This is a genomic window from Nonomuraea coxensis DSM 45129, from assembly GCF_019397265.1.
Lineage (GTDB): Bacteria > Actinomycetota > Actinomycetes > Streptosporangiales > Streptosporangiaceae > Nonomuraea > Nonomuraea coxensis.
In genome coordinates this window covers 663,427-717,274 of record NZ_CP068985.1, presented here as the reverse complement: position 1 = coordinate 717,274, position 53,848 = coordinate 663,427, and the positions used below count along the sequence as shown (strand labels likewise).

At 72.3% G+C, this 53,848-nt stretch carries 59 protein-coding genes and 1 riboswitch (2 of these 60 running past the window's edge); of the genes, 24 read left to right on the top strand and 35 right to left on the bottom strand.

Annotated elements, in window-relative coordinates:
- On the top strand, positions 1-400 hold the 3' portion of the coding sequence (locus Nocox_RS03720; RefSeq protein WP_020544673.1) for a hypothetical protein. 32 nt of this gene lie to the left of the window's left edge; 400 of the gene's 432 nt are visible here — the last part of the coding sequence; its start codon lies off the left edge, out of view; its stop codon occupies positions 398-400.
- Positions 401-555: 155 nt separating this feature from the next.
- The gene (locus Nocox_RS03715; protein WP_020544674.1) at positions 556-921 is read left to right on the top strand and encodes a DUF2516 family protein; all 366 of its coding nucleotides are present in this window, start codon (positions 556-558) and stop codon (positions 919-921) included.
- Here the strand turns inward: Nocox_RS03715 and Nocox_RS03710 are convergent.
- Positions 906-1,730, bottom strand: coding sequence for a dienelactone hydrolase family protein (locus tag Nocox_RS03710; protein ID WP_033409842.1), 825 nt, complete (start codon positions 1,728-1,730; stop codon positions 906-908). The two genes, Nocox_RS03715 and Nocox_RS03710, sit on opposite strands and share 16 nt — an antisense overlap.
- A gap of 95 nt (positions 1,731-1,825) precedes the next feature.
- Between Nocox_RS03710 and Nocox_RS03705 the strand changes: the two genes are divergently transcribed.
- Positions 1,826-2,833, top strand: coding sequence for a GlxA family transcriptional regulator (locus Nocox_RS03705; protein WP_051112634.1), 1,008 nt, complete (start codon positions 1,826-1,828; stop codon positions 2,831-2,833).
- Positions 2,834-3,267: 434 nt separating this feature from the next.
- The gene (locus tag Nocox_RS03700) at positions 3,268-3,678 is read left to right on the top strand and encodes a helix-turn-helix domain-containing protein (RefSeq protein ID WP_084685749.1); all 411 of its coding nucleotides are present in this window, start codon (positions 3,268-3,270) and stop codon (positions 3,676-3,678) included.
- A 55-nt stretch (positions 3,679-3,733) separates the two neighbouring features.
- Here the strand turns inward: Nocox_RS03700 and Nocox_RS03695 are convergent, their stop codons facing one another.
- Entirely contained in the window at positions 3,734-3,940 is a 207-nt protein-coding gene (locus Nocox_RS03695) for a cold-shock protein (RefSeq protein ID WP_020544678.1), read from the bottom strand.
- A 280-nt stretch (positions 3,941-4,220) separates the two neighbouring features.
- Between Nocox_RS03695 and Nocox_RS03690 the strand changes: the two genes are divergently transcribed.
- Both Nocox_RS03690 and Nocox_RS03685 read left to right on the top strand, forming a co-directional pair.
- Positions 4,221-4,757, top strand: a complete 537-nt coding sequence (locus Nocox_RS03690; RefSeq protein WP_020544679.1) for a SigE family RNA polymerase sigma factor — start codon at positions 4,221-4,223, stop codon at positions 4,755-4,757.
- Positions 4,754-5,896: an ABC transporter substrate-binding protein gene (locus tag Nocox_RS03685; RefSeq protein WP_020544680.1), complete on the top strand. Its 1,143-nt coding sequence runs from the start codon at positions 4,754-4,756 to the stop codon at positions 5,894-5,896. The genes Nocox_RS03690 and Nocox_RS03685 overlap by 4 nt, the downstream gene beginning before the upstream one ends.
- 12 nt (positions 5,897-5,908) lie before the next feature.
- On the opposite strand, the gene Nocox_RS03680 is transcribed toward Nocox_RS03685, so the two are convergent.
- The gene (locus tag Nocox_RS03680) at positions 5,909-6,877 is read right to left on the bottom strand and encodes a TetR/AcrR family transcriptional regulator (RefSeq protein ID WP_020544681.1); all 969 of its coding nucleotides are present in this window, start codon (positions 6,875-6,877) and stop codon (positions 5,909-5,911) included.
- Between the two features lie 108 nt (positions 6,878-6,985).
- Between Nocox_RS03680 and Nocox_RS03675 the strand changes: the two genes are divergently transcribed.
- Both Nocox_RS03675 and Nocox_RS03670 read left to right on the top strand, forming a co-directional pair.
- Complete coding sequence (locus Nocox_RS03675; protein WP_020544682.1) at positions 6,986-8,074, top strand: FAD-dependent monooxygenase; 1,089 nt, start codon at positions 6,986-6,988, stop codon at positions 8,072-8,074.
- A 27-nt stretch (positions 8,075-8,101) separates the two neighbouring features.
- Complete coding sequence (locus tag Nocox_RS03670; RefSeq protein ID WP_020544683.1) at positions 8,102-9,712, top strand: DUF2207 domain-containing protein; 1,611 nt, start codon at positions 8,102-8,104, stop codon at positions 9,710-9,712.
- 2 nt (positions 9,713-9,714) lie between these two features.
- Here Nocox_RS03670 and Nocox_RS03665 read toward each other — a convergent pair whose 3' ends face one another.
- Positions 9,715-10,611, bottom strand: a complete 897-nt coding sequence (locus Nocox_RS03665; protein ID WP_246649738.1) for an asparaginase — start codon at positions 10,609-10,611, stop codon at positions 9,715-9,717.
- A gap of 72 nt (positions 10,612-10,683) precedes the next feature.
- Here Nocox_RS03665 and dtd point away from each other — a divergent pair, with 72 nt between their 5' ends.
- Complete coding sequence (gene dtd, locus Nocox_RS03660; RefSeq protein ID WP_026214640.1) at positions 10,684-11,109, top strand: D-aminoacyl-tRNA deacylase; 426 nt, start codon at positions 10,684-10,686, stop codon at positions 11,107-11,109.
- A gap of 9 nt (positions 11,110-11,118) precedes the next feature.
- Here the strand turns inward: dtd and ygfZ are convergent, their stop codons facing one another.
- Both ygfZ and Nocox_RS03650 read right to left on the bottom strand, forming a co-directional pair.
- Positions 11,119-12,057 carry a CAF17-like 4Fe-4S cluster assembly/insertion protein YgfZ gene (gene ygfZ / locus Nocox_RS03655; protein WP_020544686.1) on the bottom strand — a complete coding sequence of 313 codons (939 nt, stop codon included), beginning with the start codon at positions 12,055-12,057 and terminating at the stop codon, positions 11,119-11,121.
- Positions 12,058-12,067: 10 nt separating this feature from the next.
- Positions 12,068-12,481 carry a Fur family transcriptional regulator gene (locus Nocox_RS03650; protein ID WP_020544687.1) on the bottom strand — a complete coding sequence of 138 codons (414 nt, stop codon included), beginning with the start codon at positions 12,479-12,481 and terminating at the stop codon, positions 12,068-12,070.
- Between the two features lie 361 nt (positions 12,482-12,842).
- On the opposite strand from Nocox_RS03650, the gene Nocox_RS03645 reads away from it, so the two are divergent.
- Entirely contained in the window at positions 12,843-13,526 is a 684-nt protein-coding gene (locus tag Nocox_RS03645) for a DUF899 domain-containing protein (RefSeq protein ID WP_026214641.1), read from the top strand.
- A gap of 51 nt (positions 13,527-13,577) precedes the next feature.
- On the opposite strand, the gene Nocox_RS03640 is transcribed toward Nocox_RS03645, so the two are convergent.
- Entirely contained in the window at positions 13,578-13,874 is a 297-nt protein-coding gene (locus Nocox_RS03640) for a DUF2470 domain-containing protein (RefSeq protein ID WP_020544689.1), read from the bottom strand.
- Positions 13,871-14,359 carry a heme-binding beta-barrel domain-containing protein gene (locus tag Nocox_RS03635; protein WP_026214642.1) on the bottom strand — a complete coding sequence of 163 codons (489 nt, stop codon included), beginning with the start codon at positions 14,357-14,359 and terminating at the stop codon, positions 13,871-13,873. Before Nocox_RS03635 ends, Nocox_RS03640 begins: the two co-directional genes overlap by 4 nt.
- 70 nt (positions 14,360-14,429) lie before the next feature.
- Between Nocox_RS03635 and Nocox_RS03630 the strand changes: the two genes are divergently transcribed.
- Entirely contained in the window at positions 14,430-14,792 is a 363-nt protein-coding gene (locus tag Nocox_RS03630; RefSeq protein ID WP_026214643.1) for a DsrE family protein, read from the top strand.
- On the opposite strand, the gene Nocox_RS03625 is transcribed toward Nocox_RS03630, so the two are convergent.
- The 5 genes from Nocox_RS03625 to Nocox_RS03605 all read right to left on the bottom strand — a co-directional run bounded on the left by Nocox_RS03625 (position 14,786) and on the right by Nocox_RS03605 (position 22,805).
- A complete protein-coding gene (locus Nocox_RS03625; protein ID WP_246649737.1) occupies positions 14,786-15,736 on the bottom strand; it encodes a YihY/virulence factor BrkB family protein in 951 nt (316 codons plus the stop codon). The two genes, Nocox_RS03630 and Nocox_RS03625, sit on opposite strands and share 7 nt — an antisense overlap.
- A gap of 52 nt (positions 15,737-15,788) precedes the next feature.
- Positions 15,789-16,502 (bottom strand): type 1 glutamine amidotransferase, encoded by a 714-nt coding sequence (locus Nocox_RS03620; RefSeq protein WP_020544693.1) that lies wholly within the window; start codon positions 16,500-16,502, stop codon positions 15,789-15,791.
- On the bottom strand, positions 16,492-17,721 hold the full coding sequence (locus Nocox_RS03615) for a MurT ligase domain-containing protein (RefSeq protein WP_026214645.1): 1,230 nt from the start codon (positions 17,719-17,721) through the stop codon (positions 16,492-16,494). Before Nocox_RS03615 ends, Nocox_RS03620 begins: the two co-directional genes overlap by 11 nt.
- Before the next feature lie 72 nt (positions 17,722-17,793).
- Positions 17,794-20,772: an ATP-binding protein gene (locus tag Nocox_RS03610; protein ID WP_033409846.1), complete on the bottom strand. Its 2,979-nt coding sequence runs from the start codon at positions 20,770-20,772 to the stop codon at positions 17,794-17,796.
- An 80-nt stretch (positions 20,773-20,852) separates the two neighbouring features.
- Complete coding sequence (locus Nocox_RS03605; RefSeq protein ID WP_033409850.1) at positions 20,853-22,805, bottom strand: hypothetical protein; 1,953 nt, start codon at positions 22,803-22,805, stop codon at positions 20,853-20,855.
- A gap of 168 nt (positions 22,806-22,973) precedes the next feature.
- On the opposite strand from Nocox_RS03605, the gene Nocox_RS03600 reads away from it, so the two are divergent.
- Genes Nocox_RS03600 through Nocox_RS03590 form a run of 3 tightly spaced genes read left to right on the top strand, consistent with a single transcriptional unit; the run spans position 22,974 to position 25,262 of the window.
- A complete protein-coding gene (locus tag Nocox_RS03600; protein WP_157383191.1) occupies positions 22,974-23,636 on the top strand; it encodes a hypothetical protein in 663 nt (220 codons plus the stop codon).
- A complete protein-coding gene (locus Nocox_RS03595) occupies positions 23,633-24,280 on the top strand; it encodes a hypothetical protein (RefSeq protein WP_020544697.1) in 648 nt (215 codons plus the stop codon). The genes Nocox_RS03600 and Nocox_RS03595 overlap by 4 nt, the downstream gene beginning before the upstream one ends.
- 7 nt (positions 24,281-24,287) lie before the next feature.
- Positions 24,288-25,262, top strand: coding sequence for a hypothetical protein (locus tag Nocox_RS03590; protein WP_026214647.1), 975 nt, complete (start codon positions 24,288-24,290; stop codon positions 25,260-25,262).
- Here Nocox_RS03590 and Nocox_RS03585 read toward each other — a convergent pair.
- Positions 25,249-26,544 (bottom strand): hypothetical protein, encoded by a 1,296-nt coding sequence (locus Nocox_RS03585; RefSeq protein ID WP_157383192.1) that lies wholly within the window; start codon positions 26,542-26,544, stop codon positions 25,249-25,251. The two genes, Nocox_RS03590 and Nocox_RS03585, sit on opposite strands and share 14 nt — an antisense overlap.
- Positions 26,545-26,671: 127 nt before the next feature.
- Between Nocox_RS03585 and Nocox_RS03580 the strand changes: the two genes are divergently transcribed.
- A complete protein-coding gene (locus tag Nocox_RS03580) occupies positions 26,672-27,220 on the top strand; it encodes a helix-turn-helix domain-containing protein (RefSeq protein ID WP_020544699.1) in 549 nt (182 codons plus the stop codon).
- A 52-nt stretch (positions 27,221-27,272) separates the two neighbouring features.
- On the opposite strand, the gene Nocox_RS03575 is transcribed toward Nocox_RS03580, so the two are convergent.
- From Nocox_RS03575 to Nocox_RS03545, 7 genes are all read right to left on the bottom strand, one after another.
- Positions 27,273-27,572, bottom strand: a complete 300-nt coding sequence (locus tag Nocox_RS03575; protein ID WP_033409853.1) for a DUF1416 domain-containing protein — start codon at positions 27,570-27,572, stop codon at positions 27,273-27,275.
- Positions 27,572-28,411: a sulfurtransferase gene (locus Nocox_RS03570; RefSeq protein ID WP_020544701.1), complete on the bottom strand. Its 840-nt coding sequence runs from the start codon at positions 28,409-28,411 to the stop codon at positions 27,572-27,574. The genes Nocox_RS03575 and Nocox_RS03570 overlap by 1 nt, the downstream gene beginning before the upstream one ends.
- Positions 28,412-28,822: 411 nt before the next feature.
- Positions 28,823-29,167: a TlpA family protein disulfide reductase gene (locus Nocox_RS03565; protein WP_026214648.1), complete on the bottom strand. Its 345-nt coding sequence runs from the start codon at positions 29,165-29,167 to the stop codon at positions 28,823-28,825.
- 45 nt (positions 29,168-29,212) lie between these two features.
- Positions 29,213-30,064 (bottom strand): anti-sigma factor family protein, encoded by an 852-nt coding sequence (locus Nocox_RS03560; protein WP_020544703.1) that lies wholly within the window; start codon positions 30,062-30,064, stop codon positions 29,213-29,215.
- Complete coding sequence (locus tag Nocox_RS03555; RefSeq protein ID WP_020544704.1) at positions 30,064-30,576, bottom strand: sigma-70 family RNA polymerase sigma factor; 513 nt, start codon at positions 30,574-30,576, stop codon at positions 30,064-30,066. Before Nocox_RS03555 ends, Nocox_RS03560 begins: the two co-directional genes overlap by 1 nt.
- A gap of 37 nt (positions 30,577-30,613) precedes the next feature.
- Positions 30,614-31,279, bottom strand: coding sequence for an LmeA family phospholipid-binding protein (locus Nocox_RS03550; protein ID WP_020544705.1), 666 nt, complete (start codon positions 31,277-31,279; stop codon positions 30,614-30,616).
- A gap of 70 nt (positions 31,280-31,349) precedes the next feature.
- Positions 31,350-31,601 carry a MoaD/ThiS family protein gene (locus Nocox_RS03545; protein ID WP_026214649.1) on the bottom strand — a complete coding sequence of 84 codons (252 nt, stop codon included), beginning with the start codon at positions 31,599-31,601 and terminating at the stop codon, positions 31,350-31,352.
- 175 nt (positions 31,602-31,776) lie between these two features.
- Here Nocox_RS03545 and Nocox_RS03540 point away from each other — a divergent pair, with 175 nt between their 5' ends.
- From Nocox_RS03540 to Nocox_RS03530, 3 genes are all read left to right on the top strand, one after another.
- Entirely contained in the window at positions 31,777-32,469 is a 693-nt protein-coding gene (locus Nocox_RS03540) for a response regulator transcription factor (protein WP_020544707.1), read from the top strand.
- 114 nt (positions 32,470-32,583) lie between these two features.
- The gene (locus Nocox_RS03535; RefSeq protein ID WP_020544708.1) at positions 32,584-36,024 is read left to right on the top strand and encodes a tetratricopeptide repeat protein; all 3,441 of its coding nucleotides are present in this window, start codon (positions 32,584-32,586) and stop codon (positions 36,022-36,024) included.
- A gap of 103 nt (positions 36,025-36,127) precedes the next feature.
- Positions 36,128-36,514, top strand: coding sequence for a hypothetical protein (locus Nocox_RS03530; protein ID WP_157383194.1), 387 nt, complete (start codon positions 36,128-36,130; stop codon positions 36,512-36,514).
- Here Nocox_RS03530 and Nocox_RS03525 read toward each other — a convergent pair whose 3' ends face one another.
- On the bottom strand, positions 36,515-37,069 hold the full coding sequence (locus tag Nocox_RS03525) for a TetR/AcrR family transcriptional regulator (protein ID WP_033409856.1): 555 nt from the start codon (positions 37,067-37,069) through the stop codon (positions 36,515-36,517).
- A gap of 227 nt (positions 37,070-37,296) precedes the next feature.
- On the opposite strand from Nocox_RS03525, the gene Nocox_RS03520 reads away from it, so the two are divergent.
- Entirely contained in the window at positions 37,297-37,920 is a 624-nt protein-coding gene (locus Nocox_RS03520) for a dienelactone hydrolase family protein (RefSeq protein ID WP_020544711.1), read from the top strand.
- On the opposite strand, the gene Nocox_RS03515 is transcribed toward Nocox_RS03520, so the two are convergent.
- The 6 genes from Nocox_RS03515 to Nocox_RS03490 all read right to left on the bottom strand — a co-directional run bounded on the left by Nocox_RS03515 (position 37,917) and on the right by Nocox_RS03490 (position 42,335).
- Positions 37,917-38,771 carry a PHP domain-containing protein gene (locus tag Nocox_RS03515; RefSeq protein ID WP_020544712.1) on the bottom strand — a complete coding sequence of 285 codons (855 nt, stop codon included), beginning with the start codon at positions 38,769-38,771 and terminating at the stop codon, positions 37,917-37,919. The two genes, Nocox_RS03520 and Nocox_RS03515, sit on opposite strands and share 4 nt — an antisense overlap.
- Positions 38,772-38,780: 9 nt before the next feature.
- Positions 38,781-39,476, bottom strand: coding sequence for a zf-HC2 domain-containing protein (locus tag Nocox_RS03510; protein WP_020544713.1), 696 nt, complete (start codon positions 39,474-39,476; stop codon positions 38,781-38,783).
- 42 nt (positions 39,477-39,518) lie between these two features.
- Entirely contained in the window at positions 39,519-40,016 is a 498-nt protein-coding gene (locus Nocox_RS03505; RefSeq protein WP_020544714.1) for a sigma-70 family RNA polymerase sigma factor, read from the bottom strand.
- 119 nt (positions 40,017-40,135) lie between these two features.
- Positions 40,136-40,300 carry a hypothetical protein gene (locus tag Nocox_RS03500; RefSeq protein WP_157383195.1) on the bottom strand — a complete coding sequence of 55 codons (165 nt, stop codon included), beginning with the start codon at positions 40,298-40,300 and terminating at the stop codon, positions 40,136-40,138.
- The gene (locus Nocox_RS03495) at positions 40,300-40,986 is read right to left on the bottom strand and encodes a serine/threonine-protein kinase (protein ID WP_157383196.1); all 687 of its coding nucleotides are present in this window, start codon (positions 40,984-40,986) and stop codon (positions 40,300-40,302) included. Before Nocox_RS03495 ends, Nocox_RS03500 begins: the two co-directional genes overlap by 1 nt.
- Positions 40,987-41,120: 134 nt before the next feature.
- Positions 41,121-42,335 (bottom strand): MFS transporter, encoded by a 1,215-nt coding sequence (locus tag Nocox_RS03490; protein WP_084685751.1) that lies wholly within the window; start codon positions 42,333-42,335, stop codon positions 41,121-41,123.
- An 82-nt stretch (positions 42,336-42,417) separates the two neighbouring features.
- On the opposite strand from Nocox_RS03490, the gene Nocox_RS03485 reads away from it, so the two are divergent.
- Positions 42,418-43,281, top strand: a complete 864-nt coding sequence (locus tag Nocox_RS03485; protein ID WP_020544717.1) for a LysR family transcriptional regulator — start codon at positions 42,418-42,420, stop codon at positions 43,279-43,281.
- A 41-nt stretch (positions 43,282-43,322) separates the two neighbouring features.
- On the opposite strand, the gene Nocox_RS03480 is transcribed toward Nocox_RS03485, so the two are convergent.
- Complete coding sequence (locus Nocox_RS03480; RefSeq protein WP_033409859.1) at positions 43,323-44,843, bottom strand: M28 family metallopeptidase; 1,521 nt, start codon at positions 44,841-44,843, stop codon at positions 43,323-43,325.
- A 130-nt stretch (positions 44,844-44,973) separates the two neighbouring features.
- On the bottom strand, positions 44,974-45,924 hold the full coding sequence (locus Nocox_RS03475; protein WP_026214651.1) for a DNA polymerase domain-containing protein: 951 nt from the start codon (positions 45,922-45,924) through the stop codon (positions 44,974-44,976).
- A gap of 19 nt (positions 45,925-45,943) precedes the next feature.
- Positions 45,944-46,039, top strand: a riboswitch (TPP riboswitch).
- Here Nocox_RS03475 and Nocox_RS03470 point away from each other — a divergent pair.
- Positions 46,027-46,701 carry a TenA family protein gene (locus tag Nocox_RS03470; protein WP_020544720.1) on the top strand — a complete coding sequence of 225 codons (675 nt, stop codon included), beginning with the start codon at positions 46,027-46,029 and terminating at the stop codon, positions 46,699-46,701. Its footprint overlaps the riboswitch before it by 13 nt.
- A 12-nt stretch (positions 46,702-46,713) precedes the next feature.
- Here the strand turns inward: Nocox_RS03470 and Nocox_RS03465 are convergent, their stop codons facing one another.
- Positions 46,714-48,840, bottom strand: coding sequence for a carbon starvation CstA family protein (locus Nocox_RS03465; protein WP_020544721.1), 2,127 nt, complete (start codon positions 48,838-48,840; stop codon positions 46,714-46,716).
- A gap of 3 nt (positions 48,841-48,843) precedes the next feature.
- Positions 48,844-49,182, bottom strand: coding sequence for a hypothetical protein (locus Nocox_RS03460; RefSeq protein ID WP_020544722.1), 339 nt, complete (start codon positions 49,180-49,182; stop codon positions 48,844-48,846).
- Positions 49,183-49,402: 220 nt separating this feature from the next.
- On the opposite strand from Nocox_RS03460, the gene Nocox_RS03455 reads away from it, so the two are divergent.
- Both Nocox_RS03455 and Nocox_RS03450 read left to right on the top strand, forming a co-directional pair.
- On the top strand, positions 49,403-49,615 hold the full coding sequence (locus Nocox_RS03455) for a hypothetical protein (protein WP_020544723.1): 213 nt from the start codon (positions 49,403-49,405) through the stop codon (positions 49,613-49,615).
- Between the two features lie 52 nt (positions 49,616-49,667).
- Positions 49,668-50,195, top strand: a complete 528-nt coding sequence (locus Nocox_RS03450) for a GNAT family N-acetyltransferase (protein WP_020544724.1) — start codon at positions 49,668-49,670, stop codon at positions 50,193-50,195.
- Here Nocox_RS03450 and Nocox_RS03445 read toward each other — a convergent pair.
- Both Nocox_RS03445 and Nocox_RS03440 read right to left on the bottom strand, forming a co-directional pair.
- The gene (locus Nocox_RS03445; protein WP_020544725.1) at positions 50,176-50,727 is read right to left on the bottom strand and encodes a GNAT family N-acetyltransferase; all 552 of its coding nucleotides are present in this window, start codon (positions 50,725-50,727) and stop codon (positions 50,176-50,178) included. The two genes, Nocox_RS03450 and Nocox_RS03445, sit on opposite strands and share 20 nt — an antisense overlap.
- Positions 50,728-50,820: 93 nt before the next feature.
- The gene (locus Nocox_RS03440; protein ID WP_020544726.1) at positions 50,821-52,614 is read right to left on the bottom strand and encodes a bifunctional metallophosphatase/5'-nucleotidase; all 1,794 of its coding nucleotides are present in this window, start codon (positions 52,612-52,614) and stop codon (positions 50,821-50,823) included.
- Positions 52,615-52,721: 107 nt separating this feature from the next.
- Between Nocox_RS03440 and mshD the strand changes: the two genes are divergently transcribed.
- On the top strand, positions 52,722-53,627 hold the full coding sequence (gene mshD / locus Nocox_RS03435) for a mycothiol synthase (protein ID WP_026214652.1): 906 nt from the start codon (positions 52,722-52,724) through the stop codon (positions 53,625-53,627).
- 69 nt (positions 53,628-53,696) lie between these two features.
- Here mshD and Nocox_RS03430 read toward each other — a convergent pair whose 3' ends face one another.
- Positions 53,697-53,848, bottom strand: the 3' end of a protein-coding gene (locus Nocox_RS03430) for an inorganic phosphate transporter (protein ID WP_020544728.1). The gene runs 853 nt beyond the window's last position; the window shows 152 of its 1,005 coding nt (coding positions 854-1,005); its start codon lies off the right edge, out of view; its stop codon occupies positions 53,697-53,699.

Below are 53,848 nucleotides of genomic sequence, written 5' to 3'. Positions count from 1 at the left end.
CGATTCCAAGCCGTTCTACGTCGTCGCCGGCGTCGGCGACTACGCCGTCGAGAAGCTGCGCGAGCTGCCCGAGCAGCTCCAGAAGCTCCAGTCGCGGCGCTCCGAGCTCGCCCGCGAGCTCCCCGAGCGCACCCGCGCCTACGCCGACAAGGTCGAGTCCGTCGCCCGCGAGTTCCCCGACAGGGCCCGCGAGTACGCCGACCAGTTCACCAACCGCGCCACCGAGGTCTACGAGGACCTCGCCACGCGCGGCCGCAAGGTCGTCAGCCAGGCCAGCGGCACGGCCGCCCTTGAGCTGGAGGAGGTGTCGGAGGCCGCAGAGCCGCCCGTCGCCAAGCCCGTCGAGACGAAGAAGCCGGCCGCCCGCCCCCGCGCCGCCACCAAGGCCGCCAAGGCCTGACCACGCGCGCGCCCGGGCCGTCGTGCCCGGGCCGTCGCACGGCCCGTCTCCGCCTCGCGGAGGCGGGCCTTTCCGTTCCGGGGTGCCCGGCTGTCGGTCGCGGCTATTAGGCTGGGGAACGGTTTTTCATCTCGGGCGTTGGGCGGAGCCGACACATGAGTCTGATCAACGGAGTCTTCAACCTCCTCTTCCTGGTGCTCGCCGCCGTCATCTTCGGCATGTCGGTCTACGCGCTCGTGCACGCGCTGCGGGTGCCGGCCAACGCGTTCCTCGCGGCGGGCAAGCTCCAGAAGCCGCTCTGGCTGCTCATCCTGGTGCTCGCCACGCTGTTCTCCGCCGCGAACGCCTACGAATACCTCATCACCTTCCTCTTCCTCGGCAGCAGCCAGTTCATGGGCATCGGGCTCGGGATCTTCTCGATCCTGGCCGTCATCGCGGCCGCCGTCTACATCGTGGACGTCAAGCCGGCCGTGAAGGGCATGGGCCGGGGCGGCAACAACGGCCCCTACGGGCCCTGGTGACCCACGCCGAGAGCGCCGGTCAGGAAGGCGAGGATCTCGTCCCTGGCCTGGAGCGTCGGATGTCCTTCCTCGTCCACGAGGTGGGCGGTGACCACGCTGTGCGGGGTTCCCACCACGTCGCGGAAGAACGGCGGCGGATCGCCGTGGGCGGCGCCGCCGGGAAGGACCCGGCCGTCGAAGGCGTCCCCCAGGAGCGCCTGGTAGGCGGCGAAGCGCCGGCCGGTGCACCAGCGGTCGCCCTCGAAGCGGTAGGCGAGCACCTTCAGCCCGTCGCGCCTGACGCGCTCCCGCACCGCGCGGGCGTCGGCGTCGCTGAGCTCCAGCCCGCCGGGGTCGTCCAGCGGCAGTGACGGGTGGTTGACCACCGGCGCGACGACGGCCGGCTCCAGCGCCATGGTGAGGGCGAAGTTGCCGGTGAAGCACAGGCCGATCGCGCCGACGCCCGGGCCTCCGCACTCGGCGTGGGCCTGCCGGGCGAGCCCGCGCAGCCAGGCCGTGACCGGGCTGGTGCCGCCACCGGCGAACGCCCGGAACTCCGCGCTCACGCACGCGCGGCGGAGGACCTTCTCGCCGTCCTCGACCGTGGGGTAGGCGCCGTCCCTGCCGAACAGCGACGGAACGTGAACAGTGAAGCCGGCGTCCCGCACCCACCGCGCCAGGCGCAGGACGTCCGGGCTGATGCCCGGCATCTCCGGCATCAGCACCACGGCCGGCCCGGAGCCCGCGACCCACACCGTCTTCACCACCCCCTCCACCTCCACGCTGCCGCGCCGGAAATCCGTCATGGGGTCATCGCGGTGTTCGCTCATGCGGACAGCCTGTCCTGATCGGGCAGGCCGGGGCGACCGGCCGGATCGCCAGGCAGAGGGGTAATCTCGCCACAGTCGTGCCGGGGAGGGCGAGCGTGAGCGGGCTGCGTGTGGGGGTCCTGGCCTATCCGGGATGTTTCGCCTCCGAGGTGTTCGGCGTCCCTGACCTGCTGACGATGGCCACCCACGTCGGCGGTCCCGACGGGGTGAGCTATGAGGTGACGGTCATGTCGCCGCGCAGCCGGGTGGCCGCCTCGGGCGGCACGACGCTGGGCGTCCGCCCGGTACGCGAGGTCGACGTCCTCGTGGTGCCCGGATTCGAGCTCGGCCCTGGCCTCGACGTGGACGCGCGGCTGAGGCCCCTCGCACCCGAGGTCGCCGCGATCCGCGCGCACGCCGCGGCGGGCAACGCCGTGGTCTCCATCTGCGCCGGCGCGTTCCTGCTCGCCGAGGCCGGGCTGCTGCGCGGGCGCCGCGCCACGACGGCCTGGCTCCTCGCCCCCGAGCTGGCCCGGCGCTGCCCGGACACCGAGGTCCGGGCCGAACGCCTGGTCGTCACCGACGGCGGGGTGACGACGACGGCGGCCTTCAGCGCCATGTACGACTTCGCGCTCGCCCTGATCCGCGAGCACAGCGGCGCCCGCGTGGCACGGGCGACCGCGCGGGTGGCGCTCGTCGACGACGCCCGGTCATCCCAGAGCCCGTACGTCGACCCGCGGCTCCTTCCGCAGCCCGGGGCGGCGTTCTCGCGCGGGGTCATGCGGTGGCTCGACCAGAACCTCGCGGCCCCGTACGACCTGGCCGCGCTGGCGAGGACGTTCAACGTCAGCACCAGGACCCTGCTGCGGCGCTTCGCCGGAGAGACCGGCCGGAGCCCGCTCGCCTATCTCCAGTCCTCGCGTGTCCGCCGCGCCCGCCATCTCCTGGAGACGACCGACCGCACGGTGGCCGGCATCGCCGCGGCGGTCGGCTACCGGGACTCCGGGACCTTCGCCGCCCTGTTCGCCCGGCACACCGGGCGGCGCCCGCAGGACTACCGGGCGACCTTCCGTGACGAGCGCCGAAAATCTGTGTTCGCCGCAGTAGACATTTGCGGTCACTGAGGCTAGTGTTTCTCGTATCGCAAGGAACGGTTCGACCGGGCAGCGGAAGTATTGGCACCACGATGAACTGCCCGGAGCACGATGAACGGCAGAAGGTCGGACGTGAAGGGCCAGCGCAGTAGTAAGGGGCCCAGATCGTGGACGCGCTGCCACAGGTGAAGTTGGACAGTGGTCCGGAAGATAGAGATGAAGGGAGTGTTGAACGCCATCAGGATCGCCCGTTGCCGGCTGAGTCTCGCCGCTCGGGTACCGCAGTTCCACAGATAGGAAGGTGGTCTACGGTCACGCATCCGCGATCCCCGCACCACCGCCGCTCAGCGCGGCGGATGCGGAAAACAGTGAGCCGGCCGGACGGCCGGTAGATGGTGTTGAACTCTTCGGGGCCCCGGCGCATACAGGCGCCGGGGCCCCCTGTGCGCGCTGGAAAGGAATCTATGGTTCAACGTCGCTCGGCCGCCGAGGGTGACCGGCCCCCGCAGGGCAGGATCGCGGACCCGGCAGGACCCAGGGCTGGATCAGGCGCCGAGGACCGGTTCGAGGATCGGTTCGACAATGAGGACTACCCCGCCTACAGCATGGGCACGGCCGCGGAGCTGCTCGGTGTCAGCCCCGCGTTCCTGCGGGCTCTGGGCACCGCGAAACTGATCGAGCCGAAACGCTCCAGCGGCGGGCACCGCCGCTACTCCCGCTACCAGCTACGGCTGGCCGCGCGGGCCAGGGAACTCGTCGATCAGGGCACGCCGGTGGAAGCGGCCTGCCGGATCATCGTCCTGGAGGATCAGCTCGCCGAGGCGCTGCGCATCAACGAGGCGCGCGACCGCTCCGCCGGAGCTCAGCACCCATGACGCAAGAAGACCCGGCAGCGTGAAGCTGGCCGGGTCTTGGTGTGGCGCTCTCGGGTCAGGCGGCCACGATGTTCTCGGCCTGCGGGCCCTTCTGGCCCTGGGTGATGTCGAAGGACACCTTCTGGCCCTCGTGCAGCTCGCGGTAGCCGCCCTGAGAGACGATGTTGGAGTAGTGGGCGAAGACGTCGGCGCCGCCGCCGTCCTGCTCGATGAAGCCGAAGCCCTTTTCCGCGTTGAACCACTTCACGGTGCCAGAAGCCATGATGATCTCCTCTTGGTAGGTGCAAAGCCGACATCCGCACTGTGCGAATCTCGCGTCGCTGAAATAGGCCCACACCCGGAGAAGACCGGCAACAAAAATGCGCCTGAGGCTACATAGCGTCAGGCGCACACATGTTCATGATGGGTACCACAACTGCAACTGGCTCAAGCCTAGCACACGCGATGCGTGGAGAAGACCCGCGACCAGTCGCCGTACGACACCGCCAACCTTTTGCCGCCACCGCGGCGTTTGAGGGGCAGTGCCGACATGAGGAGAGACGGTGGATCGCGATGCCGCGTTCACGGCGTTCCTGGATGCCCACCAACGCCCGCTGCTGCGCCTGTGCTATCTGCTCACCGGAGAGGTCCATCTCGCGGAGGACCTCCTGCAGAGCGTGCTGGTCCGCATGCTCGGACGCTGGCCGAAGCTGCGCCACATCGACAATCTGGACGCCTACGCCCGTAAGGCGCTGGTGAACCAGTACATCTCCTGGCGCCGAAGACGCGGCTCCGGCGAGGTGCCGAGCGCCGAACTGCCCGAGCGCGCCCATTCCAGCGAGGACTCCGCCGTCCTTCGGATCGTGCTGCGGCAGGCGCTCATGCGGTTGACGCCCAAGCAGCGCGCCGTGCTGGTGCTGCGCTTCTACGAGGACCGGACCGAGCGCGAGGTGGCCGGCCTGCTGGGCTGCTCGGTCGGCACCGTCAAGAGCCAGGCGCACCACGCGCTGGCCCGGCTGCGCGCGCTCGCGCCCGAGCTGGCGTCCCACCTGCCCGCCATGAACGACGACTCCGCCTGGAACGAGGGGGCCCGCCGATGACCTGGCTCGGAGACCAGCTCGGCCGCATCGCCGACGAGATGCCGCAGCGTGACCTGGGCGCCAGGGCGATGGAGCGGTACCAGCGCAGGAGGCGCAACCGGATCGCGTTCGCCGCCGCCGCGACGGTCGTGGTGACGTTGCTCGCCGCCACCGTCGGGGTGCGGGCGTTGCCCACGGAACGGCAGCCGGCGGTCGGCCCCACCCTCCCGGTAGAGCGGCCCACCACCGAGCCCGCGGAGCGGCCCACCGAGGTCCTGGAACGGCCGACCATCAAGGTCGGCATGCTGCCGACGGTGGAGTCGGCGGTCCTGCCCGTGGCCCAGAGGATGGGCTATTTCGAGGAGGAAGGGCTGAACGTGCTCCCCGTGTTCGTGAGCGGTTCGGCGGCCGCGGCGCCGTTGCTCGCGCAGGGCCTGCTGGATCTGGCCCAGCTCGACTACGCGACGGTTCTCGAGGCGAACGAGCAGGGCAAGGACCTCAGGATCGCGGCGGCCTCCCACCAGGCCGCGCCAGGGACGCTGGCGCTCGTGGTGAACGCCACCTCGAAGGTCAGGACGGTCGCCGACCTCAAGGGCAAGAGGATCGCGGTCACCACGTTCGGCACGGTCCCGTTGCTCGCGCTGACCGCCCTGCTGGAGCGGGCCGGGCTGACGCGGAAGGACGTCGTGCTGGCCGAGACCACGTATCCCCAGATGCTCGGCGCGATGAAGCAGGGACGGTTCGACGCCGCCCTGCTGGCCGAGCCCTTCGTCACGGCCGGACGCCAGGAGGGGCTTATACGGGTCGTGGCGGACGCGATGACCGGCGACTTCGCGAACCTGCAGACGTCGGGGATGACCGCCACCGAGCGCTGGATCGCCCGTAACCCCCGCACGCTCGCGGCCTTCCTGCGCGCGCTGGGCAAGGCGCGACGCCTGGTCGCCGCCGACCCGGAGCACGCCCACGCGGTGCTGCCCACCTACACCAGGCTGCCCCAATACACTAGGATCTCCGAGGGGGCGGGCGGGAAGGCCGTGCTCGGCTCCTATCCCGGCAAGGTGGATCTGGCGCATCTCAGGCGGATCGCCGCCCTCGCCCACGCTCAGGGGCTGCTCGACCGCCTGCCGGACCCGGCGGCCTCGGTCGCGAAGACGAAGTGAGGGCCGGGGGCCTCACTCCCGCTGGTCGATCTGCCCCGCCAGGCCGTCGAGCAGGGGGCGCAGCCCGAACGCGAAGAGCCGGTCGAGATCGAGGTCGAACTCCCCCAGCTCCCCCAGGAACGCGGCGAAGGCCGTGTATCCCGGCGACTCGCTGACCGCCCGCAGGCGCTCCTCCTGCGCGCGCATCCACTCCTCGTCCGACAGGCCGGTGGCGGCGCGGGCCCGCCGTTCCTGCTCGATGTTGGCGGCCAGGCCCTGCACGAAGCTGTGCAGCAGGATGTGCACGTGCATCTTGGCCTCCGCGTCGAGCCGGGTGCCGGCCAGGGCGTCCATCACCCACTCCGCGTGCTTCAGCAGGCCGGCGGAGGGCAGCGGGCGGTACAGCGAGGTGACCCCGGCCATCCAGGGGTGCGCCCGGTAGGCCGCCCACTGGAGGCGGGCGCTCGTCTCCAGTGCCTCGCGCCAGCCGGCGGGCCGCGTCGGGGGCAACGGGTAGTCGTCGACCACCGCGTCGACCATGAGCAGGACCAGCTCGTCCTTGCCGCTGACGTGGCGGTAGAGGGACATCGTGGCCATCCCCAGCCGGTCCGCGAGCGCGCGCATGGTCAGCTCGTCGAGCCCGTCGGCGTCGGCGAGCTCGACGGCCGCCCGCACGACGCGCTCGCGGACAGCGGACGGCCCGGAGGACCCTGAGGACCTTGAAACTTCTGAGGCCCCTGAGGGCCCTAAGGGCATGCCACGGCGGCTCGCCGGGCGGCCGGGGCCGCGTTGCTCGGCGACCACCGTGCCCACCCTCGGCTCGGCGATCACCACTCCCTCCTGGGCCAGCAGCGCGAGGGCCTTGGCGGCGGTGGCCAGGGCGACGTCCCAGTCGCGGGCGAGCTGGCGGGTGGAGGGCACGCGGTCGCCGGGACGCAGCCTGCCGTCGGCGACCCGCCGCTTGATCTCGCCCGCGATGCGCGCGTAGGGCGGAGTGTCCATCCCACCTCCCTGTCCTAGTACAGATCTCCCATCCTAGCGTTGCGAGCTGCTGTATGTACGCCGTACATTCAGTGGCGCGTACAACGTACCAACAAGGGGGAGCTGATCATGAAGGTGCTCGTCTCGGGCGCGAGCGTCGGCGGTCCGGTCCTGGCCTACTGGCTGGGGCGGCACGGCATCGAGGCGGAGATCGTCGAGCGGGCCCCGGGCCCGCGCACCGGCGGGCAGGCGATCGACGTCCGGGGCGCGGCGCTCACGGTCGCCGACCGGATGGGCGTCCTGGAGCGGGCCAGGGCCCTGCGCACCCGGATGCGCGGCATGTCGATGGTGGACGGCTCCGGCGCCGAGCTGATGCGCAGCACCGAGGGCACGCTGAGCGGCGGCGCGTTCGACAGCCCCGACGTCGAGATCATGCGCGACGACCTGACCGCGCTGGTCCTCGCCGCCGCCGACCCCGTCATCGTCCACGGCGACTCGATCGCCGCCCTCGCCCAGGACGCGGACGGCGTGGACGTCACGTTCGAGAGCGGCCGCCGCGCCCGCTACGACCACGTGGTCGGCGCCGACGGCCTGCACTCCAACGTACGCCGTCTGGCCTTCGGCCCCGAGGAGCGCTATGTCCGCCACCTCGGCGCGTACGTCTCCATCTTCACCGCCCCCAACTTCCTCGGCCTCGACCACTGGCAGACCTGGTTCCGCGAGGGCGAGGTGGGCGGCGTCGTCTACAGCGACCGCGACGCCACCACGATGCGCGTGAACCTCGGCTTCCAGGACGGCCCGATCGCCTACGACCACCGCGACCTCGACGCCCAGAAGCGGCTGGTCCAGGAGCGCTGCGCCGGCCTCGGCTGGGAGGTCCCCCGGCTGCTGGACGCGATGGGCAAGGCCGACGACTTCTACTTCGACGCGATGGCGCAGGTCGTGATGGAGCGCTGGTCGGCCGGCCGGGTGACGCTGGTCGGCGACGCGGGCTACTGCGCCTCGCCGCTGTCCGGTCAGGGCACCAGCCTCGCCATGGTGGGGGCGTACGTGCTGGCGGAGGAGCTCGCGGCCGGCCCGTCCGGGGCGTTCGAGCGCTACGAGCGGCGGCTGCGCCCGTTCGTCGCGGCCAACCAGGCGCTCGCCACCGAGAACCCCGGTCAGGGCGCGGCCCCGGAGAGCATCCAGCGGGCCGCGAACGCGATCACTCTCGATTGACGGGACAAACCGCTACGATTTGCCGCCATGACCGGTATCAGACTCACGCTGGCCGCGCTGGGGGCCACCGCTCTGACGCTGACCGCCGCCCCCGCCGCCCTCGCGGCGACGGCCGGGATCACGGACGACGTCACGATGACCCTCGGCAAGGACGGCACCCTCCACGTGGTCGAGAAGATCAGCGGGGGATCGAGTGGGCTGAAGCGCACGTTCATCACCCGCACCCGGTACGACGACGGCAACGACCGCCTCTTCCGGATCACGAACGTCAAGGGCGGCACGTACGACGGCGACGTGCTCACCGTGACGAGCGGCACCGTCGAGTACGACGTCAAGGGCGCGGTGATGTCCTCGGGCGGCGTGGAGGAGCTGCGCTGGTTCGCGGTGAGCGGCTGGAACCAGCCGGTCGCCAAGGCCACCGTCAAGGTGCAGGGCCCCGGCCAGATCCAGAACCTCTCCTGCTTCGCCGGCGAGCTCACCTCGGCCGTCGGCTGCACCGCCGCCTCCATGGACCACACCGCCGCCCAGGCCGACTTCGAGCAGGAGAACCTCGCGCCCGGCGAGGCCCTGACCGTCGTCATCGGCTATCCGGCGGGCTCCAGCGCGGGCACGCCGATCCTGGAGCGGCGCTTCTCGCTGGCGTCGGCGTTCACGCTGAACACCGTCACCGGCGGCGCCCTGGCCGGCCTCCTGGTGCTGCTGCTCGGCGGCATCGGCCTGCTCTACTGGACGCGGGGCCGCGACGCCCGCGTGGCGGGCAGCGACCAGGGAGCGGTCAACCCCGTACAGAACGGGCACTTCTCCCCGCCGGACGGGGTCCGTCCGGGCCAGATCGGCACGCTCGTGGACGAGCAGGCCGACGTCGTGGACGTCACCGCCACCATCGTGGACCTCGCCGTCCGCGGCTACCTACGCATCGACGAGCAGCCCCGCCAGACCTACGACGCGCCCGACTGGCTGCTCGTACGGCTGCCCACCGCGCCGGTCGACGCCCTGCTGCCCTACGAGAAGGCGCTCCACGACGCCATCTTCGACGGCCGGGACGCGGTGCTGCTGTCGCAACTGTCCGGGATGTTCGCCACGCACCTGGGCAAGGTCCGCGACGCGCTCTACGCCGACGTGGTCAAGCAGGGCTGGTTCGCCCGCCGCCCCGACACCGAGCGCACCCGGTGGACGACGATCGGCGTCGTCCTCATCGTGGCCGGCGTGCTCGCCACGGCGGGACTCGCCTGGTTCACCACGTACGGGCTGCTCGGCCTCGCGGTCATCATCGCGGGCGGCGCGCTCGCCATCGGCGGCCAGTACATGCCGGCCAAGACCGCCAAGGGCTCGGCGGCGCTGGCGCACACCCTGGGCTTCCGCGAGTATCTGTTCTCCGGCGAGCTGGGCCACGTGCCGGAGCAGCACCGGGTGGAGCTGTTCTCCCGCTACCTGCCGTACGCGGTGATCTTCGACGGCGTGGAGCACTGGTCGCGGGTGGTGGCCTCCGTCACCGGCAACGGCCACCAGGCCGACAACCTCTACTGGTACCACGGGCCCGCGGAGTGGGACCTGTCGAAGTTCGCCGGCTCGATGCGCACGTTCTGCACGACGACCTCGGGCGCCATCTCCGCCACCCGCCAGTTCCGCAGCCTGTAGGGCTAGCGGATCCGTACCTCGCCGACCGGCCGTCCCCCGCCGAGCACCGGCGGGGCGGCCAGCTCGGCCAGCTCGGGGGCGTCGAGGCCGAGCGAGCGCAGCGCCGCCACCGTGACCGGCCCGCGGGCGCGCATCGAGCCGTCCTCGATCTTGACGGTGCCCGCCCTGCCGTCCTCGAAGGCGAACGCGTCGAACCCCTCCGCGCCCGACTTCACCATCAGGCCGGGCAGCGCGCGCATGAGCTTCGCCTCAAGCCGGTCGGTGCCGGACGTCATCTCGGGGTGGGCGCGCATCGCGTCGAAGATCTTGCGTTCGTACGAGTCGGCCGACGACCTCGGGAACGCGCGGAACGCCTTCGTCACCCCCAGCATCGACACGAAGAACAGCGGCGCCCCGCAGCCGTCCACGCCCGAGGCCGCCACCCGCTCGCCGGTGAGCTCCTCGACGGTCTCCCTGATCGCCCGCTGCAACGGATGCGACGGCTCCAGGTAGGTGGTCAGCGGCCAGTCGTTGACCGCGCAGGTGGCCAGCATGGCGGCGTGCTTGCCCGAGCAGTTCATGAAGACCCGGCCGTACTCGGTCGAGCGCCGGTCGAACGGGTGGTCCTCGGGGCACCGCAGCGCCTGCTCCTCCAGCCCGGCGTCCGCGAGGATCTTGCGTACCCCCTCCGCGTGGAACGGCTCGCCCGAGTGCGAGGCGCAGGCCAGCGCCAGCAGCTCGCCCTCCAGCGCCAGCCCGCCGCGCAGCATGCCGAGCGCCTGGAGCGGCTTCATCGACGACCGCGGCGAGGCGGGCACGTGCACCGCGCCCTGTGTCTCGATCAGGCGGCCTTCGGCGTCCACGGTCAGCATGCGGGCCTGATGCGTGGACTCCACGAACCCGGATCGGACGACTTCCACGGTCAACGACATATCCGTACCCCTTTCGGGACGAGTCTACGGAGGGTGTTTCCTGGTCCAGAATGAGATGTCATGCGAGCAGTGGTGCAGCGAGTGAGTTCAGCGTCCGTGGAGGTCGAGGGCCGGACGGTCGGCGAGATCGCCGAGCCCGGCCTGCTCGTCCTCGTCGGGGTCACGCACACCGACACCAGGGCCGAGGCGGCCAAGCTGGCCGCCAAGCTGTGGGGCCTGCGGATCCTGCACGGCGAGAAGTCGTGCTCCGACGTCGCCGCCCCGCTCCTGGTGATCAGCCAGTTCACCCTCTACGGCGACGCGCGCAAGGGCCGGCGACCCACCTGGCAGGCCGCCGCCCCGGGGCCCGTCGCCGAGCCCCTGGTGGACGCCGTCGTCGAGGAGCTGCGCGCGCTCGGCGCCCACGTGGAGACGGGCGTGTTCGGCGCGGACATGAAGGTCTCGCTCGTCAACGACGGCCCGATCACCCTCGTCCTGGAGTTCTGAACTCCTGGATCATCTGATCCGCCGGCGCAGCGACGGGTCGATGGAGACGTTGCGCCCGGCGTCCGGCGGCACCACGACCTCCTGGCCGGCCGCGACCCCGCCCGCCAGCAGCGGCGCGTCGACCGGCACCGTGCGCTTGACCACGGCCAGCGCGATCGGGCCCAGCTCGTGGTGGCGGGCCGCCGAGCCGACCACGCCGACCTCCTGGCTCTCGAAGATCACCGGGTCGCCGTGCACGGGCAGCGTGTCGACGCTGCCGTCGAGGTGCAGGAACACCAGGCGGCGCGGCGGATGCCCGAGGTTGTGCACCCGCGCCACGGTCTCCTGCCCGCGGTAGCAGCCCTTGCTCAGGTGGACCGCCGCGCCGATCCAGCCCACCTCGTGCGGGATGGTCTTGTGGTCGGTCTCGAAGCCCAGCCGCGGCCGGTGCGCCTCGATGCGCAGCGCCTCGTACGCCCACAGCCCCGCCAGCGGCCTGCCCAGGTGCTCGGGCAGCTCGGCGCGCGGCACCAGGACGTCCGCGTCGGCCGTGGAGAGCACGGCGAGGTCGTCGGCCCGCGACACCTCGACCCGCAGCATGAACCGCATGCGGTCGAGGTAGTCGACGAGGCTCTGCGCGGTGCCCGGCTCGACGTGGGCCAGCACGCTCTCGCCGTCGTCGACCAGGGTCAGGTGGTGCAGCACGCGGCCTTGCAGGTCGAGGTCGAGCGTCTGCGTCCACTCGCCCGGTTTGAGCGTGTCGAGCTTCTGCGAGGTCAGGTCGTTGAGCCATTTCAGCCGGTCGGCGCCGGAGATCCGGACCACCTCGCGGTTGCTGCGGTCGACGACGGCCTCGCCCTTGGCCAGCGCGCGCTGCTCGGCGAACAGGTCGCCGTAGTGGGCGGCTACGTCGGAGTCCGGCGCGTCAGCGGCGACCGCGCCGGGGAGGTCGAGCAGAGGGCTACGCATGCCTTCCAGGCTATCGGCAGTCGCGGCAACGTCCGAAGACGGTCAGGTGGTGAACGTCGGCGACGAACCCCAGCTCGTCGTCCAGCGCCTTCACCAGCCCCGCGGCCAGCTCGGGCCGCACCTCCAGCACCTGGTCGCAGCCCCGGCACACCAGGTGGACGTGGTCGGCCTCGGCCGCCAAGTGGTAGGTCGGCGCGCCGTGCCCGAGATGCGTGTGGGTGACCAGCCCCAGCTCCTCCAGCAGCTCCAGCGTCCGGTAGACGGTCGAGATGTTGACCCCGCGAGCCGTCTCACGGACCTTGACGCAGATCTCCTCCGGTGTGGCGTGCTCCAGATCCTTGACCGCTTCGAGGACGAGCTGACGCTGCGGCGTGACCCGGTAGCCCTTCGCACGGAGTTCCTCGTGCCACTGCGTCTCGGTCATGCTCCCGAGTCTACGGCCCGGTGATATTCATTTGCCTCCCGCGCGAACCACCACATAACTTCGTGGGTACGCGGAAAGGAGGTGGTCCGAATAATGGTTAGTCATAGTCGGGCTAGCGAGGTGGTTGTCCGCTGACGTCGCGGACGCCTGTCTCGGTCTCGTGACGTGACGCGAATTCGAGGCAACCACCGGGGCCCCTGACAGCCGGAGGGCGGGAGCGAACGCATCCCGTCCGTGGTCCATCCGGCCCGGCCGCACGAGCGGGCGGAGTGATGTCCGGGGCCCTTCTTCATTTCCCGATGAGTTCCGCGCCCGATCCCGGTCCATAGATGCGCACCGCCCATCCATGGAGAGAGGGACCATGAGCGCCAACCCCTTGCCGCCCGTCGTCGACGCCGCCACCTGGCGGCGCGAGCTGGACGCGCTGCGCGTCCGCGAGAAGGCCGCCACCCGTGAGCTCGACGCCATCGCCGCCCAGCGCCGCCGCCTGCCCATGGTCCGGCTGCCCGACTACGTCCTCGACGGCGAGAACGGCCCCGTCCGGCTGCCGGACGTCTTCGACGGCGCTCGGCAGTTGATCGTCTACAACCACATGTGGTTCCCGGGCAAGGAATGGCAGTGCCCGGGCTGCACCGGGTTCACCGCGCAGTTCACCCGCCTGGAGTTCCTCCACGACTACGACGCCAGGTTCGTCGTCGTCACCCAGGGCCCCATCGACGAGGCGCTCGCCTACAAGCGGCGCGTCGGCAACGCCATGGCCTGGTATTCCACCGCGAACAGCCCGTTCGGCGCCGACGTGGGCGCCCCGCCCGGCGGCGGCTTCGCCGTCAACGTGTTCCTGCGCGACGGCGACGACGTCTACCGCACCTGGCACACCGACGGGCGCGGCAGCGAGCAGCTCACCCACACCTTCGCGCTGATCGACCTGCTGCCGTACGGACGGCAGGAGGAGTGGCAGGACTCCCCCGAAGGCTGGCCGCAGTCGCCGGCCTACAGCCGCTGGGCCTCCTCGGAGGACATCGCCGCCCGCTACGGCCCCGGCTAGTCACGTACGGCCGAAGTGGGGCGCCGGCGGCGAGCAGCGCCGGCTCCGCCGTCAGTGCTCGCCGCGCGGCGTGACCCCCAGGTCGGCGCAGGCGCGGCGGTAGAGGGTCACCACGGCCTTACGCACCTGGGCCCGCTCGGTGAGCGTCTCGCCCCACGGCACGCGGACGCGCTCGCCGCCGTCGATCGTGAACTCGATCGCCTCGGCGTCGACGTCGCTGGTCACCGCCGTGGTCGCGGACGGCCGGCCGGCGAGGGCCCGGACGATGAGCAGCGAGTCGCCGGCGTGGTCGTCGTTCATGTGGCGCTTGATGGCCTCGACCGCGTCGGGGGTGAACGGCGTGCTCACGCGACCTTCTTCAGCTCGGCCGACATGTGGTCCGACAGCGGCTGCCCCATCGCGGCCATCTCGTAGGCCCACATGAGGTTGCCGTTGACCAGCCCGTAGAGGCGGTGGCCCGCGGTGTATTCCTTGGCGCTGGCGGTGCGGGCGACCACGTCGGTGCGCAGCTCGATCTTGTGGAAGACGACCTCGCCGAGGTAGATCTCGACGACGCCGGTCGGGTGCGCGAGCACCACCTCAAGCTGGCGGTCGGGCTGGGCCCGCCAGTAGCCGGACTCGGTGGCCAGCGGCCGGACCCGGTTGCCGTCCTGGTCGAGCAGCCAGGTGCGGCTGACGTAGGTCAGGAACGGCTTGCCGTTGTGGCCGAACTCGATCTCCTGCCCGAAGTTGAAGCTCTCGATCGTCGGGTAGCCGCCGACGCCCGCGCCCTCCCACCGGCCGAGCAGGAACGCGATCGGCTCCAGGGCGGGGTGCACCTCAGGTTCTTCCATGGTCCCCAAGCCTAGTGGCGGGGGGCGGGTGGCCGCGTGGGACCCGTTCGCCGGGGCTAGGGTGGCGGACATGGCACGATCTCTGGTGATCAAGGTTACCGCCGGGGCCGACGCCCCCGAGCGCTGCAACCAGGCGTTCAACGTCGCGGCCGCCGCCCTGGCGAGCGGTGTCCCCGTGTCCCTGTGGCTGACCGGCGAGTCGTCGTGGTTCGCGCTGCCGGGGCGGGCCGCGGAGTTCGACCTCCCGCACGCCGCGCCGCTCACCGACCTGCTCGCGGCCGTGCTGGCCGCGGGCCGGGTGACGCTGTGCACGCAGTGCGCCGCCCGCCGCGAGATCACCGTGGACGACGTCATCGACGGCGTACGCATCGCCGGCGCGCCGACGTTCGTCGAAGAGGCGACCGCGGAGGGCGTGCAGGCCCTGGTCTACTGAGCGCCCGTTCCAGCCGGCAGCGGATCGGGGTGGGCCGGCTCGGCGCAGCCGGCCCGGCACGCCTCCAGTTGCGCCGCGAACGCGATCCCCAGGAAGAGCGCGATCGAGCTGAGGAACGACCACAGCAGCAGCGCCATGACGGCGGTCAGCGGCCCGTACGTGTCGCCGAACGAGCTGTTGTTGTCGGTGTAGAGCGCGAGCGCCAGCGTGAACACCGTCCACAGGGCCAGCGCCACCAGCGCGCCCACGGCCAGCCAGGTGTGGCCCGGCTGCCGCCGCCGGGGCGAGGCCCGGAACAGCGTGACCGTGCTCACCATCGCCAGCAGGAAGCCGAGCGGCCAGCGGACGAGCGAGAACGCCTCCCGTGCCCCGTCTCCCCATTCGTAGACCTCGGAGAGCGCGTGGCCGAGCGCGCCGCCGCCCACCAGGACCGTGAACCCGGTGATCATGAGGACGCCGGAGGTCAGCGCCAGCACGGCCGCCCGCGCGTACTTGCGGGGGAAGGGCCGGTCGCGCTCGACGCCGTAGATGCGGTTGGCGCCGCGCTCGAACTGCGCCATCGCGGTCGCCAGCGCCACCAGCGTGGTGCCGAGGCCCAGCAGCAGGGCGAGCGCGCCGGAGGTCTGGTTGCCGCCCTCCAGCGCCTCCTTGACCGCCTCTGCCCCGCCTCCGGGCGCCAGGCCGCGCAGCGTCAGGCCCAGCACCCGGCCGAGCTGGCCGTGGTCGGTCACCTCGCTCAGACCGACCAGCGCGATCGTGCCAGGGATGATGGCCAGGCAGAGCTGGAAGGCCAGCGCGCGGGCATGGCTCATGCCGTCGCCGTAGCGGAACCGCACCAGCGAGTCGCGGACGAGCTGCCAGCCGCCGTAGTTGCGCAAGGTCGCCCAGGCGTCGTCGGCGGACAGCTCCTCGCCGCTCATCGTCCGGGTCTGGGGGACCGTCACCGTTGAACCCACGGCGAACCGTCTACCCGGTTCGCCGGAATTCATCAGGGAATCAGTCGGCGAGGACCGTGGCCAGGCGTTCCTGGCGCAGCGCCTCGTAACGGGAGTCGTCGAGCGGGGCGAGCTGACCCACCCGCCAGCCCAGCAGCAGGTCCGCGAGCGCCGGGTTGCGGGCCAGCGCGGGACCGTGCAGGTAGGTGCCGACCACGTGGCCCGCGTAGCAGCCCTCGTAGCCGTCGCCGTTGCCGATGCCCTTGACCGTGCGCGACAGCGGCCGGACGCCGGGGCCGAGGCGCGTGACGCCCATGTGGTTCTCGAACCCGGTCAGCGTGGGCAGGCCGAGCGCCGCGTCCACCTCGGCGACCAGCTCGCCCACCGCGCGGGCCGGGCCGCGCGCGCTCGCGATGTCGAGCAGGCCGATGCCGTCGACCGGCTGCCCCTCCTCGCCGCCGAACGTGCTGCCCATGATCTGGTAGCCGGCGCACACCGCCAGCATCGACGCCCCGCCGGCGAGAGCGCGCTGCAGGCCGCCGTCCTTACGCAGGCGCTGGGCGGCCAGGATCTGCGGGCGGTCCTCGCCGCCGCCGATGAGGTAGATGTCGCCGCTCTCCGGCACCGGGTCGGACGAGCGCACGTGGATCGTCTCGGTCTCGATGCCCCGCCGCCGGGCGCGCTGCTCCAGCACCAGGACGTTGCCCTGGTCGCCGTAGGTGCTCAGCAGGTCGGGATAGATCCAGACGATGCGCAGGACGCTGTCAGACGGCACGACCGAACTCCGATCGGATCTGCTGGAAGGCGGTGTAGTTGGCGATGACGTCGACCCGGCCGGGCGGCTGCATGGCCAGCGCCTCGGTGAACGAGCCGCACAGCGTGAACGGCACGTCCGCCACGTCGAGCCGGAGCGCGAGGTCGAGCCGGCGCTCACCGGTCACGAACACCGGACGGCCGCGCAGGATGCGGTAGTCGACGTCCCACAGCCACGACGTGTCGCGCCCGTCGGGGCCCTGGGCGTTGACCGACAGGATGATCGGCAGTTGCGGGTCGGCGACGTCGAACGCCTCCAGCCAGCCCGCCGGGTTCTTCGCCAGCAGCAGCCGCGCGTGCCGGCCGTCGCGCTCGACCATCGTGTAGCGGCCGGCCACCGAGGTGACCTCGCGCAGCCGCGGCAGCGCCCGGTCCACCGGCACCCCGAACGTCTCCGCCACCGCGAGCGCCATCACCGCGTTGGAGCGGTTGGCCGAGCCGGGAAGCTGGATGTCGAGCAGCCAGCGCTGCCCGCGCGGGTCGATCGCCTGGTCGTCGTCGAGCACCCAGTGCGGCTCGGGACGGTGGAAGGTGCACTCACGGCAGGCCCAGAAGGAGTCCTTGCGGTCGAGCGGGCCGCCGCACTCGGGGCAGCACCAGGAGTCCTCCTTCCAGCGCTGGCCGCCGGCGACCCAGGTGACCGAGGCGGCCGTCGAGGCGCCCCAGGTGACGAGCGGGTCGTCGCAGTTGGCGATGACGTGCGTGGGCTTGCCCGACAGCGCGCGCCGCCACTTCTGCGCCAGCAGCCAGATCTCGGCCGCGCGGTCCATCTGGTCGCGGCTGAGGTTCATCAGGCAGACCACGCTCGCGCCGGTGGTGTCGAGCACCTCGGGCAGGTATTTCTCGTCCACCTCCAGCACGCCGTAGGGGGCGTGCTTGTGCTGCGACAGCGCCGAGACGTGACCGGCCGGCATGTTGGCGCCGAAGGCGTTGGTGGCGACCTCGCCGAGGTCGAGCAGGGCCGAGACGATCAGGCGGGTGGTGGTGGTCTTGCCGTTCGTGGCGCTGACCAGGGCCAGCTTTCGGTCGCGGGCCAGCTTGCGCAGGAGATCGGGCTCCAGCATCAGGCCGACCCGGCCCCCGATCACAGAGCCGTCACCGCGCCCGGTCATCCTGGACAGCGTGGCGGCACTGCGGCCCAGGGCGCTGGCGAGCTGAGCCCGCAGAGGAAGCTGGGTCATGTCCATGAATCCTAGTCGCGCTCGGGCCCTACTCTCGTTACACACACGAAAACGTGCCGATCCACCCCCCGGTCAGAGAGCCGGGGCCGGGGTGGGGAAGCTGAGTTCGGGGGCGCCGCTCCCGTCGAAGGGGAGGACGAAGCGCCGGGGCCAGGACAGCACGCCCTCCAGCCACCCCGCCCCCATCGTCTGCCCGACGTGCCTGATCCTGGCCGACGCCTCGATGCCGATGGCGACGGTCGTGATGTCGCGCTGCACGGCCTCGTTCTCGTCGTCGCCGAGGATGACCCGCCAGGCCAGCGCCCGGTTGCGGTCCACCTCCATCGACAGCGGGTGGTGGCGCAGCGCCTTGGCGCGGTGGCCGAGCAGCTCCGTGTGCGCGCGGTCCGGCGACCCGTTGACTGCGGAAGCGGTGTGGGGCGGGCGGAACAGGGCGTACTCCATGGGCGGGGCGGGGCTGCGCAGGTCGGGGGCGGACTGCCCGTGCGGGAAGAGCCGGTCCACCTCGTGCAGCCACCGCACCTGCGGGATCACCCACGACGCCCCGGGCCGCTCGCCGCCGCCCTCCAGGCCCGCGAGCAGCCGGGTGGCCTTCTCCGCCGCCTTCTCGGTCAGCAGCGAGGGGTCGAACCAGCTCCGCAGCGACCAGGCCCGCCGCTGCACCGACCGTTCGACGAGGGTCGCCAGCAGGCACTCGCGCCGCCGCGCCGGCAGGTCTCCCCAGGCGGCGGCGAGGACGCGCGGCACGCCCGGCAGCGGCCGGTTGCTGACGAAGGCGAGCACGACCGTGTCGCACCAGATGCGCAGCCACGCCCATTCGGGCGCGTCGGCGAGCACGTCCGCCTCGCGCAGCTCGACCAGCGTGCACGCCTGCCCGCCGCGGCACTGCGCGCCGCAGGCGGCGGAACGGCGGCCGCGGATGGGCGGCGGCGGCCCCGGCAGGACCTTCTCCCTGGACTCGCCGAGCGGCACGCGCACCCGCAGCGGCCGGTCCATGCCGTCGGCGAAGACCGCGGCCGAGCCCGGCTGGAGCGACACGACGTGGCGTGACTGCTCCTCGCTGAGGTTCATGGCCGCGCCGACGAGCTTCCTGTCGTCCTCGGCGGGCAGCCGGTGCACGACCTTGAGCGCGGTGTTCTTGACCACGTCGGAGACGAGCTTGGACGGGATCTGCTCGGCGACGACGATGCCCTCGCCGTACGCCCTGATCTCGGCCAGCATCCCCGCCAGCAGCTCGACCGCGTGCGTGGAGGCCCGCCCCTGCCCGCGGTCGCGCAGCAGCCGGTGCGCCTCCTCGATGACGATGACATGCCGCAGCTCGTGGGACCTCTCCTTGCGCGCCCGCATCCGCAGGTGCTCGACGATCCTGATGATCAGCGTGCCCATGAGGAACGCCTTGTCCTCGTCGTTGGCGACGTCCTCGATGGCGAGCACGACGTTGCGCTCCAGCAGGCCGCCGACGTCGGCGGGGTGGCCGCCCTCGAAGAAGCGCCCGGCCGAGCCGACGCGCAGCGAGCGCAGCCGCAGCGAGATGAAGCCCTCGACGTCGGCCTGGACCTCGCGGCCGTAGCCGATCTCCTTGATGACGTCCATGGCGTGCTGCTGGAGCTGTTCGAGGGTGGGGACGCTGGGCGGGACGCTGGAGCCGGGGACCGCGCCGCCGGTGACGACGTCCCAGCCGGTGGCCTCGTAGACGCGCTGCAGCGCCAGCGACATGATCTGCGGGAACGGCTCCTCGGCGTCGAAGGCCGCCATGAACAGCGCCCTGATCATGTCGATGTGGGCCTGGACGGGATAGCCGGGCTCGGGTTCGAGCGGGTTGACGCTGAACGGCACGCCCTCGGGCGCGGACGGGTTGATCACGGTGACCGGCTCGTCCACGCGGCCGGCCATGGCGGCGTACTCGGACTTGGCCGGCTCGATCGCGAGCCACGGGATGCGGGCCCTGCTGAGCTGCTCCAGCAGGTGCCGTACGGTCTGCGACTTGCCGGAGCCGGTCGCGCCGGTGACGAAGGCGTGCCGGTTGAGCGTGGCGAGCGGCACCCGGAACGAGCCGACGGCGCGGTCCTGCCCGTCGAGGATCTCGCCGAGCTCCAGTTCGCCCCCGTCGGCCTCGGACGTCACGTCGAAGAAGCCCGAGTCGAGCACGCGGACGCCGGGCACCTCGCGGCGGGGCAGCCCGGCCAGCGCGGCGAGCGCCCCCGCCGTCGCGGCGAACGGCGCGGCGGCCCCGTCGGCCGGGTCCTGGAGGGTGACGGCCAGCGCCTCAGCCAGCGGGTACGCGGCCCCGTGCGAGCTCCGCAGCCGGTACGGGTGGTGGCTCATCTCCACGGACCCGACCAGCACGGGCGCGAGCTGCCGCAGCTCGTCGGCGGTGGCGGCGCCGGCCAGCACGCGCACGTTCCACAGCCCGGCCTCGCGGAAGGCGTCGAGCTCCTGCATACGCCGCTCGGCCCGCTCGGCGTCGAACCGGGAACGCTCGGAGGCGTCGCCGTACTGGCGCAGCACGTTGAGCTGGGTGCGCAGGTGGGCCACCTCGGCGTCCAGCAGGTCGGTCGGCTCGGCCACGACGAGCCAGGCGAACGGCCGCGACATCAGCGTGACCAGGGTCGCCTCGAACAGCGTGGGCCGGGTCAGCTCGTCGTGGTCGGCGTGGCGTTCGCGGCCGCCCAGCGGCGGCGCCTGCCGCCCCGGGCAGGGCGCCCACACGAGGTCCGCCAGGTCGGCCAGGTACTCGTCGGAGAGCTGGACGCCGCGTGCCCCGCCGGGGAACAGCAGCGGCTGCGGCCCCCTCGGCCGGTCGGGCACGTCGGTGGCGCGGCGCGGCTGGCGCGGCGGCGACAGCGGGCCCGCGTTGGTGATGAGTTCGAGCGGCGCGCCGGATCCGCGTGACAGCCATCCGATGACGAACGGCCGGTCGCGCTGCGCCGCCGACAGCACGGCGGGCAGCACGGTGACGAAATCCCATTCCGCCGACGAGCTTCGCGAGGGCGCGGCGATCGACTGGATCCGATACCAGGGCCCGCTCAGCGAGACGCTCGGCTGCAACATCAATCCCCCAGAGACGGTTCTTCGCCAAATTCCAGCAACCGCCAGCTCGTCACCTTGACATTGACCATGTCATTACCCGGTCATGCCCGGCCCTTTCGCCAGTCGAGCCGTGGCGGGGGTGGTCCGAGGTTGGGCGGCGGCTCCTCCTCCCCGTCGGCGCCGTGGGGGTCGAGCGCCAGCACGGCCTCGCGCACGTCCTCCAGCTGGCCGAGCGTGGTCTTGGGGAAGGTGAGGATGGCGGGATTGGCGTCGGCGAGGCGGACCCTCCGGCCGCTGGCCGTGGCGTCGGTGACGATGACGGAGGTCGTGGGGAGCTGCTGGAGCTCGTGCGGCTCGACCAGGAACTCGCGCGAGCGCTGGAGCACGCGCTCCTTCTCGGAGATCTTGTCGGCGGTGCGGCCCCACTCGGTGGACTCGGTGATGTCCTCGGCGAGGTCGGCGGGGCTCTCCTCGCGCAGCTCCCGCTCGTCGTCCACCTGGGAGACGGTGGAGGTGTAGCCGCCGTCCAGGCCGGGCAGCGACGCGCTGATGGTCTCGGTGAGCTGGGCCAGCTCCAGCCGGTGCTCGGTGCCGACGTGCTCGCTCGCGACGCGGGCGTCCTCGGCGTTGCCGAGCCGCATGAACGCCACCGCCGCGTGCCCGCGGCCGAGCCGTTCGCGCACGGTGGGGGTGAGCGAGCGGTAGGTGAGGACGAGCCCGGTGCGCGAGGTCTCGCAGGCGTCCATCAGCCGGTCGAGCACGTCGCCCCTGAGCTTGTCCGCGCCGGCCACGATGATCGTGTGGTACCAGGGCCGGTCGGAGGCGGGCGACTGGCGCAGGATGTGGGTGAGCGCGGTGGCGACGTACGTGCCGAGCACCCGGTTGCCGAACACCCCCGCCTGCCGGTCCATGCTCACCACCCGCAGCCGGGCCGGCGGCAGCCGCACGGCCTCGGTGCCGAGCGTCTCCAGCTTGCGGAGCTGGGACTCCAGGGCCCAGGCCCGCTCGATCACCACGCGGTCGCTGACGCCACGCCCGAAGAGCGTGCCGATGCGTTCGAGCTGGGTGGCGGTGAGCAGCCCGAAGCGCAGGTCGTCGCGCGGGTCGCCGACCTGCGCGAGCGCCCTGAGGGCGGCCGTGACCTGGCTGATGGTGGCGTTCTCGCCGAGGACCTCCAGCACCCGCTCCAGGATGGCGTTGTCGAAGCTGAGGTCGCGGGTGGTGCGGTGCTCCTCGCTGACGCTGACCACGTGCGCGAGGACGTCCGCGAACGCCTCCGGCTTGAGCGTCGCGCCGAGGTCGAGCTTGGGCAGGTCGACCGGCAGCACCCACACGAGGGGGTCGTCGCCGCCCTTGCGGGCCAGCTCGATGAGGTCCTTGGCGATGGCGCCCTCGGACAGGTCGAGCACGGTGAGGTGGCCGCCGCTGTAGAGGCGGGTGGCGCCGAGCAGCGTGATCAGCGCGGACCAGCCGGGCAGGGTGCCGCCCGCGACGTCGACGCGGTCGATCTCGTCGGGGACGGCGACGGCGTACCAGCTGAGCTGGCGGTCGTGGCGGTCCTTCTGCTCCTGCCACTCGCGGTAGCGCCTGGCGTGCTCCTCCTGGGCCTTGAACAGCTCCTTGTCACGTTCCTGACGCCGGCGCTGGTCCCTCGCCTGCTGCTCCAGCACGCGGTAGCGGACCGCACGGTCGCCCTGCATGAGGGCGAAGGTGCAGATGGCCGCCACGCCGCCGGCCGCCACCAGCCCGAGGAGCGCGAACGACCAGTCGAGGTAGCCCGCGACGGCCACGGCCAGGATCAGCACGCTCAGCACGAGCGCGAACACGCGGAACAGCCGGACCGGCTGGTTGAGCATGTCCTCCTGCATCCGCTCGCGCCGGCCCGCCTCGGCCTGGGCGGCGTCGGGCCCGGTGGCGGCGGGCTCCTCGCCCGGAGAGGCCGGTGAGGGTCGTTTGGGCGGGGGTCCTGGATCGGGGTGCAGCAGGAGGTACTGCCAGCCCAGGTAGATGCGATCAGCCTGAAGCTGGGCATGCTCGGGATGCACGTCTGTCACGTGACCCTCCGGCCGCGATCGTTCTCCCAATGTCGGGTCGCCCTTTCCCGCCTCGGAACAGCGTAAGAGCTTCAACCCCCGGAACGGCAGAGTTTCGCGGCAATTCGGCCGAAGCGATGGGAGCAATGCGGCAGATGGTACAAGCGATACCTATTACCATCCATACCCATGACGGAACCCTCCGGCGGCGGCGGTGAGAGGCAGGGACGTCCGGTGGTGGTCCCCGCCATCGCCCTGGTGGCGCTCACCGCCCTCGGCATCATCGCCCTGCTGGGCGGGCTCGACGAGGCTCCCGACGCCCCGAAGCCGCTCGGCCAGGGGGCGGTGCTGGACCAGGGCATGTACATGACCAAGTTCGTCGAGTCGCGGGTGAAGGTGGAGAAGGCCGAGTTCTCCTTCGACGACGACAAGCGCTTCGTCGAGCTCGTCTTCGACGTCACCAACAAGACCGACGAGACCGCCAGGGTCGGGATGCCGCCCGAGCAGCCCGAGCGGGCGTTCGCGCTCACCAGCTTCGCGGGCTCGCTCGTCAGGATCAGCCCCGCCTTCTCCAAGGAGTCGGGGCCGTTCACGTTCGCGCTGCTCAAGGGCGACGAGTCGCAGCAGCTCCAGCCGGACGTCCCGACGCAGGTCGTCGTCAGGTACCGGCTCAAGGCGGGCGAGCGGCCGCCGGACAAGGTCACCATCGACGTCGCCTCCTTCGAGGAGGGGACCAGCTTCCTCAACGCCGCCCCCCAGTGGGAGATGGTGTCCGAGCAGGTCGGCGAGAAGTTCCTCCCCGAGATCAAGGCCCGGGTGACGTTGCCCGTCAGGCAGGAGGCCGGCGCGTGACCGCCACCGAGCCCCGCGCCACCGCGCTCGCCGCGCCCGGCGGGCCGCCGGCCGGCCGCCGCCCCGGTCTCGGCCCGCGGCTGCTCGCCGCGGCGGCCGGGGTGCTGCTGATCGCGGGCGCGATGGGCCTGCAGACGCTCAAACTGGGGCAGACCGAGGTCTCCGGCCCGATCGTCTACACCGGCTCCAAGGGCGAGGACGTCGACGCCCGCCGGTTCACCCTCCGGCTCGACTCGATCGCCGCCGCGAAGGCCCTCCAGGGCTCGTCCAAGACCCTCGCCACGGACCACGTCTTCCTCGTCCTCGCCGTCTCCGCCAAGTCGAGTCTGAAGCCGTACCATCTGGCGATGCCCATGCTGGTCACCGCCGACGGCAAGCGCTTCGAGGCGAGCGACCGGGTGGACAGGGCCGTCACGCTGTCGAACACCTTCGTGCAGCCGGACATCTGGGTGCGCGGCCGGTTCTACTTCGAGGTGCCGGCGTCGGCGCTGCCGGGGGCGAGCGCGCTGTTCAGCCTGCCGCAGCAGGGCGTGGTGGTGGAGCCCTACCAGCCGCAGGTGGAGATCGACCTCGGTCTGGACGACGAGGGCGCGCGCAAGCTCGTGGCCTCGGCCCAGGACGTCTACCCGACCGTCAAGAAGTGATCGCCGCATGAGCACGAACGAGCGTGACTGGTTCTCGCCGGAGCAGCAGCCGCAGCCGCCGCAGCAGGGCTGGGTCCCGGCCCCCGAGGGCTACACCGGGCAGCACGCCCGGCCGCCGGGCCCCCGCCATGCCGTGCCACGGCCTCCCAGCCCCCCTGCGGGCGCTCCCGCGCCGCCGAGCGGATGGCAGGGGGCGCCGTACGACACCCGGCAGGCCAGGCCGCCGGTGCGGGCCCCGCATCCGGACCAGCAGGTGTGGCCGCCGGCCGCCCGGCAGCAGGGAAGCTCGACGCAGCCCATCCCGGTCGTCCCCGGCGCCCCGGCCGCCCGGCCGTGGCCGCCCCAGGGCCTCCCGCCCCAGCCCGCGCCCACCGGACAGCACGCCGGACAGCACGCCGCTGGAGCCGGGAAGCCGCGCCGCCGCCTCCTCGTCGCCGGCGCCGCCGTGGCGGTCTCGCTGCTCACCGTCGCGGTCAACCTGTACGACACCCACGCCTTCTACGAGCAGCAGATCACCCGCGGCATGAACCACATCGAGACCGTCGTCCCCGCAGGGCAGCCCGGCAAGGCGTACGACACCGAGTGGCGGGTCGCCGTCGCCCCGACGAAGCCCCCCGAGGGCAACAAGCACGGCCCCGACGTGACCTGGATGAAGGTCGACATCACCAAGAGGGTCGTGGACGCGGCCGCCGCCACCATGATCGCCGAGCCGAACAACGTGAAGTTCACGGACCGGGCCGGCCGCGAGTGGACGGTCCCGATCGAGCCCGTCGGCGACCGCCCGCTGGAACGGCTGGAGGTGGGCAGGGACTACCGGATCCAGGGCCTGGCGATCGTCCCGACGGCCGTGGCGGACGAGGTCGAGCTGTCGTTCGAGCCGAGCAACTACCGCTCGGACACCCCGACGGAGGACCTGTTCGACCGGGAGAAGATGGAGGCGCTGGGCGTGGACGTGTACGTGCTGCGGTTCAGACGTCGGTGAGCGGCAGGCCGCGCAGCCGCGCCCGGGTGGCGGCCAGATCGTACGTCGCCGCCAGCAGCGCCATCGTCAGCACGGTCACGACCGTCTCGCGCACGAAGATCAGCGGTACGTCCTGGTAGACCCACACCCATTCCTCGCGGGAGCCGAAGAGCCCCACCACGGCGCGCTGCGCGTGCTCGCCGCCCACCGAGAGCGCCACGTAGCACAGGCACATCATGCCGAACAGCGGGAAGCCGCTCCTGAACACGAGCCGCAGCGAGTTCGCGAGCGGCAGCCAGCGGTCCCTGAAGCCGCTGGTGAGCCGGTCGAACGACTTCTGGGTGAGGTCGTGGCTGCCCTCCAGCCGCTCCACGCCCTTCTCCAGCCGGGTCCCCTTGACCAGGACGCGGGTCTCGTCGGAGTAGGCGCCGAAGACGAGCATCGCCACGGTGAGCCAGGCCAGCGGCACGGCGACGGCGTCGATGAACAGCGGCCAGACGTCGCCGAACCCGTCGGTGATCGCGGCCCAGACCGGGACGGTCTCCTTCGCCGAGGACAGGACCTCCTCGGTGCCCGCGACGACGCTGCGGTGCTCCACCCACTCGGCGCGGGCGTCGGCGAAGGCCACGGTGGCGTTCAGCCCGTAGAAGACGAACGCGAACTCGGAGAAGGCGCCCAGGAACCCGTAGAAGCCGCTCCTGCCCTTCTCCACGGCCTTGGCGAAGAGCCACTTCAGCCCGAAGGTGACGACCATCGCGCCGAGCGAGACGCGCCAGTCGAGGTCGACGAGCCCGCGCCCGACGTCGGTGCTCTCGCCGAACCACGACGCCGTCATCTGCTCGTCGATGTGGTGGAACATGTCCATCTGGTAGACGTCCCTGGCGTCCTCGATCTGGAAGCCCCAGGCGAGGTAGAGGACGGCGAAGGCGGGCGCGACCCGGTCGAGGGCGCGGAAGAACGGCTCCTCCGCCATGCCCTCCCCGGCCCTGGCGCGCATCTCCCAGAGCGCGCCGCGCAGCGCGTGCAGCATGCCGGTGGTGACCACCATCGCGGTCAGGACGATGAACGTGAGCAGCGTCATGACGAGGACCAGGCGGACCTGGCGCCATTCGCCGTAGGCGACCTCGCTGGCGCCGTAGAGGAGCGCGTAGCGGGCCGCCTCGCCGGCGGCGAACCAGAGGATCAGGGGCAGCGCGCACTTCCCCGCCAGCCGCAGCGCGTGCAGGGGCAGCGAGTACGGCGACGGCATCCGCTGAGCCGGCGTCGGCCCGGACGGTGCCATCACGCCTGTCGAACCGGACATCTGTGGAATCGTAGCGGCCTGTCCCTTGTGTCGCAGCAGCAACCTCGGAAACGTGACGGCCCGCGGCCGGGTGACAACTCGCTAGTCCCCCGTACGCAGCCGGGCTCCACGGGTGGAGCATGAGCGCATGGAACCGCTCCCCGCGTTCGACACCGACCCTCGCGCGGTGGGAGATCGGCTGCGGCGGCTGCGTCAGGAGCGCGGCGTCTCCATCTCCGAGCTCGCCGACCGGGCCGGCATCGGCAAGGACGCGCTCTCCGGCGTCGAGTCGGGCGTCCGCAGCCCGACGCTCGAAACGCTCTGGGCCATCACCGCCCAGCTCGGCGTGCCGATCGGGGCCATACTCGAACCGCCGCCCGAGCCGCAGATCATGCGCGGCACGGCCATGGAGGCCGAACTGCTGGAAGTCTTCGAGGACGACCGCGTCATCTACGAGCTCTACCGGGTGCGCGTGCCGCCCGGCCTCACCCAGACCAGCCCCGCCCACCACGAAGGCGTCACCGAGCACGTGACGGTCTTCACCGGCACGCTCAGCGCCGGGCCGCTCAAGGAGCCGCTGACGGCCGGCCCGGGCGACCACATCTCCTGGCGCTCCGACGTGATCCACGGCTACCGGGCGCACGGCCCCGACCTCGTCCGGGCCACGCTGCTCATGCGCTACCCGGTCAAGCCCTGACACGCGGAAGGGCCCGCGCCGGAGACCGGCGCGGGCCCTTGCCCGAAGAGATTCAGACGGCGACCGCGAGCTGGGCGACCTCGCCCAGCCTGGCCTCCACCTGCACGTCCCTGGTGACGCCGCCGCCCGCGATGATGCGGACGGTCCAGTCGCCGGGGGCGGCGAAGAAGCGGAAGACGCCGTCCTCGGACACCACGACCTCGCCGGTGAACTCGCCGGAGCGGTCGAGCAGGCGGGCGTAGGCGGTGCTCGCGCCGGTCACCACGCCCTGGATCACGGCCTGGTTGGACAGATCGATGCCGGCGGGCAGCGCCACGGTCTGCTCCGGCGCTCCGCAACCCTGTGCGCTCATCAGCGGGCCTCCCCCAGCTCGATCGGCACGCCCACGAGCGAGCCGTACTCGGTCCACGAACCGTCGTAGTTCTTCACGTTCGCCTGGCCGAGGATCTCGTGCAGCACGAACCAGGTGTGCGCCGACCGCTCGCCGATGCGGCAGTAGGCGATGGTGTCCTTGCCGAAGTCGACGCCCGCGTCCTGGTAGAGGGTGCGCAGAGCGTCGTCGGACTTGAAGGTGCCGTCGTCGTTGGCCGCCTTGGACCACGGGATGTTGCGGGCCGTCGGCACGTGGCCGCCGCGCTGCGCCGCCTCCTGCGGAAGGTGGGCCGGGGCCAGCAGCTTGCCGGTGAACTCGTCGGGCGAGCGCACGTCGACCAGGTTGAGCTTGCCGATGGCGTTGACCACGTCGTCGCGGAAGGCGCGGATGGAGGAGTCCTGCTCCTGGGCGACGTATTGGGTCTTGGGCCGCTCGGGGACGTCCTTGACCAGCTCGCGCGAGTCGAGCTCCCACTTCTTGCGCCCGCCGTCGAGCAGCTTGACGTTCTCGTGGCCGTAGAGCTTGAAGTACCAGTAGGCGTAGGCGGCGAACCAGTTGTTGTTGCCGCCGTACAGCACCACGGTGTCGTCGTTGGAGATGCCTCGGTCGGACAGCAGGGCCTCGAAACCGGTCTTGTCCACGAAGTCGCGGCGGACCGGGTCCTGCAGGTCCGTCTGCCAGTCGATCTTCACAGCGCCACGGATGTGGCCGCTGTCGTAGGCGCTGACGTCCTCGTCGACCTCGACGAAGACGACTCCGGGCGTGTCGAGGTTGGCCTCGACCCAGTCGGCGTCCACCAGTGCGGCGGAGCGGCTCATTGGGAAACCTCCATGTTGGCGGCGGGCAGTAGACGGCGAATATGCGGGTACGTGGCGCAGCCGAGGCTGGATCCCGAGGGGCTGGATCCCGAGGCTGCGTTGAGGATCTTCGTGGGGAGCTCCCGCGGGTCACACGCCGCCGCAGGCACCCGGAAGCGCCCCGTCAGGGTGACGAGGGCGACGGTCGGGGTCGTGATCGGCGCACGGAGGCGCGACGGTGGAAAGACGGCACGCATCGCGGGATGCTCCTGAAGGGTCGATTGGGGCGGATCCGGTGATCCGCGCTAGATCGTCCTCAGGCAGCGCGACAGAGCGCGGTGGCCACGCGGCAGAAATCAACCGCGCGCCGCTTCGTGAGCAGCTCTGTCGAAGGGGTCATAGCCAAGACACTACTCGGCGTCTCGCCATCTGTCACATCTCGTCCGGTTGATGAGACGGTTCGGGGATCAACGCCCCCGCGAGCGCCACCAGGACGTCGGCCTTGCGCGGCTGCCCGGCGGCCCGCCTGACGATCCGTCCGGCGCCGTCGAGCACGAGCACCGTCGGCGTCGCGGTGACGCCGAGCCGGCGCACCAGGTCGAGCCGGGACTCCGCGTCCACCTCGACGTGCCGCACGCCGGGCACGAGCGCGCTCACGTCGGCGAGCACCCGCCTGGTCGCCCGGCACGGCTGGCAGAACGCGGTGGAGAACTGCACCAGCGTCGCCCGCTCGCCGAGGGCGGCCCCGAGGTCCCCCTCGGACAACGAACCCGTCACGCCACGTGCAACCGGCGCGGCCCGCGATTGCTTCCCGCCCTCCGCCTACCTCCCGGGCACCCTGACCCGGACCAGCACCTCTCCCGTGCGGTCGTCGAGCACGTCGAAGCGGACGATGCCGGCGAGCGGCAGCGCGGTCGTGGTCTTGAAGGCGTCTCGCTCCTCCTGGCCGCCGACGACCCAGCCGTCCGTGACGTCCCGCCGCCCGCCCGCGCCCACGACGCGGACCCGGCAGGAGGTGCCGGCCGGCACGCCGCGCAGGCTCACGGCCAGTTCGGCGCCGTCGTCCGCGGGCCAGGCCAGGATCGTGGCGTGGTAGCCGTCGGCGGCGTTCTCGCCGGTGAACTCGGGGCCCGCCACCGCCTGCTTCCGCTGCTTCGTGGGGTAGGCGGACGGGCTGGGGAGGGCGTTGCGCTCGGCGGTCGCGCCCAGGTCGCCGGTCTGCTCGCCGTTCGGGTCGGAGAGCGGCGCGGGCTGCTCGGCCGCGGAGGCCGCCGGGTCGGAGGCGGAGGCGGCTGAGTCGGAGGCGGTCTCCCGCTCCGGCGCGCTCGCCGTGATCGGTTGCGGCCCGCCGCCGGTCACGGCCGTCCAGACCGCGCCGCCGGCCACCAGCGCCGCGACGGACGCGGCCGACAGCAGCAGCATCCGGCCGCGCCTGCTGCGCCGGGCGCGGTCGTCGAGCAGCCGGTCCAGCACCCGGCGCGGCGGGCTGGCGACCAGCTCGACGTCCCGCTCCGACACCTTGCCGAGGAACGAGGTGACGTCCTCCAGCTCCAGCAGTTCGGCGGCGCACGCCTCGCACGTCGCCAGGTGGCGGTCCACTTCCAGCGCCTCCTCGGGGTCGAGCGCGCCGAGCGCCCGCACCCCCAGGGACATCCGCACCTCCTCGCAGGTCATCACGGCGCCAGCCCCCGCTCCTCCAGAGCGAGCTTGAGCGCGCGCAGCGCGTAGTAGGTGCGCGACTTGACCGTCCCCGGCGGAATGCCCAGCGTGGCCGACGCCTCCTTCACCGATCGCCCCCGGTAGTAGACCTCCATCAGCACCTCGCGGTGCTCGGGCCGCAGCGCCGCCAGCGCCTCGGCCACCGCCCACGACTCGACGGCGCGCTCCAGCTCGTCCTCGGCCGGCACGACGGTGAGCGCCTCGTCGCTGATCTCCGGCGGCCTGGCCTTCCTGGCGCGGTGCTGGTCCACCACGAGGTTACGGGCCACCGTGAACAGCCACGCCCTGATCGGCCGGTCGGTGAGCGCGTCGGGATGGCGCCAGGCCCGCAGCAGCGTCTCCTGCACCACGTCCTCCGCCCTTCCCGAGTCGCCGGTCAGTCGCAGCACGTAGCCGTAGAGCGGCCCCGCGTGCTCGTCGAAGAGGGTCCTCACGAGTTCCTCGTCGGCGGTCCCGGCTGCGCTCACGCCCTCATCACGTACGGCGGGGCGGATCGGTTCAGGCTCATCCACGGAGCGGCACGTCAGACGCTTCGGCGGTGAACTCCAATCCGTCGGGCACGCTCCTGACCCCGGTCACCTTCACGTCGAAGGGCAGCTCGCCCTCGAACGGGATCGAGTACGAGACGAACTGCGCGAGCGCGGCGGGCACGCCCTCGATCTTCTCGGCCTGCAGCCTGATCTGCCCGTCGGTCACCTGGACCCGCAGCTCGGCGTCGAACTTCACCTTGTTCGCCCCCACCGTCACCTCGCCCGACGCGGTGAGCCGCTCCCCGTTGCCGCCGATCTTGACGCCTCGGGGGGCGTACTTGTCGATCGTGGCCCTGGTGAGGGTGCCGCTGACGGTGAGGCGGCCGGCCCGGATGTCGGCCCTGTTCTGCAGGACGTCGGCGAGCGGCGCGGTCACGTCGTAGGCGGCGCCCCGCAGGTTCTTCACCGGCACGCCGCCGTAGGTGAGCGTGCCGAGGTCGAACCGCACCTCGGGATAGCGCCCGCTGACGGCCTGGGTGAGGAAGGGGATGCCCTCGATGGTGACCGTGGGCGTGCCGGAGAGGTCGGCGGCGGCCGCGAGGCGGTTGGAGAGGTCGCGCTCGACCCCTGCGGCCGCGACGCGGTCGACGGCGACAAGGAGAATGACCAGCACGATCAGGAAAACGATCAGCTTGCGCATGGGGCTCCCTGTGCAGGCGGGGGTACGAGCCTATCGATCAGAACCTCTCATTCCCCCACGAAGCGGATGATCACCCGCCGGCGAAAGGCGGCAGCACCTCGACGGTGACGCCGTCGCCGAGCGTGACCTCGTCGTGCGGGCGCCTGCCCACCGGGGCTCCGTCGACCAGGAACGAGCAGCGCCGCACCACCCTCTCCAGCTCCGCCCGGCCCGCTGTGATTTTCGTCATCAGCTCACCGAGCGTGACCGCCTCGAACGGCTCCTCGGCGACACCTGCCGCTTCCTTGGCCGCCGCCCAATACCGTATTTTTCCAGTGGCCATTTGATCCTCACAATCCTTACCGGACCATTGTGCGCCGTCCTTAACAAGGTTGTTTCAAGAGACGCGCTGTTCACTTGCTGGACCCGCAATGGACGGGTCTTACTCGTGGGATATCCTCACTCACAGGACCTGGGCGACGTAGCCCCCGGGTCCTTGCGTGTTTGAGGAGGCCGTAATGAGCAACCTGCTCCTGCTGACCAACGCCCTCGAGCCGTCGTCCGAGGTGCTCCCGGCACTGGGGTTGCTGCTCCACTCGGTCCGCGTGGCGCCCGCAGAGGCGTCCGCGCTCATCGACACGCCCCCCGCCGACGCCGTCATCGTGGACGCGCGCAGGGAGCTCGTCCAGGCCAAGAGCCTGTGCCGGCTGATCCGCACCACCGGCATCGACTGCCCGCTGCTGGTGATCGTCACCGAGGGCGGCCTCGCCGCCATGACCGCCGAGTGGGGCGTCGACGACGTCCTCCTCGACAGCGCCGGCCCGGCCGAGGTCGAGGCGCGGCTGCGCATGGCGACCGGCCGCATCAACCAGGCCGCCGCCGAGGACGTGCCCGACGAGATCCGCAGCGGCGACCTGTCCATCGACGAGGCCACCTACACCGCACGACTGCGCGGCCGGGTGCTCGACCTCACCTTCAAGGAGTTCGAGCTGCTGAAATACCTCGCGCAGCACCCGGGCCGGGTCTTCACCCGCGCCCAGCTCCTCCAGGAGGTCTGGGGCTACGACTACTTCGGCGGCACCCGCACGGTCGACGTGCACGTCCGGCGGCTGCGCGCCAAGCTCGGCACCGAGTACGAGTCCCTGATCGGAACGGTCCGCAACGTCGGCTACCGCTTCGTCCCCGACCGGAGCGACACCGCCGCCGTGTGAGGGCAGATCTCCCGGCATTGACAGCGGGGCCGCCTGATGTGACACATTGGTGGTCAATCCGTTCAGCAAGTGTCAGGCCGAGGACACCGCCGTCCGACGATGGGTGGTGTCGGGGTGCAGTCGTTCAGGTCGCTGGTGGACGAGGGCGTCCGGCCGCGCGTGTTCCGGCGTAACGAGACCGTCTGCTCCCCGTTGCGGGCCCCTCACCACGTCTACGTCATCGACTACGGCTACGCCCGCGAATACACCCCGGGCGGCGACCGCGAGTCCCTCCACGACCTGCGCGGCGACGGCGACCTCATCGGCGAGCTGGCCTTCTGGAGCCCCGCCGAACGGGTCAGGGTGGACGCGCTGACCGAGCTGCGGGCCTGGCCGATCGACCTGCGGCGGCTGCGCGAGCACGCCGCCGCCAGCCCCGCCGTCGCGACCGCGCTGGTGCAGGAGCTGTTCACCAGGCACGTCGCCGCCCGCCGGCACGAGGCCCTGGCCCGCGCCCCCGTCGCCGTCCGGCTCGCGGTGTGGCTGCTGCACCTCGACGAGCGGTACGGGCTCGCCTCGGAGTCGGCGCCGCCGCTGTCCATGGAGACCCTGGCCGACCTGGTCGGCAGCTCGCCCGACGTGGTGCAGCGCCGGCTCCAGCAGTGGACGCGGCGCGGCTGGCTGGTCCGCCCCGGCTACCGGCGGCTGCGCGTGGAGGACCCGCCCGCGCTGCGGGCCGCCGCCGGCGACTGGGAACACCTGTCGGCGCCGTTCACCGGCCGGGTGACCCCGTTCCTGACCCGGCCGGGCGCGCCCGCGGAGCCGCTGCCGGTCGGCGAGCTGCCGAAACCCCGCCAGCTCCCCGCCGACGTACCCGACTTCACCGGCCGCCAGCAGAGCCTCGACCTGCTCACCGCCTGGCTGGACCGGCCCCGCCGCACCAGCACCATGGTCGTCCAGGGCCTGCCCGGCGTCGGCAAGACCGCGCTGGTCACGCACTGGGGGCACCTGCACGCCGGCCGCTTCCCCGACGGCCAGATCGTCATCGACCTGCGCGGGCAGTCGCCCAGCCAGCCGCCGATGAGCGCGGTCGAGGCGCTCGGCCAGATCCTGCGTTCGCTCGGCGTCGGCGAGCCCGCCGCCGACGAGGCCGAGCTCATGCTGCTCTACCGCACCAGGACCGCCGGGCGCAGACTGCTGCTCATCCTCGACAACGCCGCCGACGCCGCCCAGGTGCGCCCGCTGCTGCCGGGCGGCAAGGACTGCGTGGTGCTGGTGACCAGCCGCACCCGGATGGCGCCGCTGCGCGCGACCGGCCACGCCGACCTCATGGACCTGCCCGTGCTCGACCCGGGCAACGCGGTCGCGCTGCTGGTGGGGGTGCTCGGGAACGGCTCGCCGCGGGCGGCCGGCCGGGACGCGCTCGCCGAGCTGGCCCGGGTGTGCTCCTACCATCCGTTCGCGCTGCGGATCTCGGCCGCCAAGCTGGCCGAGAACCCCGGCATGAGCGTCGAGGAGCGGATATCGGAGCTGCGCCGGCCCGGCCGCGTGCTGGTGGGCGATCCGGAGGAGGCGTTCCGGTCGGCGCTCGACCTCGCGTACGAGTCGCTGAGCCCGGCCCAGCGGCGGGCCTTCCGGCACGTGGGGCTGCTGCCGGGGCGCGACTTCACCCCGCAGGTGCTGGCCGCCGCGCTGGGAGTGCCGGTGGCAGAGGCCGTCGCGGCCGTCGAGGGGCTGCACCGGGCGTACCTGGTGGAGCCGCTGCCGGGGCCGCGCTACCGGGTGCACGACCTGGTCAAGCGGCTGGCCAGGGAGCTGGGCCGGCACGCGGAGGCGGGCGTGCGCGAGGCGCGGGCGCGGCTGCTCGACCACTACCTGGCGGTCGCCGGCGATCCCGCGACGCCGCGCGAGTGGTTCGAGGCCGAGCGGCGCTCGCTGGTGTCGGCCGTACGGCTGGCCGAGGAGAGCGGCGCGTACGGGATGGCGTGGCGGCTGGCCGAGGCCGTGTTCGCGCCGTTCCGCCGGCTCAGCTTCTACGAGAACAACCTGGAGATCCAGCAGTCCGGCCTCACCTCCGCCCTGCAGATCGGCAACCGGCGGGCGATCGCGCTCATGCGCGGCAACCTCGGCTCCATCCACCGCGACATCGGCCCGTCCACGCTCGCCGCCCGCTTCATCGGCGAGGCGCTCGCCGACCACACCTCGCTCGGCGACGACGTCGGCCGGGCCCGCGCGCTCATCGACCTGGCCGAGGTGTACGGCATCGCGGGCAAGGTCGAGGACGCGCTCCGCCGCGCCGGCGAGGCCCTGGACCTGTACGGCGAGATCGGCGACCGGCCCGGCGTGGCGGCCTGCCTGCACACGCTGTCCCGGCTGCACCTGTCGCAGGAGCGTTACGAGCCGGCGCGCACGTACGCCCGCCAGGCCCTCGCCGTACGCGCGGAGCTGGGCGACCGGCGCGGCACCGCGCAGAGCCTCATCCTGCTGGCCCGCGTCCAGCGCGACCTGGGCGAGCCGGAGGCGGCCCTGTCGGAGGGCCTGGAGGCGCTGTCGATCTGCCAGGAGCTGGGCGACGAGCAGGCCGAGGCCGAGACCCTGCTCTGCCTGGCCGAGATCTACGACCTGCTGCGCCTGCCGCACGACGCCCGGCGCGACGCCGAGCGGGCGCTGGCCGGCTACACCGCCGCCGGCGACCACCACGGCAGCGGCCGGGCCCTGTGCGCGCTCGGCCGCGTCGCCCGCAACGGCTCCCGGTACGACGAGGCCCTGGCCTGCTACGAGCAGGCGCTCACGGTGCAGGTGGAGCTCCACCACGAGCAGGGGAAAGCCGAGACGCTGGCCGACATCGGGCTCGTGTACTGGCGGCTGGCCGACTACCTGCGCGCCGACGACTATCTCCACCAGGCGCTGGCGATCAGCAGGGTGATCCACGACGCGCCGGGCGAGGCCCGGACGCTCAACCGGCTGGCCCGGGTGCGGCGGCGGCAGGGGCAGCCGCAGGTGGCGTTCGTGTACGCGCTGGAGGCCCTGGACATCGTGCAGGGCACCGGCAACCGGCGGGCCGAGGCGGACGTGCAGGAGACGCTGGCGTACACGTACCTGTCGCTCGGCCGGCACGCCTCCGCGCTGCGGGCGGCGCGGGCGTCGCTGGCGATCAGGGAGGAGCTGGGCGACAACAGGGCCAGCGCGCTGCTGTCGGTCGCGCAGGCCAGGCACGCGGCGGGCCGGCCTGCGGAGGCGCTCGGCCCGGCGACGGAGGCGGTCGCGCTGCAGCGGGCCGCCGGCAGCCGCGACCGGTGGGCGGCGGCGCTCACCGCCCTGGCGCTGATCCTGCTCGACCTGGACCGGCCGGCGGAGGCGCTGGAGCTGGCGCGGCAGGCCAGGGACGTGCACCAGGAGTGCGGCACGCGGCGGGACCTCGGCTGCGCGCTGCGGGCGCTCGGGCTGGTCTCGGCGCGGCTCGGCGACCGGGACGCGGCCGTCGCGTGCCTGACGGAGGCGGCGCGGACGCTGGAGGAGGTCGGGGACGTGCAGGAGGCGGACCGGGTGGCGGAAGAACTCCGGTATTTGTCGTGAATCGCCGATGAAAGTAGGGAAATCCGGGCGGTGAGGTCGCAGATCTTCGGCGGCGGCCTCGTGTTCGCTGGAGGCTTCGTCCCCACCAGCGGAGGTGATCCGGATGCTCAGGAACCAGCCACGACAGAACCAGCTACGGCGCGGTGACCTACGGTGGCTCAAGCGGCAGGCCCGTACGGACCGGCGGATCACCCTCGCGCTGCTCGCGGGCGTGGCCGCCGCCTGGGTGAGACAGGTGCCGTGGGAGGTGCCCGGCGGGGCCGAGCTGCTGCTCGGGCTCTCGGCCGGGCTGCTCCTGGTCTCCGGGTTCGCCTGGCTGAACGCCGCCTACCTGGTGACCAGGACGCTGCGCGCCCGCGGGGAGCCCGTGGAGCAGCTGCGCTGGGTCTCCAGGATCCGGCGGGGCAAGGAGTGGGCGTTCTGGGCGGCGGGGGCGTACGGCGCCTGGCACCTGCTCCAGTTCGTGACCGCGCTGCTGCTGCGCCGATGATCAGGGGCGCAGGCCGGCGCGGACGACGGCCAGCATGCGGGCACGGGCCACCGGGTCAGGGCCGGGCCGCTCGCGGGCGACGCAGGCGTTGAGCAGGGCCTTGACGTCGGCCAGCTCGACGTCGGGGCGGACCGCGCCCGCCCGCTGCGCCGCCTCCAGCAGCCCGCGCCAGGCGCCCATGACGTCGTAGCGGCCGTCGGCGGTCACCGCCTCGACGTCGAACCCGGCACCGGCCAGGGCGTCCACCAGGCCGCGGTTGGCGGCGCCGGTCTCGGCCACGCGCGCGAAGAACGCGAAGAACGCCTCGCCCGGCTCCTCGGCGGCGGCCAGCTCGTCCGCGTGCCGGACGAGCTGCTCCATGGCGTCCAGCAGGATCGCCTGGAACAGCGACTCCTTCGTCGGGAAGTGCCTGCTGACGGTGCCGGTGCCCACCCCCGCGCGGCGGGCGATCTCGTGCACGGGCACCGACAGGCCCTCGGCGGCGAACGTCTCGGCCGCCACCTCCAGGACGCGCGCCCTGTTGCGCCGGGCGTCGGCCCGCAACGGCCTGCTCATACGGCGCTCCGCTCCGGCTCCTCGGACGAACGGGATGGCCGTCCGCACAGTACACTCCAGCACGAATCCGGGCGCCCTCGTGCAGGTCGCGTAGTCCAGCGTGTCGACGTAGGGGACGGCGGGGTCGGCGAGCAGTTTCCCCCAGGGCGTCCCAGGTCACCAGCGGGGGCGGGAGGGTAGAGGGGGCCTGCCGGGGTAGCGGCCCTTGACGGGGGGAGGTGTTGCGTGTGTCCGTGGAGGGTGATCTGGTCGTCCCTGACGCCGCTCAGGGGCTGGTGATGTTCGCGCACGGCAGCGGCAGCAGCCGGCACAGCCCGCGCAACCGGTACGTCGCCGGCGCGCTCAACGAGGCCGGGCTGGCGACGCTGCTGTTCGACCTGCTGACGCCCGAGGAGGAGGCCGACCGGGCGAACGTGTTCGACATCGGCCTGCTGGCCGAACGCCTGCTGGAACGCACCCGCGAGGCTCGGGAGCACCCCGACGCGGCCGGCCTGCCGATCGGCTACTTCGGGGCCAGCACCGGCGCGGCGGCGGCGCTCTGGGCGGCGGCCCAGCCGGGCAACGACATCGCCGCGGTCGTCTCGCGCGGCGGCCGGCCCGACCTGGCCGGGCCGCGGCTGGCGGCGGTGCGCGCGCCCACGCTGCTCATCGTGGGCGGCAGGGATCCGATCGTGATCGAGCTGAACCAGGAGGCCCAGCAACGGCTGCGGGCCGAGAACCGCCTCACGGTCGTGCCCGGCGCGACGCACCTGTTCGAGGAGCCCGGCGCGCTGGACGCCGTCGCGGACCTCGCCCGCGACTGGTTCGTCACACACTTCGCGGCGCCCCGCCCGGGCCGCGCGCCCGCCTAGCCGGGCCGCGCGCCGATCGGGGCGGCGCCGGTGGCCTCGGCGAGGAGGCGTTCGTAGACCTCGGGGCCGGTGGTCTCGCAGCCGAGACGGTGGCCGGTCAACTCGCCGTGGTCGTCGCTGGAGCCGGTCACCGCGAGGCCCAGCTCGCCGGCCAGGCCGCGCAGCCGGGCGCGGGCGGGCCCGTCGTGGTCGAGATGGTCGGCCTCCACCCCGAACAGCCCGGCCTCGGCCAGCTCGGCGATCCACTCGTCGGGCACGGCCGGGCCGCGCCTGGCGGCCCTGGGATGCGCCAGGACCGGGACGCCGCCCGCGGCCCGTACGAGCCGGACCGCCCGTCCGGGGTCGAGCGCGTAGCGGGAGACGTGCGCCCGCCCGCCCGTGCCGATCCACTCCGGCGTGAACGCCAGGTCGGGAGCGGCGATCGCCTCGGCGGCGACCATGGCGCGGGCGATGTGCGGCCTCCCGACCGGGCCGCCCGCCGCCAGCTCGGCCACCTGCGCCCAGGTCACCGGCACGCCCAGCTCGGCCAGCCGCTCGACGGTCAGCCGCGCGCGGGTCTCGCGGGCCTCCCTGAGGCGTACGCACTCGGCGCGCAGCTCGGGCTCGGCCGGGTCGAAGAGGTAGGCGAGCAGGTGGAGTCCCTGCTCGCCGCGGCGGCAGGACAGCTCCATGCCGGGCACCAGCGTCAGCCCGCCGGGCAGCGCGGCGGCCGCCTCCCGGTGCCCGGCGACGGTGTCGTGGTCGGTCAGCGCGAGCACGTCGAGGCCGCGCTCGCGGGCCCGGCGCACGACGTCGGCCGGCGGCTGCGTGCCGTCGGAGGCGCTGCTGTGGCTGTGCAGGTCGATGCGCATGCCGCCCCGTCAGACCGCGATCGAGGCCAGCGTACGGCCGTCGAAGGTCTCGACCGTGAAGTGGTTGAGGTGGTCCTGGGTGAGGCTGGTGGCGCCGTGCAGCAGCAGCGGGTCGGGCGCGCCGGGGACGCCGTAACCCTTGTCGGGGACGCCCCAGCTCGCCACGACCTCGGAGCGGCCGTCGTCGCCCACCGCGAGCAGCCGGCACTGGAGCGGCCCCTTCACGCCCTTCAGCCGCAGCGCGACGTGGGTGCCCCAGCCCTTGTCCTCCAGGCCGACGACGGCGGTGACGCCGCTGGCCGGGTCGGTCTCGGTGTAGGTCTTCCCGGTCATCAGCAGCGCCGCGGCCGGGCTGTGGACGCTGTCGGGGTCGGGCCCCGAGGCGAACGACCGGACGGCCAGGAACACGCCCGTCGCGATCAGCGCGCACGCGGCGGCGGCGGTCAGCGTGCGGTGCAGGCTCCTGCGGCGGCGCTCGGCCGCGGCCCTCCGGACCAGCAGCGACTCGACCTGCGGGTCGGGCGGGCTGGGCAGCAGGTCGTCAGGATGCACGCCCTTGATCAGCTCGCCCATCTCGGCGAACATGCCGACCTCGGCGGCGCAGCTCGGGCAGCCCGCCAGATGGCGTTCGAACGCGGCCCGCTCCCCCTCGTCGAGCAGACCCAGCGCGTACGCGGCGACGTCCTCGTGTTGGACCTCGGTCATGGTGTCACCACCCCCACTCCATCATGTGACGCGCCGGCGCTTTCATGGCAGCATCACCCCCCTTTCTTCCAGTGCGACGCGCAAGGCCCGCATGGCGTAGTACACGCGGGACTTGATCGTTCCGACCGGCACGCCGATCGTCTCCGCCGCCTCGGCCAGCGAGCGGTCGAGCAGGAAGGTCTCGGTGAGCACCTGGCGGTGCGCGGGGGAGAGCGAGAGCATGGCGTCGGTCACCACGATCTCGCGCAGCAGCCGCTCGTCCTCGGCCGGGGTGGGCTGAGCGCGTTCGGGGATCTCCTCGACGGTGTCCAGGGGGCGGGTGCCGGAGCGGCGGCGGTCGTCGATGACGACCCGGCGGGCGACGGTGGCGAGCCACGGCATGAGCGAGCCGGACTCGGTGCGGAGGTCGGGGAGGTTGCGCCAGGCGCGGACCAGGGTCTCTTGGACGACGTCCTCGGCCCAGCGCCGGTCGCCGCCCGTGAGCCGGACGGCGAAGGCCATCAGCGGGGTGCCGTATTCGCGGTAGAGGGCTCGGACCATGGCCTCTTCGGTTACGCGGTGATTCCTCACAAGGGGGCGGGCTCCTCGCGCACTGCGCGATATCAACGAATATCGCGCTGATATGGGATTTATCACTCTAGCCAGGGGCGGGAGCGCGGTCAGGCGCTTCCGCCGAATGGTCCGACAGCTAGATTTAATTGATAAATCAGGTTAAGCCCGCCCGCCGCGCGCGCCTTAGGGACGTCGGACAGCGCGAGCGCCAGCGACATCGCCACGGTGCCGAGCAGGATGCCCACCAGCACACCGAGCCCGAGATCCTTCATCACACGCCTCCCGTTCCCGTGGCGACGGGCGCGGCGGCCAGCGCGGAGACCAGGACGACCGCGCCCGCGAGGAGCGCGACGACGACCAGGCCGAGCGCGACCCCCGCGAGGAAGGCGGGCCGCCGCCAGAGCGGCGTGCTCACCAGCGTCTCCTCGTACGCGGGCGGCTGGTACGGCCGCGTCCGGCTCTCCGCCTCGCGCAGCAGCCGCTCGACCTGGGCGCGGCCACCGGGCGCGGGCCGGCCGAGCAGTCCGGCGACCAGTTCCGCCGCCGTGGGCCGGGCGTCCGGGTCGGCCTGGAGGCACGCGCCGACCAGCGTGCGCAGCGCCGCCGGCAGCCGGTCGAGGCCGGGTCCCTCCCCCGCTTCCGTGCCGGTGGCCGCGAAGATCATGACCTCGGCCCACGCCCGCACGTCGTGCGAAGGGAACTCGCTGTCACGCGGCCCGGGGGCGAAGAGCGCCTGCCCGTACCGGCCGAGCAGCACGTTGTCCGGGCCGAGCCGCAGCCCCGCGATGCCGGCCAGGTGCAGCCGGGCCATGGTGGCGGCGGTGCCGAGGGCGAGCGCGTGGAGCGTCTCGCCCCGGAAGGGGCCGGCGGCCCGTACGACGTCGAGGAGCGGCCGGCCGCTCGGGAGGTAGTCGCGCGGCCGCAGCGCGAGGCCGTCGCTCCATCCGTGGATCTCCATCGCCATCGCATCCCCCGTCACAGGTGGTCAGCGCAGGTCAGGCGCCTTTCCGGAGCACCGGGGGCACCCGTCGTCCGCCACGTTGTACGCCGGGACACGAGGCCCGGTTCAACGCCATGCCGGTTTGTTCCGGCTCAGGACGAGGACGTGGCGGCGACGGCGTCCCGGCCGCGCGCCGGCCTCCGCCCGGTGGCGAGGTTGACCAGCAGCGAGCCCGTGGTGAGCGCCACCCCGAACCACACGACGCTCGTGACCCCGAGGTGGTCGGCGAACAGCCCGCCGAAGAGCGCCCCGAGCGCGATGGAGGTGTTGTACGCCATCGTGTTGAGCGACATCGCGGCCTCGAAGGTGTCGGGCGCGGCGGCCAGCGTGAGGTTGACCTGGGCCAGTTGCACGGCCCCGAAGGAGAGCCCCCACACCACCAGCGCGGCGACCGCGCCCGCCTCGCCGCCGCCGACCGCGAGCAGCGCCAGCAGCGACAGCACGAGCCCCGCGCACCCGACGGCGAACGTGCCCCGCAGGCTCCTGCTCACCGTGTGCCCGGCGATGAAGTTGCCGACGGCTCCTGCGGCGCCGAAGACCATGAGGACGACGGTGACGAAGGCGGGCGTCGCGCCCGTGTGGCCCTCCAGGATCGGCCGGACGAACGTGTAGGCCCCGAAGTGCCCGAGCACGAACAGCACGACGGTGACCAGCACCAGCCGCAGCGGCACGTTCCTGACCGGCAGCCCGAAGACCTCCCTGACCGGCACGGCGTTGCGCGACGGCAGCGACGGGATCAACGCCGTGACCGCGACGAACACCAGCACGCTCAGCCCGGCCCAGATGAGGAACGTGGTCCGCCAGTCGGTACGGCTCTCCAGGAACGTCCCCAGCGGGATGCCCGCCACCGTGGCGATCGAGATGCCGGACATCACCGTCGCGGACGCCTTGTTCGCCTGCCGCTCCGGCACGAGGCGCATCGCCATGCCGACGCCGATGGCCCAGAACACCCCGCTGGCGAACCCCATGAGCAGCCGCGTGGTCAGGATCAGCGCGTAGCTCGGCGACAGGGCGGTCACCAGGTTGCCCAGGGCCAGCACGGCGAGCAGCGCGGACAGCAGCACCCGCCGGTTGACCCGTCTGCTCCAGGCCACGATGAACGGCACGCCCAGCCCGGCGGAGACGCCCTGCAGCGTGACCATGAGCCCGGCCGCGCCCACCGACACCCCCAGGCTCTCGCTCAAGGGGGTGAGCAGGCCGACCGGCATCAGCTCGGTGGTGAGAAAGACGAACAGGCTCGCCGTGATCGCGGCGACCCCCAGCCAGGCCCGCGTGGATGACAGCGGGCGATCTCCATGCACAGTCATACGTTCAAGGGTGGGCCCGACCCGATGAATGAGTCCAACACATAGTTTTCATCGACATCGATCGTGCTACACGATTGATGGCATGGAGCTGCAACAGCTGAGGTACGTCGTCGCGATCGCCGAGACCAGCAACTTCACCCGGGCCGCCGAACGCTGCCGGGTCGTGCAGTCGGCGCTCAGCCACCAGATCGCCGCCCTGGAGCGGGAGCTCGGCGCCAGGCTGTTCGAGCGCACCAGCCGGCGGGTCCGCCTCACACCGGCCGGGGAGGCGTTCCTGCCCGCGGCCCGCGAGTGCCTGGAGGCCGCCGACCGCGCCAGGGCCGAGGTCGCCGCGGCGAGCGGCGAGCTGCGCGGGCGGCTGGCCGTCGGCGCCATCACCACGGTCGCGGCGGTGGACCTGCCCGCCGTGCTGAAGGAGTTCCGCGGCCGGCATCCCCGGGTGCGCGTCACGCTGGCCGCGGGCGGCAGCGAGGACCTGATCGAACGGGTCAGGCGGACCGAGGTGGACGTCGCCTTCCTCGGCCTGACGACGCGGGCCGAGCCGAGGGGCGTCAACGGCCGCGCGCTGGCCAGGGACGAGCTGGTCGCCGTGGTCGCGCCCGACCATCATCTGACGGACGAGGAGACGGACCTGGCCGGCCTCGCCGGCGAGCCGTTCGTCGACTTCCGCGCGGGGCACGCCGGCCGCGCCCAGTCCGACGAGGCGTTCGCCGCCGCGGGCGTGCTCAGGGACGTCGCCTTCGAGGTGTCGTCCGCCGAGTTCATGGCCGACCTCGTCCGCCACGGGCTCGGCGTGGGCCTGCTCCCGGCCGCGTACGCGCCCCGCCTCCGCGACCTGCGCGTCATCCGCCTCCGCGACGCCCCGGCCCGGGTCGAGCACCTGATCTGGGCCGACCGCCCCTCCCCCGCCGCCACCGCCTTCCTCGAACTGATCATCGACCTCTGACCCGGTGCCGGGCGGCGGGTCCCGCCGCCCGGCAGGTGGGCTCAGCCGGCCGCGCCGGCGAGGGCCGCGCGGGCGGTGGCGGCCGTCCTCGGCGGGATGGAGCTCAGGTCGAAGGCGTAGCGGGCGACGGAGTCGGCGATGGCGTCGGAGTCGACGTCCAGCGCCGTCGCGTTCACGTTGGCGATCGTGTCGCACGCCTGGTGGTAGCAGACGTCGTACGCGACCCCGGCCGTGCCGCCGAACAGCGCGGCCTCCTCGGCGGTCTTGACACCCTCGGCGCCGGTGAAGATGCCGCCGGACGGGATGCCGACCGCGATGAACGGCCCGTAGTCGGAGCGGCCGTCGAAGTCGGTGCCGACCGTGGGCAGGTCACGCGAGCCGAAGAACGCGGCGAGCCGCTGTTCGATCTGGGCCGATCCGGGCGGGCCCGCCGGGGAGCCCGTGTTGTCGGAGTCGTCCCCGTCGTACAGCTTGTAGGCGTAGTTCGGGGAGGCGATCATGTCGAAGTTCAGGTAGAGCCGGACGCGGTCGCGCTGCTGCTGCGACAGGGAGGCGACGTACTGGGTGGAGCCGAGCAGCCCGATCTCCTCGGCGGCCCAGAACGCGAAGCGGACCTTGTGCTTGACCGGGTAGAGCGCCATCTGCTCGGCGACCTCCAGGATGGCGGCGCTGCCCGAGCCGTTGTCGTTGATGCCGGGGCCCTCGGTCACGCTGTCGAGGTGGGCGCCGACCATGACGACCTGGCGCGGGTCGCCGAGGCGGGACTCGGCGATGACGTTGTCCTCGGTGCCGAGCACCAGGTTGGCGTCGACCTTGAGGTGCACGGTCGCGCCCGGCGTGGCGGCCAGCGCCTCGCCGACCGCGAAGTCGGCGAACACCATCGGCAGGCCCTGCAGGCCGCCGATGTTCAGCGGGAAGGCGTCGGTCCGTCCCGGCTGGCCCTCGTTGAAGATGATGATCGCGCTGGCGCCGGCGGCGAGCGCGTTCTCGACCTTGGTGACGAACGGGCAGGTGCCGCGCTGGACGAGCGCGATCCGGCCGGCGACGAACCCGGCGAAGTCGGCCGCCTCGCAGCCGCTGGTGGAGGAGGGCGCCGGCGCGGGCGGCAGGGTCAGGTCCACGGCCTGGACCTGCGCGGTCACGTCGCCGGACGGGGACGGCTCGAAGCTGAAGAAGTCCTCGTTCGGCACGTACGTGGTGCCGCCCTGCACGGCGAGCGTCGGCGGGGCGTTCTCGCTCCAGCTCTCCACGAACTTGACCGGCTGCAGGGTGACCTTGTAGCCGGCCTTGCGCAGCTTGGCGGCGACGTAGTCGCGGGACGCCTTGTAGCCGGGGGTGCCGACGGCGCGGGTGCCGCCGTTGGCGTCGGCGATGGCCTGGAACGCCTTGAGATGCTTGGTGACGTTGGTGCCCTTGACCTGTTTGACGAGCAGCTTGGCGAAGACGTCGTCGAGGCCGCCGGTCCGCGCCTGGGCGGCCGCCGCGGGTGGCGCGGCGAGGACCGTGGCGAGGAGCAGGGCGACGGGTAGTCCTAGTGCGGCGGCGAATCTGCGCATACGCATGCGACGGATCTCTCCCTGGTGCCGGGATCAGGTACGGCGCGCGTTGTCCCCCCGAGCCGCGCCGAACGCGAACGTAACCCGGCAACTGAGCCCCTGAGAAGGCCCACTATTGCCACGGAATCGCGATATTTCAGCTTGCGTCGCGGCGGGCCCGTGCCCGCCGCTTCCCCTCGTGCATCGCCTGCACCCGCGCCACCGGGATCGTGTGCCCCTCCTCCACGAGGTCCGCGGGCAGCCGCTGCGGCGCGGGCATCGCCCCCGCCCACGGGTCGTCCCGCTCGACCAGCGCCGCCGCCGTCCTGAGGGTGAAGTCGCGCGGCGTCACCCGGTCGAGGTCCGGCCACGGCACGGGGAACGACACCGGCACGCCGGGCCGGATCCGCGGGCTGTAGGCGGCCACGACCGTCGCGCCGCCCGCCCGCGTGGAGTCGATGAAGACCTTGCCCTCCCGGTCCTCCCTGATGAACGCCGTCGTCGCGAGCGCCGGGTCCAGCCGCTCGGCGCGCGCCCCGATCGCGCGGGTGGCGGCGGCCAGGTCCGGCACCGGGACGCCGGGCTCGACCGGGACGAACACGTGCACGCCCTTGGCCCCGCTCGTCTTCACCGCGCCCGCCAGCCCCGCCTCCGCCAGCGCCTGCCGCACCAGGAACGCCGCCCGCACGGCCAGCCCGAACGACTCCGAGCCCTCCGGCGGGTCGAGGTCCAGCACCAGGTGGGTGACCTGGTCGCCGGCGAACAGCGACGGGTGGTACTCCACCGCCCGCTGGTTGCCGAACCAGATCAGCGTCCGCCGGTCGTTGCCCAGCGCGTACGTCACCTGCCGCCGCGAGGAGTCCGCCCACACCGAGACGCGCGCGATCCACGAAGGGGCGTACTTCGGCAGGTTCTTCTGCATGAACGGCTCCTGCCCGGGGCGCACCCGGACGACGGAGAGCGCCCGGTCGCGCAGCACCGGCACCAGGCGGCCGGCGACCGCGTCGAGGTAGTCGACCAGGTCGCGTTTGGTGGCCTCGGCGCCGTCGAACAGCGGCTGGTCGAGATTGGTCAGCGTCACGCCCTCACGGGTCTCCTCGCCGGTCACCCCGCCCACGATATAGTGACCGACTGACGCGGGGTGCCCGGCGATCCGGGCTGAGATCACACCCGTCGAACCTGATCTAGCTCGCACTAGCGAAGGGACGTCATGTTCTGCGATGACATGTGGTCGCGCACGACCGACCTGATGGCCGCGATCCACGGCCACCCGTTCAACGTCGCGCTCGGCGACGGCACCCTCGACGCCGACCGGTTCGCGTTCTACATCGTGCAGGACGCCCGCTACCTGGAGGCGTTCTCCAGGGCGCTCGCCACCGCCTCGGCGCGGGCCACGGACCCGGAGGAGGCGGCGTTCTTCGCGAGCAGCGCGCACACGGCGCTGGCCGCCGAGCGCCTGCTGCACGCCGGCTACGTGGCCGAGCTGGGCGCCGACACGGCCGGGGTCGCCACGTCGCCGACGTGCCTGGCGTACGCCTCCTACCTTCAGGCGACGGCGCTGGCGGCGCCGTACCCGGTGCTCGTGGCGGCGGTGCTGCCGTGCTTCTGGATCTACCAGGACGTGGGTGAGGCGCTGCTGGGGCGCGCGGGCGACCTCGGCGGCCACCCCTACGGCAAGTGGATCTCCACCTACTCGGACCCGGAGTTCGCGGCGTCGGTGACGCGGGCCAGGGCGATCGCCGACCGGCTCGCCGCCGGCGCGGACGCGGACACGCGAGCGGCGATGGAGCGGGCCTACCTGACGGCGGCGGCGTACGAGTGGATGTTCTGGGACAGCGCCTGGCGGCGTGAGGGCTGGCCGACGGCCCGCTGGCTCGCGCCCTGACCTCCGGCCGGGCTAGCCGGACGCGGCGCCGCGGGCGGCCATCGCCTCCTTCTCCTCGCGGGTGGCGATCAGGCCGGACGGCGCGAGCAGCTTCGACTCCTCGAACGGCTCCTCCGTGGTCGGCAGCGGCTCGCGCGCCCGGATCGCCTTGACCCACACGCGGACCGCGTCCAGGATCACGATGACGATCATGACGGCGAACAGCGCGGCCAGGACGCCGTCCACGGTGGAGTTGATGACGATCTGCCGCATCGCGTCCGTCGACTTGGCGGGCGCGAGCAGCTGCCCCTGGTCGAGCGCGGTCTGGTAGCGGTCGCGCTGGGCGAAGAAGCCGAGCGTCGGGTCGGCGGAGAAGACCTTCTGGTAGCTCGCCGTCAGGGTGACCGCGACGTCCCAGGCCAGCGGCACCCCGGTCACCCAGGCCCACTTCAGCCGCCCGCTCTTGATCAGCAGCGTGGTCGCCACGGTGAGCGCCACCGCCGCGAGGAGCTGGTTGGCGATGCCGAACAGCGGGAAGAGCTGGTTGATGCCGCCGAGCGGGTCGTTGACGCCCTGGTAGAGGAAGTAGCCCCAGGCCGCCACGACCACCGCGCTGGAGCCCACGAGCCCCGGCCACCAGCTCACCCGGGCCATCGGCTTCCACAGGTTGCCGAGGGTGTCCTGGAGCATGAAGCGGCCCACCCGGGTGCCGGCGTCCACGGTGGTGAGGATGAACAGCGCCTCGAACATGATCGCGAAGTGGTACCAGAACGCCTGGAGCGCGGTCCCGCCGAGGAAGCCGGAGAAGATCTGCGAGATGCCGACGGCCAGCGTGGGAGCCCCGCCGGTGCGGGCGATCAGCGTCTCCTCCTGCACGGCCGCCGCCGCGGCCTGGAGCTGTTCCGGCGTGATCGTGAAGCCCATGTTCGCGACCGCCTCGGAGGCCGACTGGACGGTCGCGCCGAGCACGCCGGCCGGGGAGTTCATCGCGAAGTAGAGGCCCGGCGACAGCACGCAGGCCGCGGTGATGGCCATGACCGCCACGAACGACTCCATGAGCATGGAGCCGTAGCCGATCATCCGGACCTGGGTCTCCTTCTGGATCAGCTTCGGGGTGGTGCCGGAGGAGATCAGCGCGTGGAACCCGGACAGCGCCCCGCAGGCGATGATGATGAACACGAACGGGAACAGCGAGCCCGCGAAGACCGGCCCCTTGCCGTTGAAGGCGAAGTCGGTGAAGGCGGTGGTGCGCAGCGGCGGCATGGTGACCGCGATGCCGATCGCGATCAGCACGATCGTGCCGATCTTCATGAACGTCGAGAGGTAGTCGCGCGGCGCGAGCAGCATCCACACCGGCAGCACGGCGGCCACGAACCCGTACGCGATGAGCCAGAGCGCGAGCGCCGACGGGCTCAGCGTGAAGAACGGCGCCCAGCTCGACCCCTGCACCCAGCCGCCCGCCACGATGGCGAGGATCAGCAGCGCGACCCCGATCACGGTCGTCTCGACGACCCGGCCGGGCCGCAGCACCCGCAGGTAGAAGCCCATGAACAGGGCGATCGGGATGGTCATCGCGATCGAGAAGACGCCCCACGGCGAGCGCGCGAGCGCGTTGACCACGACGAGCGCCAGCACGGCCAGCAGGATGATCATGATGGCGAACACGGCGACGAGCGCCGCCGCCCCGCCGACCGGCCCGATCTCCTCGCGGGCCATCTGGCCGAGGCTGCGGCCGTTGCGGCGCATGGAGAAGAACAGCACCACCATGTCCTGGACGGCCCCGGCGAAGATGACGCCGGCGATGATCCAGATGGTGCCGGGCAGGTAGCCCATCTGGGCCGCCAGCACCGGCCCGACCAGCGGCCCCGCTCCGGCGATGGCCGCGAAGTGGTGCCCGAACAGGATGCGCCGGTCCGTCGGCTGGTAGTCGATGCCGTTGTCGAGCCGCTCGGCGGGAGTGGCCCGGCGGTCGTCGGCCCTCAGCACCTTGCGCACGATGAAGCGGGCGTAGAACCGGTAGGCGATGGCGTACGAGCCGAGCGCGGCGCACAGCAGCCACACCGCGTTGACGTTCTCGCCCCGGGACAGGGCGAGCACCGCCCAGCCGGTGGCGCCCACGACGGCGACCGCCGTCCAGATGATCACGGAACGCAGCTTCACCGGTTACCTCCCATGGGAAGAGCCATACAGCGGACGCCCCAGGCAGCAGCGGAGGCCGGCGTCCGGCGGCAGATCGGTGGTGAAGCGCCGCCAGCGCCACAGCGGGCGGCAGTCGATCACGACCGGCGCCCCGGCCAGGTGCACCCAGGCGGTGGGGTGCGCGTACACCACGCCGGGCAGCAGGCCGCGCGCCCGCCTCGGCAGGCGGGAGCGGCGCAGCGGCCGGACGGAGAACTCGCCGGCGTCGGCGCAGCAGAGGCCGGTGACGTGCCAGTCGAAGAACACGACTTCGTCGTCGCGCAGCGCTTCACGAGCCGCCGGCGTGAGCGTGACAAAGGACATCTGTGGCTCCTGAACATCAGGTAGCTCAGAATTTACCGACGGCCTTACCCAGCGTAGTCGGCCTTGAAACCGCCGTGGGCGGGCGTGAAACTTTCACCGACCTTACGGCCGGTTTCCGCTGGTCAGACCCCTTCCAGCACACTTTACGCGCTGTTCGGGCGAGGGTCGATCGCCATCCTCGGTGACAATCCCGGCAGGAACCGTCCCGCGGGAGGTATCGATGCGCAAGGCACGTGCTCTGCTCGTCTCGGCTCTGCTGGCCGGAGGCGTGCTGACGACTTTCACCGCCACCCCGGCGCACGCGGAGAGCCTGCGAGGCGTCTACTACGAATACTCCGAGTGCCAGCGGGTGGGCCAGTACGGCTACAGCCAGGGCTGGTGGGGCTTCTGGCACTGCGAGTACCAGTACAACTACTACTTCCTGTACGCCTGACCACGGGAAATCCCTTTGCGGGCGGGAACGGGGGCCTGGTAGACCGGCAGGCGTGCTGACCGGACGACGCGTACGCCTGAGAGCCCTCGAACCCGCCGACAGCGAGCCGCTGTGGCGCTGGTACCACGACCCCGAGGTGGGCCGGTGGATGGACGGCACCCCGCCCATCTCGCTGGCCCAGAACATCGAGAAGGGGCAGAACCGCCCCCGCAACACCTTCGAGCAGATGGTCCTCGGCATCGAGGCGCTCGACGACGGCAAGCTCATCGGCTACGTCGCCCTCGGCGACACCGACTTCCGGCACGGCGAGGCCGAGCTGCAGAGCATCGCCATCGGCGACCGCGACCGCTGGGGCGGCGGCTACGCCACCGACGCCCTGCGGGTCATCTGCCGCTACGCCTTCGAGGAGATGGGCCTGCACCGCCTGACGTTGTGGGTGGTCGCCGACAACGCGGCGGCGGTGCGGGCGTACACGAAGGTCGGGTTCGTGGAGGAGGGCCGCAAGCGGGAGTCCTTCCGGGCCCGGGGCAAGCGGCACGACTTCCTCATGATGGGGCTGCTCAGCTCCGAGCTCCGGTGACCTCGTCGTCCCAGTCGGGCGGGGTGAGCTCGCCCGACTCCCAGTCGCCGCGCAGGATCCCGTAGCCGACCGCGTCGTGGCGCGTCCCGTCGGGGGCCGGCCACGCCCGCCGGTAGTGCGCCTCCTTGGCGTAGCCGTTGCGGCGGAAGGCCGCGCGCATGGCGCGGTTGTCCTGGCGGGTGGTGCCCTCGATCCGGTCGATCCCGGGCAGCTCGGTGAACAGGTAGCGGGTCAGCCAGGCGACGGCCGCCGTGCCGAGGCCCTTGCCGCGCCAGGCGGCCCGTACACGCAGGTCGAACATCGGCGTGTCGTCGTCGAGGTCCTGGAGCCTCACCAGCCCGGCGCGCTCGCCGCCGGCCTCGATCCAGAACGTGCGGTTGCCGTCGTCGTCGTAGCCGCCCTCGGCGGCCCGCCGCAGGACGGCCTCCCGCTCCTGGACGCCGGCGTGGTAGGGCCAGTCCTCGCCGGTCAGGAAGTCGGCCAGGGCGGCGGCGTCGGCGGCCGCGTCGAACCTCGTGAACTCGATGCGCATCCGCCCGACAATGGCGACCGGGCCGGGGCCCGGTCAACCGGTTTTCGTGGACGGGCCCGCCGCGACGGCGGGCCCGTCCGGGCAGACAGCGGCTCAGCCGGCCACGGTGATGCGGTTGGTGGCGGGCGGGGCGACGGGGCTGTTCGCGCCGAGGTAGGCGACGAAGGCGTCGATGTCCAGCGGCCCGCTCCACAGGTCCGTGCCCTCGGTGAAGGCGGCGAAGGCGTCGCCGCCGCCGACCAGGAAGTTGTTGGCCGCGACCCGGATCGTCTGGGTGTCCGTCACCGGCACGCCGTCGATCTTCATGTCCGACACCTTCGAGCCCCAGGGGGCACTGGTGCTGTAGGTGTAGGTGAAGTTCGCGGAGGGCTGCAGGATCTTGTTGAACGGCTGGTTGTTGGGCCCGCCGGTGAACTGCTGCTCCAGCACCGTCTTGAGCTGGGCGCCGGTCAGCGTCACGACCTGCATGAGGTTGTTGAACGGCTGCACGGCGAACGCCTCGCCGTAGGTCACGACGCCGTCGCCCTCGCCCGCAGGGGAGGAGGGGTAGGTGAGCGGGAACCGCACGCCGCCCGGGTTCATGAGCGCGATCTGCGCGTTGCCGCCGGTCCTGGTGGCGGCGAGCTGGGCGTCGGCGATGAGGTCGCCGAGCGGGGACTCGCCGGAGGGCGTGGCGGTGTTGCTGAGTTCGGCGGTGATGGAGCCGATCGCCTTGTTCGCGACCGGGGCCACGCGGTCCCTCCACGTCTGGACGAAGGTGGAGATCTCCGGATCGGGATCGACCGTCCGGGTCACGACGTGGTTGTCCGCGACGACCGAGGAGCGGTCGATGTCCAGGTTCTTCAGGTTGACCTTGAGGTCCACCTGGGTGATGACCCGCCCGAACGAGCCGCCCTGCGAGTAGAGCCGGTCGTTGCCCGCCGGGTCCTTGATCGTGCAGAGGTACGCCTGGTGCGAGTGCCCGGTCAGCACGACGTCGATCTCCGGGTCCACCTGCGTGGCGATGCGCGCCCCCGCGCCGGCGACGGCCGAGCAGGAGTCCGGCGACTGCCCGGCGGTGACCTGGTCGCCCTCGTGCACCAGCACGACCTGCGCCTTGACGCCGACCAGCTTGAGGATCTTCGAGGCCAGGTTCGCGGCCTTGACCTCGTCGACGAACTTGAGGTTCTTGATGCCCTCGGCGGTGACGATGTTCGGGGTGGTCTGGGTGACCAGGCCGATGAAGCCGATCGGCACGCCGTTGACCCACTTGACGCTGACCGGCGGCAGGGCGGGCACGCCCCAGTCGGCCATGAGCTTCTTCGCCTTGGCCTGCTGGGCGCCGAGCGCGGCGAGCGCGTCCGTGCGCTCGTCCGGGTTCTTGAACAGCACGTTCGCGCCCACGTAGTCGAACGTGGCGCCCTTCCACGTGCCGGCCGGGGAGCAGCCGTCGACCGGGTGGCAGCCGCCGTTCATGATGCGGCGCAGCTCGGTGTAGCCCTCGTCGAACTCGTGGTTGCCGACCGCGGCCACCTTGAGCCCCAGCTTGCCCAGGAACTCGACGGACGGCTCGTCGTGGTAGGCCGCCGACAGCAGCGGCGAGGCGCCGATGAGGTCGCCCTGCGCCACGGCGATGGTGTTCCTGTCGGTCAGTGCCTTCATGTGCGTGGCAATGTACGCCGCGCCGCCGGCGTCGACGGTCTTGCCGTTCTCGTCCACCATGCGGCCGGAGGAGCCGGTCGGGGGTTCGAGGTTGCCGTGGAAGTCGTTGAGCGCGAGCAGCCGCACGGGGACCGTACGCGCGGGCTTGCCCGGGCTCGCCGCGCCCGCCGGGACGGCCGCCAGCGCGACCGCACCCGAGGCGACGGCTCCGGCGAGGACCAGCCGGAGGAATGAACGAGACGTCATGGCCCACCACGTTAAAGCCGGAATCCGAGCGGCCAATGGCGCAAAGGTAACAAGCTGCCCGGCTACCGCATGGCGGTATTTGCCAGTCGTACGCCTAGAGTTCTCGTGTGAGCGCGCACGTGGAAATCAGGCAACGACTGGACGACTCCGAGATCGCCGAGGTGCTGGGGCTGGTGGAGGCCGCGACGCAGGCCGACGGCGTCCGCCCGCTGAACGAGCATGTGATGCTCCACCTCCGCTACGGCGGCGACCCGCGAGCGCGCTCGCTCCTGCTCCTCCAGGACGGCGTCCTCGCGGGCTACGCCCACGTCGACCCGACCGACGAGGTGGAGGGGCCGAGCGCCGAACTGGTCATCCACCCCGCGCACCGGCGGTCCGGCAACGGCGCCCGCCTGCTGCGCGCCGTCCTCGACCTGGCCGGCGGCCGGCTGCGGCTCTGGGCGCACGGCGACCACGCCGCCGCCGGGGCGCTCGCGGCCTCCTTCGGCCTGGAGCGGGTCCGGTCGCTCTGGCAGATGCGCCGCTCGCTGTTCGCGCCGCTGGCGGCGTACACGCTGCCTGAAGGGGTGCGGATGCGGACGTTCGTGCCAGGACAGGACGAGGAGTCCTGGCTCAAGGTCAACGCCGCCGCCTTCGCCCACCACCCCGAGCAGGGCGCGTGGACCATGGACGACCTGCTGCGGCGCGAGCAGGAGCCCTGGTTCGACCCGGAGGGCTTCTTCCTCGCCGTCCGCGGCGACCGGCTGGTCGGCTTCCACTGGACGAAGATCCACGGCTCCAGCGAGCACGGCCACGAGCCGCTCGGCGAGGTGTACGTCGTCGGCGTCGACCCCTCCCAGCAGGGCACCGGCCTGGGCAAGGCCCTCACCCTGGCCGGTCTCGACCACCTGCGGGCGCGCGGCCTCGCCCAGGCCATGCTCTACGTGGACGAGGCCAACACGGCCGCGATCCGGCTGTACGAGGGGCTGGGGTTCGCCCGCTGGGACGTCGACGTGATGTACGCGACCCCCTGACCCCTGACCCCTGACCCCTGACCCCGGCGGCGGGGCCGGGGCCGGGACCGGGACCGGGACCCCCTGCGGCTACTCGATGATCGCGTGGAAGATGAAGTAGGAGACGGCGGCCACCGCCGCCGCGGCCGGGATGGTCAGGATCCAGGCGGTCACGATGTTGCCGGCCACGCCCCACCGCACGGCGCTGAGCCGCTTGGTCGCGCCGACACCCATGATCGCCG

What these genes read in the sequence shown, in the direction of transcription:
- Nocox_RS03715 (WP_020544674.1), top strand. Translation starts at nt 556, where the DNA reads ATGAGTCTGATCAACGGAGTCTTCAACCTCCTCTTCCTGGTGCTCGCC.
- Nocox_RS03710 (WP_033409842.1), bottom strand. Translation starts at nt 1,730, where the DNA reads ATGAGCGAACACCGCGATGACCCCATGACGGATTTCCGGCGCGGCAGC.
- Nocox_RS03700 (WP_084685749.1), top strand. Translation starts at nt 3,268, where the DNA reads ATGGTTCAACGTCGCTCGGCCGCCGAGGGTGACCGGCCCCCGCAGGGC.
- Nocox_RS03695 (WP_020544678.1), bottom strand. Translation starts at nt 3,940, where the DNA reads ATGGCTTCTGGCACCGTGAAGTGGTTCAACGCGGAAAAGGGCTTCGGC.
- Nocox_RS03685 (WP_020544680.1), top strand. Translation starts at nt 4,754, where the DNA reads ATGACCTGGCTCGGAGACCAGCTCGGCCGCATCGCCGACGAGATGCCG.
- Nocox_RS03680 (WP_020544681.1), bottom strand. Translation starts at nt 6,877, where the DNA reads ATGGACACTCCGCCCTACGCGCGCATCGCGGGCGAGATCAAGCGGCGG.
- Nocox_RS03675 (WP_020544682.1), top strand. Translation starts at nt 6,986, where the DNA reads ATGAAGGTGCTCGTCTCGGGCGCGAGCGTCGGCGGTCCGGTCCTGGCC.
- Nocox_RS03670 (WP_020544683.1), top strand. Translation starts at nt 8,102, where the DNA reads ATGACCGGTATCAGACTCACGCTGGCCGCGCTGGGGGCCACCGCTCTG.
- dtd (WP_026214640.1), top strand. Translation starts at nt 10,684, where the DNA reads ATGCGAGCAGTGGTGCAGCGAGTGAGTTCAGCGTCCGTGGAGGTCGAG.
- ygfZ (WP_020544686.1), bottom strand. Translation starts at nt 12,057, where the DNA reads ATGCGTAGCCCTCTGCTCGACCTCCCCGGCGCGGTCGCCGCTGACGCG.
- Nocox_RS03650 (WP_020544687.1), bottom strand. Translation starts at nt 12,481, where the DNA reads ATGACCGAGACGCAGTGGCACGAGGAACTCCGTGCGAAGGGCTACCGG.
- Nocox_RS03645 (WP_026214641.1), top strand. Translation starts at nt 12,843, where the DNA reads ATGAGCGCCAACCCCTTGCCGCCCGTCGTCGACGCCGCCACCTGGCGG.
- Nocox_RS03635 (WP_026214642.1), bottom strand. Translation starts at nt 14,359, where the DNA reads ATGGAAGAACCTGAGGTGCACCCCGCCCTGGAGCCGATCGCGTTCCTG.
- Nocox_RS03630 (WP_026214643.1), top strand. Translation starts at nt 14,430, where the DNA reads ATGGCACGATCTCTGGTGATCAAGGTTACCGCCGGGGCCGACGCCCCC.
- Nocox_RS03615 (WP_026214645.1), bottom strand. Translation starts at nt 17,721, where the DNA reads ATGACCCAGCTTCCTCTGCGGGCTCAGCTCGCCAGCGCCCTGGGCCGC.
- Nocox_RS03610 (WP_033409846.1), bottom strand. Translation starts at nt 20,772, where the DNA reads ATGTTGCAGCCGAGCGTCTCGCTGAGCGGGCCCTGGTATCGGATCCAG.
- Nocox_RS03600 (WP_157383191.1), top strand. Translation starts at nt 22,974, where the DNA reads ATGACGGAACCCTCCGGCGGCGGCGGTGAGAGGCAGGGACGTCCGGTG.
- Nocox_RS03590 (WP_026214647.1), top strand. Translation starts at nt 24,288, where the DNA reads ATGAGCACGAACGAGCGTGACTGGTTCTCGCCGGAGCAGCAGCCGCAG.
- Nocox_RS03585 (WP_157383192.1), bottom strand. Translation starts at nt 26,544, where the DNA reads ATGTCCGGTTCGACAGGCGTGATGGCACCGTCCGGGCCGACGCCGGCT.
- Nocox_RS03580 (WP_020544699.1), top strand. Translation starts at nt 26,672, where the DNA reads ATGGAACCGCTCCCCGCGTTCGACACCGACCCTCGCGCGGTGGGAGAT.
- Nocox_RS03575 (WP_033409853.1), bottom strand. Translation starts at nt 27,572, where the DNA reads ATGAGCGCACAGGGTTGCGGAGCGCCGGAGCAGACCGTGGCGCTGCCC.
- Nocox_RS03570 (WP_020544701.1), bottom strand. Translation starts at nt 28,411, where the DNA reads ATGAGCCGCTCCGCCGCACTGGTGGACGCCGACTGGGTCGAGGCCAAC.
- Nocox_RS03560 (WP_020544703.1), bottom strand. Translation starts at nt 30,064, where the DNA reads ATGACCTGCGAGGAGGTGCGGATGTCCCTGGGGGTGCGGGCGCTCGGC.
- Nocox_RS03550 (WP_020544705.1), bottom strand. Translation starts at nt 31,279, where the DNA reads ATGCGCAAGCTGATCGTTTTCCTGATCGTGCTGGTCATTCTCCTTGTC.
- Nocox_RS03545 (WP_026214649.1), bottom strand. Translation starts at nt 31,601, where the DNA reads ATGGCCACTGGAAAAATACGGTATTGGGCGGCGGCCAAGGAAGCGGCA.
- Nocox_RS03540 (WP_020544707.1), top strand. Translation starts at nt 31,777, where the DNA reads ATGAGCAACCTGCTCCTGCTGACCAACGCCCTCGAGCCGTCGTCCGAG.
- Nocox_RS03530 (WP_157383194.1), top strand. Translation starts at nt 36,128, where the DNA reads ATGCTCAGGAACCAGCCACGACAGAACCAGCTACGGCGCGGTGACCTA.
- Nocox_RS03525 (WP_033409856.1), bottom strand. Translation starts at nt 37,069, where the DNA reads ATGAGCAGGCCGTTGCGGGCCGACGCCCGGCGCAACAGGGCGCGCGTC.
- Nocox_RS03515 (WP_020544712.1), bottom strand. Translation starts at nt 38,771, where the DNA reads ATGCGCATCGACCTGCACAGCCACAGCAGCGCCTCCGACGGCACGCAG.
- Nocox_RS03510 (WP_020544713.1), bottom strand. Translation starts at nt 39,476, where the DNA reads ATGACCGAGGTCCAACACGAGGACGTCGCCGCGTACGCGCTGGGTCTG.
- Nocox_RS03505 (WP_020544714.1), bottom strand. Translation starts at nt 40,016, where the DNA reads ATGGTCCGAGCCCTCTACCGCGAATACGGCACCCCGCTGATGGCCTTC.
- Nocox_RS03500 (WP_157383195.1), bottom strand. Translation starts at nt 40,300, where the DNA reads ATGAAGGATCTCGGGCTCGGTGTGCTGGTGGGCATCCTGCTCGGCACC.
- Nocox_RS03495 (WP_157383196.1), bottom strand. Translation starts at nt 40,986, where the DNA reads ATGGAGATCCACGGATGGAGCGACGGCCTCGCGCTGCGGCCGCGCGAC.
- Nocox_RS03490 (WP_084685751.1), bottom strand. Translation starts at nt 42,335, where the DNA reads ATGACTGTGCATGGAGATCGCCCGCTGTCATCCACGCGGGCCTGGCTG.
- Nocox_RS03485 (WP_020544717.1), top strand. Translation starts at nt 42,418, where the DNA reads ATGGAGCTGCAACAGCTGAGGTACGTCGTCGCGATCGCCGAGACCAGC.
- Nocox_RS03480 (WP_033409859.1), bottom strand. Translation starts at nt 44,843, where the DNA reads ATGCGTATGCGCAGATTCGCCGCCGCACTAGGACTACCCGTCGCCCTG.
- Nocox_RS03470 (WP_020544720.1), top strand. Translation starts at nt 46,027, where the DNA reads ATGTTCTGCGATGACATGTGGTCGCGCACGACCGACCTGATGGCCGCG.
- Nocox_RS03460 (WP_020544722.1), bottom strand. Translation starts at nt 49,182, where the DNA reads ATGTCCTTTGTCACGCTCACGCCGGCGGCTCGTGAAGCGCTGCGCGAC.
- Nocox_RS03455 (WP_020544723.1), top strand. Translation starts at nt 49,403, where the DNA reads ATGCGCAAGGCACGTGCTCTGCTCGTCTCGGCTCTGCTGGCCGGAGGC.
- Nocox_RS03445 (WP_020544725.1), bottom strand. Translation starts at nt 50,727, where the DNA reads ATGCGCATCGAGTTCACGAGGTTCGACGCGGCCGCCGACGCCGCCGCC.
- Nocox_RS03440 (WP_020544726.1), bottom strand. Translation starts at nt 52,614, where the DNA reads ATGACGTCTCGTTCATTCCTCCGGCTGGTCCTCGCCGGAGCCGTCGCC.